56 protein-coding genes and 1 pseudogene (1 of these 57 cut by a window edge) are annotated in these 55,303 nt (G+C 71.5%); 27 read left to right on the top strand and 30 right to left on the bottom strand.

The window, feature by feature from the left end; all coding sequences use genetic code 11:
- Positions 1-574, top strand: the 3' portion of a protein-coding gene (locus tag U870_RS0107970; protein ID WP_025156879.1) for a ribokinase. The gene continues 308 nt to the left of window position 1, outside the view; only the last 574 of its 882 coding nucleotides appear in the window; its start codon lies beyond the left edge, outside the window; its stop codon occupies positions 572-574.
- Positions 575-602: 28 nt separating this feature from the next.
- Here the strand turns inward: U870_RS0107970 and U870_RS0107965 are convergent, their stop codons facing one another.
- The gene (locus U870_RS0107965) at positions 603-1,181 is read right to left on the bottom strand and encodes a PadR family transcriptional regulator (protein ID WP_025156878.1); all 579 of its coding nucleotides are present in this window, start codon (positions 1,179-1,181) and stop codon (positions 603-605) included.
- Between the two features lie 139 nt (positions 1,182-1,320).
- Here U870_RS0107965 and U870_RS0107960 point away from each other — a divergent pair, with 139 nt between their 5' ends.
- Positions 1,321-1,824, top strand: a complete 504-nt coding sequence (locus U870_RS0107960; protein ID WP_025156877.1) for a flavin reductase family protein — start codon at positions 1,321-1,323, stop codon at positions 1,822-1,824.
- Positions 1,797-2,219: a riboflavin kinase gene (locus U870_RS0107955; RefSeq protein ID WP_081815239.1), complete on the top strand. Its 423-nt coding sequence runs from the start codon at positions 1,797-1,799 to the stop codon at positions 2,217-2,219. The genes U870_RS0107960 and U870_RS0107955 overlap by 28 nt, the downstream gene beginning before the upstream one ends.
- Positions 2,220-2,280: 61 nt before the next feature.
- On the opposite strand, the gene U870_RS0107950 is transcribed toward U870_RS0107955, so the two are convergent.
- From U870_RS0107950 to U870_RS24305, 3 genes are read right to left on the bottom strand one after another with little or no spacing between them, the layout of a single operon-like run.
- Positions 2,281-3,162, bottom strand: coding sequence for a LysM peptidoglycan-binding domain-containing protein (locus U870_RS0107950; RefSeq protein WP_081815238.1), 882 nt, complete (start codon positions 3,160-3,162; stop codon positions 2,281-2,283).
- A 54-nt stretch (positions 3,163-3,216) separates the two neighbouring features.
- The gene (locus tag U870_RS0107945) at positions 3,217-4,122 is read right to left on the bottom strand and encodes a serine hydrolase (RefSeq protein ID WP_025156874.1); all 906 of its coding nucleotides are present in this window, start codon (positions 4,120-4,122) and stop codon (positions 3,217-3,219) included.
- A complete protein-coding gene (locus tag U870_RS24305) occupies positions 4,115-5,074 on the bottom strand; it encodes a LysR family transcriptional regulator (RefSeq protein WP_025156873.1) in 960 nt (319 codons plus the stop codon). Before U870_RS24305 ends, U870_RS0107945 begins: the two co-directional genes overlap by 8 nt.
- 88 nt (positions 5,075-5,162) lie before the next feature.
- On the opposite strand from U870_RS24305, the gene bla reads away from it, so the two are divergent.
- Entirely contained in the window at positions 5,163-6,134 is a 972-nt protein-coding gene (bla, locus tag U870_RS0107935; RefSeq protein WP_025156872.1) for a class A beta-lactamase, read from the top strand.
- A 60-nt stretch (positions 6,135-6,194) separates the two neighbouring features.
- Here the strand turns inward: bla and msrA are convergent, their stop codons facing one another.
- From msrA to U870_RS0107885, 10 genes are all read right to left on the bottom strand, one after another.
- On the bottom strand, positions 6,195-6,707 hold the full coding sequence (gene msrA / locus U870_RS0107930; protein WP_025156871.1) for a peptide-methionine (S)-S-oxide reductase MsrA: 513 nt from the start codon (positions 6,705-6,707) through the stop codon (positions 6,195-6,197).
- Positions 6,707-7,159, bottom strand: coding sequence for a peptide-methionine (R)-S-oxide reductase MsrB (gene msrB / locus U870_RS0107925; protein WP_025156870.1), 453 nt, complete (start codon positions 7,157-7,159; stop codon positions 6,707-6,709). Before msrB ends, msrA begins: the two co-directional genes overlap by 1 nt.
- A gap of 164 nt (positions 7,160-7,323) precedes the next feature.
- Positions 7,324-8,214: a siderophore-interacting protein gene (locus U870_RS0107920; protein ID WP_025156869.1), complete on the bottom strand. Its 891-nt coding sequence runs from the start codon at positions 8,212-8,214 to the stop codon at positions 7,324-7,326.
- Positions 8,211-10,088 (bottom strand): ABC transporter ATP-binding protein, encoded by a 1,878-nt coding sequence (locus tag U870_RS0107915; protein WP_025156868.1) that lies wholly within the window; start codon positions 10,086-10,088, stop codon positions 8,211-8,213. Before U870_RS0107915 ends, U870_RS0107920 begins: the two co-directional genes overlap by 4 nt.
- Positions 10,081-11,703 carry an ABC transporter transmembrane domain-containing protein gene (locus U870_RS0107910; protein WP_025156867.1) on the bottom strand — a complete coding sequence of 541 codons (1,623 nt, stop codon included), beginning with the start codon at positions 11,701-11,703 and terminating at the stop codon, positions 10,081-10,083. Before U870_RS0107910 ends, U870_RS0107915 begins: the two co-directional genes overlap by 8 nt.
- Positions 11,700-12,488: an ATP-binding cassette domain-containing protein gene (locus U870_RS0107905; RefSeq protein ID WP_025156866.1), complete on the bottom strand. Its 789-nt coding sequence runs from the start codon at positions 12,486-12,488 to the stop codon at positions 11,700-11,702. The genes U870_RS0107910 and U870_RS0107905 overlap by 4 nt, the downstream gene beginning before the upstream one ends.
- Positions 12,489-12,499: 11 nt before the next feature.
- Positions 12,500-13,552, bottom strand: coding sequence for a FecCD family ABC transporter permease (locus U870_RS0107900; RefSeq protein ID WP_240183654.1), 1,053 nt, complete (start codon positions 13,550-13,552; stop codon positions 12,500-12,502).
- A 2-nt stretch (positions 13,553-13,554) separates the two neighbouring features.
- Entirely contained in the window at positions 13,555-14,670 is a 1,116-nt protein-coding gene (locus U870_RS0107895; protein WP_025156864.1) for a FecCD family ABC transporter permease, read from the bottom strand.
- The gene (locus tag U870_RS0107890; protein WP_025156863.1) at positions 14,667-15,728 is read right to left on the bottom strand and encodes an ABC transporter substrate-binding protein; all 1,062 of its coding nucleotides are present in this window, start codon (positions 15,726-15,728) and stop codon (positions 14,667-14,669) included. The genes U870_RS0107895 and U870_RS0107890 overlap by 4 nt, the downstream gene beginning before the upstream one ends.
- Before the next feature lie 154 nt (positions 15,729-15,882).
- Positions 15,883-16,725 (bottom strand): helix-turn-helix transcriptional regulator, encoded by an 843-nt coding sequence (locus U870_RS0107885; RefSeq protein ID WP_025156862.1) that lies wholly within the window; start codon positions 16,723-16,725, stop codon positions 15,883-15,885.
- 200 nt (positions 16,726-16,925) lie between these two features.
- On the opposite strand from U870_RS0107885, the gene U870_RS0107880 reads away from it, so the two are divergent.
- The 9 genes from U870_RS0107880 (at position 16,926) to U870_RS0107840 (ending at position 26,965) form a co-directional block, all read left to right on the top strand.
- A complete protein-coding gene (locus U870_RS0107880) occupies positions 16,926-17,483 on the top strand; it encodes a PadR family transcriptional regulator (RefSeq protein WP_025156861.1) in 558 nt (185 codons plus the stop codon).
- Between the two features lie 4 nt (positions 17,484-17,487).
- On the top strand, positions 17,488-19,218 hold the full coding sequence (locus tag U870_RS0107875; RefSeq protein ID WP_025156860.1) for an ABC1 kinase family protein: 1,731 nt from the start codon (positions 17,488-17,490) through the stop codon (positions 19,216-19,218).
- A gap of 112 nt (positions 19,219-19,330) precedes the next feature.
- Entirely contained in the window at positions 19,331-20,290 is a 960-nt protein-coding gene (locus U870_RS0107870) for a PfkB family carbohydrate kinase (protein WP_025156859.1), read from the top strand.
- Positions 20,287-22,665: an extracellular solute-binding protein gene (locus U870_RS23605; protein WP_025156858.1), complete on the top strand. Its 2,379-nt coding sequence runs from the start codon at positions 20,287-20,289 to the stop codon at positions 22,663-22,665. Before U870_RS0107870 ends, U870_RS23605 begins: the two co-directional genes overlap by 4 nt.
- Positions 22,666-22,750: 85 nt before the next feature.
- Positions 22,751-23,650, top strand: a complete 900-nt coding sequence (locus tag U870_RS0107860; protein WP_025156857.1) for a carbohydrate ABC transporter permease — start codon at positions 22,751-22,753, stop codon at positions 23,648-23,650.
- 1 nt (position 23,651) lies between these two features.
- Complete coding sequence (locus tag U870_RS0107855; RefSeq protein ID WP_025156856.1) at positions 23,652-24,506, top strand: carbohydrate ABC transporter permease; 855 nt, start codon at positions 23,652-23,654, stop codon at positions 24,504-24,506.
- Positions 24,503-25,564: a nucleoside hydrolase gene (locus U870_RS0107850; protein WP_025156855.1), complete on the top strand. Its 1,062-nt coding sequence runs from the start codon at positions 24,503-24,505 to the stop codon at positions 25,562-25,564. Before U870_RS0107855 ends, U870_RS0107850 begins: the two co-directional genes overlap by 4 nt.
- On the top strand, positions 25,561-26,319 hold the full coding sequence (locus U870_RS0107845) for a sulfite exporter TauE/SafE family protein (protein WP_025156854.1): 759 nt from the start codon (positions 25,561-25,563) through the stop codon (positions 26,317-26,319). Before U870_RS0107850 ends, U870_RS0107845 begins: the two co-directional genes overlap by 4 nt.
- Positions 26,320-26,446: 127 nt before the next feature.
- Complete coding sequence (locus U870_RS0107840) at positions 26,447-26,965, top strand: hypothetical protein (protein WP_162819106.1); 519 nt, start codon at positions 26,447-26,449, stop codon at positions 26,963-26,965.
- 107 nt (positions 26,966-27,072) lie between these two features.
- On the opposite strand, the gene U870_RS24820 is transcribed toward U870_RS0107840, so the two are convergent.
- The gene (locus U870_RS24820; protein ID WP_025156852.1) at positions 27,073-28,242 is read right to left on the bottom strand and encodes a hypothetical protein; all 1,170 of its coding nucleotides are present in this window, start codon (positions 28,240-28,242) and stop codon (positions 27,073-27,075) included.
- 111 nt (positions 28,243-28,353) lie between these two features.
- Here U870_RS24820 and U870_RS24815 point away from each other — a divergent pair, with 111 nt between their 5' ends.
- Together U870_RS24815 and U870_RS0107825 are read left to right on the top strand one after the other, a co-directional pair.
- On the top strand, positions 28,354-28,773 hold the full coding sequence (locus U870_RS24815; protein WP_240183653.1) for a nuclear transport factor 2 family protein: 420 nt from the start codon (positions 28,354-28,356) through the stop codon (positions 28,771-28,773).
- 245 nt (positions 28,774-29,018) lie between these two features.
- A complete protein-coding gene (locus U870_RS0107825) occupies positions 29,019-29,312 on the top strand; it encodes a hypothetical protein (RefSeq protein ID WP_025156850.1) in 294 nt (97 codons plus the stop codon).
- Here the strand turns inward: U870_RS0107825 and U870_RS0107820 are convergent.
- The 4 genes from U870_RS0107820 to U870_RS0107805 form a co-directional block, all read right to left on the bottom strand.
- A complete protein-coding gene (locus U870_RS0107820; protein ID WP_025156849.1) occupies positions 29,293-31,122 on the bottom strand; it encodes a 2-isopropylmalate synthase in 1,830 nt (609 codons plus the stop codon). The two genes, U870_RS0107825 and U870_RS0107820, sit on opposite strands and share 20 nt — an antisense overlap.
- A 230-nt stretch (positions 31,123-31,352) precedes the next feature.
- The gene (locus U870_RS0107815; RefSeq protein WP_025156848.1) at positions 31,353-33,116 is read right to left on the bottom strand and encodes a DUF4434 domain-containing protein; all 1,764 of its coding nucleotides are present in this window, start codon (positions 33,114-33,116) and stop codon (positions 31,353-31,355) included.
- Between the two features lie 130 nt (positions 33,117-33,246).
- Entirely contained in the window at positions 33,247-34,758 is a 1,512-nt protein-coding gene (locus U870_RS0107810; protein WP_025156847.1) for a DUF4127 family protein, read from the bottom strand.
- 34 nt (positions 34,759-34,792) lie between these two features.
- Positions 34,793-35,506 (bottom strand): GntR family transcriptional regulator, encoded by a 714-nt coding sequence (locus U870_RS0107805; protein ID WP_025156846.1) that lies wholly within the window; start codon positions 35,504-35,506, stop codon positions 34,793-34,795.
- 186 nt (positions 35,507-35,692) lie between these two features.
- On the opposite strand from U870_RS0107805, the gene U870_RS0107800 reads away from it, so the two are divergent.
- Genes U870_RS0107800 through U870_RS0107770 form a run of 7 tightly spaced genes read left to right on the top strand, consistent with a single transcriptional unit; the run spans position 35,693 to position 41,826 of the window.
- Complete coding sequence (locus U870_RS0107800; RefSeq protein ID WP_025156845.1) at positions 35,693-36,979, top strand: ABC transporter substrate-binding protein; 1,287 nt, start codon at positions 35,693-35,695, stop codon at positions 36,977-36,979.
- On the top strand, positions 36,979-37,902 hold the full coding sequence (locus U870_RS0107795) for a carbohydrate ABC transporter permease (RefSeq protein ID WP_025156844.1): 924 nt from the start codon (positions 36,979-36,981) through the stop codon (positions 37,900-37,902). Before U870_RS0107800 ends, U870_RS0107795 begins: the two co-directional genes overlap by 1 nt.
- Positions 37,883-38,788: a carbohydrate ABC transporter permease gene (locus tag U870_RS0107790; RefSeq protein WP_025156843.1), complete on the top strand. Its 906-nt coding sequence runs from the start codon at positions 37,883-37,885 to the stop codon at positions 38,786-38,788. The genes U870_RS0107795 and U870_RS0107790 overlap by 20 nt, the downstream gene beginning before the upstream one ends.
- Positions 38,769-39,497, top strand: a complete 729-nt coding sequence (locus tag U870_RS0107785; RefSeq protein ID WP_025156842.1) for an N-acetylmannosamine-6-phosphate 2-epimerase — start codon at positions 38,769-38,771, stop codon at positions 39,495-39,497. Before U870_RS0107790 ends, U870_RS0107785 begins: the two co-directional genes overlap by 20 nt.
- Complete coding sequence (locus tag U870_RS0107780) at positions 39,494-40,414, top strand: ROK family protein (protein ID WP_025156841.1); 921 nt, start codon at positions 39,494-39,496, stop codon at positions 40,412-40,414. Before U870_RS0107785 ends, U870_RS0107780 begins: the two co-directional genes overlap by 4 nt.
- Positions 40,415-40,465: 51 nt before the next feature.
- On the top strand, positions 40,466-41,221 hold the full coding sequence (locus U870_RS0107775; RefSeq protein WP_025156840.1) for a class I SAM-dependent methyltransferase: 756 nt from the start codon (positions 40,466-40,468) through the stop codon (positions 41,219-41,221).
- A gap of 11 nt (positions 41,222-41,232) precedes the next feature.
- Positions 41,233-41,826: a YdeI/OmpD-associated family protein gene (locus U870_RS0107770; RefSeq protein WP_029947359.1), complete on the top strand. Its 594-nt coding sequence runs from the start codon at positions 41,233-41,235 to the stop codon at positions 41,824-41,826.
- A 10-nt stretch (positions 41,827-41,836) separates the two neighbouring features.
- Here U870_RS0107770 and U870_RS0107765 read toward each other — a convergent pair whose 3' ends face one another.
- Positions 41,837-42,550, bottom strand: a complete 714-nt coding sequence (locus U870_RS0107765) for a hypothetical protein (protein ID WP_025156838.1) — start codon at positions 42,548-42,550, stop codon at positions 41,837-41,839.
- Positions 42,551-42,684: 134 nt separating this feature from the next.
- On the opposite strand from U870_RS0107765, the gene U870_RS0107760 reads away from it, so the two are divergent.
- The gene (locus U870_RS0107760; protein WP_162819104.1) at positions 42,685-43,020 is read left to right on the top strand and encodes a hypothetical protein; all 336 of its coding nucleotides are present in this window, start codon (positions 42,685-42,687) and stop codon (positions 43,018-43,020) included.
- Between the two features lie 4 nt (positions 43,021-43,024).
- On the opposite strand, the gene U870_RS0107755 is transcribed toward U870_RS0107760, so the two are convergent.
- Positions 43,025-43,468 carry a MarR family winged helix-turn-helix transcriptional regulator gene (locus tag U870_RS0107755; protein WP_162819103.1) on the bottom strand — a complete coding sequence of 148 codons (444 nt, stop codon included), beginning with the start codon at positions 43,466-43,468 and terminating at the stop codon, positions 43,025-43,027.
- Between the two features lie 70 nt (positions 43,469-43,538).
- Here U870_RS0107755 and U870_RS0107750 point away from each other — a divergent pair, with 70 nt between their 5' ends.
- The gene (locus U870_RS0107750) at positions 43,539-44,612 is read left to right on the top strand and encodes a hypothetical protein (RefSeq protein WP_025156835.1); all 1,074 of its coding nucleotides are present in this window, start codon (positions 43,539-43,541) and stop codon (positions 44,610-44,612) included.
- 5 nt (positions 44,613-44,617) lie between these two features.
- Here the strand turns inward: U870_RS0107750 and U870_RS0107745 are convergent, their stop codons facing one another.
- The 9 genes and pseudogenes from U870_RS0107745 to U870_RS0107705 form a co-directional block, all read right to left on the bottom strand.
- Positions 44,618-45,334: a hypothetical protein gene (locus U870_RS0107745; protein ID WP_081815220.1), complete on the bottom strand. Its 717-nt coding sequence runs from the start codon at positions 45,332-45,334 to the stop codon at positions 44,618-44,620.
- A gap of 1 nt (position 45,335) precedes the next feature.
- Complete coding sequence (locus U870_RS24640; RefSeq protein WP_025156833.1) at positions 45,336-45,821, bottom strand: hypothetical protein; 486 nt, start codon at positions 45,819-45,821, stop codon at positions 45,336-45,338.
- A gap of 334 nt (positions 45,822-46,155) precedes the next feature.
- Positions 46,156-47,067: a VOC family protein gene (locus U870_RS0107735; protein ID WP_025156832.1), complete on the bottom strand. Its 912-nt coding sequence runs from the start codon at positions 47,065-47,067 to the stop codon at positions 46,156-46,158.
- Positions 47,068-47,230: 163 nt separating this feature from the next.
- A pseudogene (locus U870_RS0107730) lies at positions 47,231-47,902 on the bottom strand (NADPH-dependent F420 reductase); the annotation flags it as partial.
- 207 nt (positions 47,903-48,109) lie between these two features.
- Positions 48,110-49,300: an OmpA family protein gene (locus U870_RS0107725; RefSeq protein WP_025156830.1), complete on the bottom strand. Its 1,191-nt coding sequence runs from the start codon at positions 49,298-49,300 to the stop codon at positions 48,110-48,112.
- Between the two features lie 17 nt (positions 49,301-49,317).
- A complete protein-coding gene (locus U870_RS0107720) occupies positions 49,318-50,217 on the bottom strand; it encodes a hypothetical protein (RefSeq protein WP_029947352.1) in 900 nt (299 codons plus the stop codon).
- 15 nt (positions 50,218-50,232) lie between these two features.
- A complete protein-coding gene (locus U870_RS0107715; protein WP_025156829.1) occupies positions 50,233-50,586 on the bottom strand; it encodes a hypothetical protein in 354 nt (117 codons plus the stop codon).
- Positions 50,573-51,196: a hypothetical protein gene (locus U870_RS0107710; protein ID WP_025156828.1), complete on the bottom strand. Its 624-nt coding sequence runs from the start codon at positions 51,194-51,196 to the stop codon at positions 50,573-50,575. Before U870_RS0107710 ends, U870_RS0107715 begins: the two co-directional genes overlap by 14 nt.
- Before the next feature lie 118 nt (positions 51,197-51,314).
- On the bottom strand, positions 51,315-52,274 hold the full coding sequence (locus U870_RS0107705; protein WP_025156827.1) for a DUF1996 domain-containing protein: 960 nt from the start codon (positions 52,272-52,274) through the stop codon (positions 51,315-51,317).
- A gap of 122 nt (positions 52,275-52,396) precedes the next feature.
- On the opposite strand from U870_RS0107705, the gene U870_RS0107700 reads away from it, so the two are divergent.
- The 3 genes from U870_RS0107700 to U870_RS23995 are packed head-to-tail and all read left to right on the top strand — an operon-like array spanning position 52,397 to position 55,165.
- Positions 52,397-53,086, top strand: a complete 690-nt coding sequence (locus U870_RS0107700; protein ID WP_025156826.1) for a response regulator transcription factor — start codon at positions 52,397-52,399, stop codon at positions 53,084-53,086.
- The gene (locus U870_RS0107695; RefSeq protein WP_025156825.1) at positions 53,079-54,479 is read left to right on the top strand and encodes a HAMP domain-containing sensor histidine kinase; all 1,401 of its coding nucleotides are present in this window, start codon (positions 53,079-53,081) and stop codon (positions 54,477-54,479) included. Before U870_RS0107700 ends, U870_RS0107695 begins: the two co-directional genes overlap by 8 nt.
- Positions 54,480-54,502: 23 nt before the next feature.
- Positions 54,503-55,165 (top strand): DUF5666 domain-containing protein, encoded by a 663-nt coding sequence (locus U870_RS23995; RefSeq protein WP_025156824.1) that lies wholly within the window; start codon positions 54,503-54,505, stop codon positions 55,163-55,165.
- Positions 55,166-55,303 lie beyond the last annotated feature (138 nt).

Raw genomic sequence — 55,303 nt, 5'->3', positions numbered from 1 at the left:
CTCGGAGAACAGCATCATCGTCGCGCCCGGTGCGAACGCCGAGCTGACGCCGGAGGCGGCGGCAGCGGCCGTCTCCGGTGCGAGCGTCGTGCTCACGCAGCTCGAGATCGACCCGCGGACGGCGGAGGCCGCGCTGGCCGCGGGCCGTGCGGCGGGGGCGCGCACCATCCTCAACGCCGCGCCGGCGGACGGGGTGACGCCGTCCCTTCTCGCGGTGACGGATCTGCTGATCGTGAACGAGACGGAGGCCGACGCCCTCGGCGGCGTCGACGCCCTGCTGCGCGCGGGTCCGGACGCGCTGGTCGTGACCCTCGGATCGCGCGGTGCCCGCTGGCTCACCCCGGGAGGCGACGACCTCGCGGTGCGTGCGTTCGAGGTCGACGCCGTCGACACCACAGGTGCGGGCGACGCCTTCTGCGGCGCGCTCGCCGCGGCACTGGCCGGGGGAGCGGACGCGCTCAGCGCGTTGCTGCGGGCGTCCGCCGCGGGTGCTGTCACGGCCACGGCCGTGGGTGCTCAGACCGACGCGCTCACGCCCGCGGCGATCGACCGCCTGCTGGTGGCGGCGGGCTGAGCCGCACGGGCGGGACGGCGTCGCGATGTCAGGGGGCGGCCTTCTCGTCGGCGAAGACGTACTCGCCGGCGAGGAGCCGCTCCCGCAGGTCGCGGGCCCACTGCTGCTCCGCGCGCAGCCGGATGCTGGAGAGCTCGAAGATCTCGCGGACGTAGTCCGGGGTCGTCGACGACTTCGCGGTGTCCTCGATGTTGTACGCGTTGCTCAGCACGATGGCGTCGATCTTGTTGATCCGGTGCTCCAGCGCCTCGACCACCTCGCGGCGGCTGAGTACGTGCATGAACGAGGGGATGGACATCACCGGCTTGGTGTCGAACACCTCCACCTCCCACAGCGCCGAGCGGAACAGGCGGAGGAACTCCACCTCGCCCTCCGGAGTGATCGTGTAGGTGGTGCGCGCGGGGCGCTTGCCCTCGACCTCGGTCGTGTCCTCGGTGACGTAGCCGTCCTTCTCGAGCGAGCGCAGTGCGTTGTAGATCGAGCCGGGCTGGATGTTGGCCCACTCGTCCACGTGCCACGTCATCAGTTCGCGTCGGAGGAAGTAGCCGTGGACGGGCTGGAACTGGTGGACAGCGCCGAGCACGACCAGTCGGGTGGTAGACGACATGGTCCGATCCTAGTGCCATCCGGTATCTCAGGGTTGTTTGCATGATCAAATCTGCATAGTATTCAGACACATAGACAAACTTGACTAATTGCCATCACCGCAACGATGCAGGATGCGATGACCCAGGAAGGCCCACACCATGAGCAACGACACCACTCTCAGCGACTCCCCCCAGCTGGCGCTCCGCCGGGCCTTCGCCGCGTACCCGACCGGCGTCGTCGCCGTGGCCGCGCTGCGCGACGGCGCCCCCACCGGGATGGCGGTCAACTCGTTCACCTCCATCTCCCTGGAGCCCGCGCTCGTCGCCGTGAGCGTCGCCCGCACGTCCTCCACCTGGCCCGCGCTGGCCGGCAGCACCCGGCTCGGCCTGAGCGTGCTGGGAGCGGAGCACGGGGCGTTCTGCCGCCGGCTCTCCTCGCGCACGGGCGACCGGTTCCAGGACGCCGAGTGGCACCCCACCGCGGAGGGCGCCGTGCTGATCGACGGCGCCGCCCTCTGGCTCGAGTGCGGCGTGCGCCAGACCTTCGACGGCGGCGACCACGAGATCGTGCTGCTGGAGGTGCACGCGGCCGAGGTGTTCCCCGAGATCGCGCCGCTGGTCTTCCACCAGAGCGCATTCCACCGCATCGGGGCGGCGTCCTGACCGCCTCGTCGTTCCGCGGCGTCGTCGCCGCGGGAGACCGGCGCGGACGGCTGCTCGGCTTCCCGACGGCCAATCTCGCCGTCGCGGCGGGGGAGGGGGAGCCTCCCGCCGACGGCGTCTACGCGTGCTGGGTGACGCTCGACGGCGAGGCCGGCCCGCGCGGGGGCACGGTCAGCGTCGGTGCCAACCCGACCTTCGACGACGTGCGCGACCGTCGGGTCGAGGTGCACATCCACGACTTCGGCGGGGACCTCTACGGACGGGGGATGCACGTGGAGATCGTCCGGCTGCTCCGGGAGAACGCCCGGCTCGGCGGCGTGGGCGAGCTCACGCGCAAGAGCGCGGAGGATGTGCGGCGGTCACGCGCGATCCTCGCCCGGCTCCGGGTGGCCTGAACGGGGCGATCGGGCGCCGACAAGTCCTGGAGGCTGTTCGGGTCTAGAGGCTGTCCGGGTCCTAGAGGCTGTCCGGGTCGAGGTTCAGATCGGTTCCCTCGAACAGGGTCTGCTGAGCGCCGGACGACGGGAGGTCCGGGTTGAGCCAGAACAGGTCCTGGACCGAGATGCCGAAGCGCTGGGCCACGCTCCCGGGAGTGTCTCCAGGAGCCACGTGGTACGTCCTCGGCGCCCCGGCGGCCGTGGTCGCGGTGACGCTGCCGCTCGCGCCGGTGACGGCCCCGCCGTCGGCCGGATGGACGTTGGACGGGCGCACTGGGACGGACCAGCGGACCTTGTCGACCGCGAGAACCTTGTTCGGCCCGAGCTCCTGGGGCACACCGTCGAAGCTCGCGGCGGACGAGTAGGTCACCAGGGCGACGAGGTACGACGGCTGGCCGACGCTGCCGAGCACGCTGGAGGAGGCCGGCGCCGCACCGTTCGTCGGGCCGCCGAGCTGGTGGTCGCCGACACCGTGGTAGGTGAGACCGTCGCCGACCTGCGGCGGAGTGTCGAGGAGCGTCACGGAGACGGGCACCGGCACCGTCGAGGTGAACCCGGAGTACTGGGCCGAGTAGGTGTTGTCGCCGTTGGAGACGACGCGGTAGTGGTAGTGGATGCTGCCCTTGGGGGAGGCGACATCGCCCTCCGCCACCACCGTGCCGGCCGCGACGGGCGTCAGCGTCGGGGCGATGACCGGGGTCGGCGCGGCGGACGAGCCGACGCCGGAGAGCGATGCGTCGGCGGTGAGCGTCGGCGTGGGGGTGGGCGTCGCGGTGCGGGTGTGCGTCGGCTTCGGGTGAGGCGTGCTGCCGAAGAGGGCGCAGCCCGAGAGCACGAGAAGGGCCGAAGCGGCGACCGCCGCGCCCGCGACCGAACGCCGCACGATTCCGCCTGCCACCATCATCCCCCTGCTCACGACCGCCCCCGCGGTCTCGTCTCCGTGCAGCCTAGACGATCATCCGGCGCCGTTGCGCACCCGCTCGTGCATCCTCCGCGCCGCCGCCCCGAGCGCGGCCTCGGCGGCGGGCTGGGCCGATGCCGGGACGCTCGACGTGCTCAGCGCGACGACGACGAAGCGGGAGCCGTCGGCGTGCTCGGCGACCCCGGCCTCATGGCGCAGATTGAGGAGCGTCCCGGTCTTCGAAGCCCACCCCGTCCCGTCGGCGGCGAAGTCCGGCGACAGCCGGTGCCGGATCAGGTTGGAGCGCAGATGGCCGCGGAGCTCGGCCGACACGGAGTGCGGGATGCCGCGCTCGGCCCAGATCGCCTCGAACAGGTCGGCGAACGCGCGCGCGGTGCCGGTGTTGGTGCGCGCGACGTCCAGCTGCCGGACCGGGTGCCCGTGCGCGGGGGTGCTGCCGCGGATGGCGAGGGTGTGCGCGAGGTGGGCCTCGTCGGGCGGGAAGCGCTCCAGCGGGGTGTCGGACAGCTCGGCGAAGGGATGCCGCACCGCAATGCCGTGGATGCCGAGCGCGTCGAGGTCGGCGGTGACAGCGGCCGGCGGGACGAGGCGCAGCAGCGCATCGGCGGCGCCGTTGTCGCTGATGGTGAGGGCCAGTGAGACCAGGTCGTCGACGGCGATCGTCGCCGGATGCCGGAACCGGGTGGTGCCCGGCAGGCCGTTGCCCGGATCGCCGGGCGGAACGGCGACCGCCGCGGATCCGTCGAGGCGGCCGTCGGCGGTGCGGAGGAGCACGGCGAGGGCGATCGGCACCTTGGCGAGGGAGGCGACCGGGGTCGGCACATCCCCGTCGAGGGCGAGCTCGCGGCCGGCGATCAGGTCGCGGACGACGATGGAGGCCCGGAGGCCGGCCCGGTCGAGGTCGTCGCGCACCGTCTCGAGGAATCGCGCGTCATGCATCGGGCCGCTCCTGATCCGGCTTCCACGCCTGCTTCCGCTCCTGCTCCGAACGCGCTTCCGCGGTGACGGCGGTGGCGGTGGCTCCGAGCGCGGCGGCGAGCTCCTCCGCCACGGCGGCGAGCACGGCGGCGACGTCGCTGTCGCTGTCTCCGACGAGCGCGTATCCGCGCGCCACCGCGAGGCCGACGAACGGGCGCCACTGCAGGCCGAGCTCGCGGGCCTCCGCCTCCGTACAGAGCAGCAGGTCGCCGTCGGCGAGCACCGACGCGAGGGAGGAGGTCGTGGTGGCGTCGACGGGGAGCTGGCTCGGCAGCAGCCCGACCGCGTACGCCGCCCGGGAGAGGGGGTCGCGCACGTGCGGGACGTCGTCCTCGGGGCCGACCCGCAGGCGCGCGCCGGCGTCGTCGTCGCGCGAGCGACCGACACGGGTCGGCCGGAGCCCGTCCAGGCGGAGGGCGGTACCGCTCGCGCGCCGGCCGGCGGCGCCGAGCCGGGCGGTCCATGTGGCGGCGTCGGGCGGGACGCTCGTGACCGCGAGCCGCACGTTGCGGGCCGTCACGAGCTCCGCCCGGAGCGCGGGCGGCTCGGCGCGGAACTCGAGCCGGAGGCCGGCGGCCCGCCCTGCCGCCTCGACGACGGCGAGATCACGGGTCGAACAGCCGGGCGGCACCGCGATCGTGACCGGTCGCAGGCGCGCTCGCGCGGCGTCGAGCTCCAATTCGTCGGCCAGCCGGATGAGTCGCCGCACGGACGGAAGGAGGTCCCTGGCCAACGGCGTGAGCGCGGCGCTGCGGGCGGTGCGCTCCAGCAGCGGACCGCCGAGCTGCTTCTCCAGCGCGAGGATGCGGCGGCTGGCGACGGACTGCGCCACCTCGAGGGCGGCGGCCGCGCGGGTCACGCTCCCGCGGTCGCCGATCTCGACGAGCACCCGGCACGCGGCGATCAGATCCACTCGACCCACCCTAGACTCATGCTGTTCGCGCATCGATGGGAGCGATCCGGTCTTCGACAGGATCCCCGGAGCGGGTGAGGCTGCGGGCATGGACATTCGCACACGATTCCTCACGATCACCAGCGGCGCCGCGGTCGCCCTCGCCGTCGCGGTCTCCGGATGCGCGGCACCTTCCGTCGCCTCGGCGCAGCCCGTCGCGGCGGCGAGCACGGCGGCGAGCACAGCGTCGAGCACAGCGGCGTCGGGTGCCGCGGTCGCCGACGGGACGGCCGGCGGCGCATCGACCCAGGGCGCGTTCTCCGCCCTGGAGCGCACGCACGCCGCGACGCTCGGCGTCACGGCGATCGACACCGGCACCGGCCGCACCGTCGCCTACCGAGGCGGGGAGCGGTTCCCGTTCGCCTCCTCGAACAAGACCTTCATCGCCGCCGCGACCCTCCAGGCGTCGTCCGACGCCGACCTCGACACCGTCGTGCACTACACGAGCGCCGACCTGCTCGCGTACGCGCCGATCACCAGCCGCTTCGTCGACACCGGGATGACCGTGCGGGAGCTGCTGGACGCCATGCTGCGCTTCAGCGACAACACCGCGGCGAACCTCCTGGTCGCCCGGCTCGGCGGACCCGACGCCGTCGAGGCGTGGCTGCGCGGCATCGGCGACCGCACGACGAACGTGGACCGCATCGAGCCCGACCTCAACGAGGCGCTGCCCGGAGACGCGCGGGACACGACCACCCCCGCCCAGTTCGCCGCCGACCTCCGCGCCGTGCTGCTCGGGAGCACGCTGGAGACGAAGGATCGCACCCTGTTGCGCAACACGATGCTCGACTGCACGACCGGGGACGGCACCATCCGCGCCGGGGTGGACCCGGCCTGGCCGGTCGCCGACAAGACGGGCACGGGGGAGTACGGCGTCCGCGACGACATCGCGGTCGTCTACCCGGCCGGCCGCGCGCCGATCGTGATCGTGACGATGTCGCGCCACGCGACGGCGGATGCCGCGTCGGACGACGCCCTGCTCGCCGCCGCGACGAAGGTCGCGGTCGCCGCCCTGCGCTGAGGGGCGCCCGCCTGTGCCGAGGGGCGTGCCGAGGCGGGCGCCGGGAGTCGCGCGGCCGGGCTATCCGGCCGCGCCGACCTCGTCGCTCAGCACCCAGTCGGGACGCACGTAGTGGCAGGTGTAGCCGCCGGGGTGCTTGCGCAGGTAGTCCTGGTGCTCCTCTTCGGCATCCCAGAAGTCGCCCGCCGGCTCGACCTCGGTCACGACCTTGCCCGGCCAGCGGCCGGAGGCGTCCACCTCGGCGATGGTCTCGCGGGCGATCCGCTCCTGCTCCGGCGTGAGGTACAGGATCACCGACCGGTAGCTGCGGCCGAGGTCGTTGCCCTGGCGGTCGCGGGTCGTCGGGTCGTGCACCTGGAAGAAGAACTCCAGCAGGTCGCGGTACGTGATGACCGACGGATCGAAGTCGATCTCGACGGCCTCGGCGTGGTCGCCGTGGTTGCGGTAGGTCGCGTTCGGGGTGTCGCCGCCGGCATAGCCGACGCGGGTGGCGAGCACGCCGGGCATGTCACGGATCAGTTCCTGCAGACCCCAGAAGCAGCCGCCGGCGAGGATCGCGCGCTCGGTGGCCATCACGCACCCGCCTTCGCGAACAGGGGAAGGTACTGGCCGTAGCCGTCCTTCTCCAGATCGGCCAGCGGCACGAAGCGCAGCGCGGCCGAGTTGATGCAGTACCGCAGGCCGCCTTCGTCGGCGGGACCGTCGTCGAAGACGTGCCCGAGGTGGCTGTCGCCGTGCGACGAGCGCACCTCGGTGCGCACCATCCCGAGCGACGTGTCGGAGTTCTCGACGATGTTCTCGGCCGAGAGCGGCTTGGTGAAGCTGGGCCAACCGCATCCACTGTCGTACTTGGTGGTGGAGGCGAAGAGGGGCTCGCCGGAGACGACGTCGACGTACAGGCCCGCGTCCTCCTTGTCCCAGAACGCGTTGTCGAACGGGCGCTCGGTGGCGGCCTCCTGGGTCACCGCGAACTGCTCCGGCGTCAGCCGGGCGATCGCGTCCGGATCCTTCGTGTACTCGGGCATGGCGTCCGTCCTCTCTGCGTCTTCCATCCGCACCCGCAACGGTACTGCGCGCGGCTGTGGGCGGCCAGAGGACGGGACGCGCGGGGTCATCGTCGTGCGACATTCGTGCCGAATGCTGTCTTGGCGCGCCGCATTCCCGACATTCGTCACGAATGTCGGGGCGGTCAGAGGCCGAGCTCTTCGAGGCGGGTCTCGACGCGCAGCTGCGTATCCTCGGGCTCGTCATCTGGGGCGTCCGTCCACATCGCCTCCAATTCGCGCTGGACATGCCCGGGGAGGGCGGCGTACTTCGATTCCCAATCGGCGATCGGGGTCCAGTAGCCCACGACTTTGAAGCGGGTGGCGGGCAGCCTCAGCTCTCTGCGCAGATACGTGCGCGCGTCGCGGAGCGCAACCGTCTCGCCTGCGACCCACACGTAGCCCTCGTCCAGCGGGAGGCGGGCGTCGACGACGCTTCGCACGATCCGGCCGAGCGCGCTCGGACCGTGGCCGTTGCCTCCGATCACCCAGGTGACCTCCACGTCGTCGGCGACCTCGAACGGGATCCGGTCCGCCTCCTCGGCGACCTCGAGCACGATGCGTGTGCGGATGCCGTTCCGAGGGCCGGCGGCGATGCGCGCGACCGCGGGCAGGCCGGTGAGGTCGGCCACCAGCACCTGCCAGGTGGTCTCGGCCGGCGGCGCGTACAGACCGGTCGGGGAGTTCAGTCCGAGCACGTGCCCCGCCCGTGCGGCGGCGGCCCACGGCCCTGCGATGCCGGCCTCGTGCACCACGAAGTCGATGTCCAGCTCGGCGGTTTCTGGTCGCACTCCGCTGATCGTGTAGGTGCGCATCGGGGCTTCGGGGGCTCCGTCGGGCGTCGTCCACCAGTCGTCCTCGGGCACCGGCAGCGAGACGTCGCTTGGGTCGTCGCCGTGCGGGAAGAACACGCGCACGTACTCGTCCCCGATGCCGGTGCTCAGGAAGTCGGCGACGCCGGAGCCCCCGAGGGTGACGCGGACGAGGTTCGGTGTGAGGGGGATCGTGCTGCTGACGATGCCGCGGTGGATCTTCACGAGGTCTCCGTCTCTGTGTCGGTGTCTGTGTCTGTGTCTGTGTCGGTGCGGTCGGGATAGGTGTGAACGTGGGACGGTGCGGGCCGGCCCGTGCTCGGCGCGTCGGATGCGTGACCGGAGGCTCCGTACTGGGCGCGCCAGAAGCTCCGGTACGGTCCGTTCGCGGCGAGGAGTTCGGAGTGGGTGCCTCGCTGCGCCACCGCGCCGTCCGCGAAGACGACGATCTGGTCGGCTGTCGATGCCTGCTCCAGCCGATGTGCGATCACGACCGCGGTCCGGCCCTGACGCAGTGCGCCGATGGCCGCCTCGACCGCGTCGCGATGCTGCAGGCCGACGTCCGCGGTCGCCTCGTCGAGGATCACGACGGAGGGGTCGGCGAGCAGCGCTCGGGCGACGGCCAGTTGCTGGATGCGACCTTCGTCGAGGGCGACAGCCGGCGTCGGCCGTCCCGGCTGCGCGACCGATGTCGGCTGCGCGACAGGCTCCGCCGCCGGGATGGCCCAGTCCGCGCCGACGGCGGCCAGCGCCGCGGCGATCTGCTCCTGCCCGGCGTCGGGGGCGGCGAGTCGAAGGTTGTCGGCGACGCTCCCGCGGAAGTGGTGCAGCTCCTGCGAGATGTAATACGGGATCGTCGGGTGATCGAGACGCAGCCTTCCGGACGACGGGACGAAATGGCCGGCGATCACCCGTGCCAGGGTGCTCTTGCCCGATCCGGAAGTGCCGACGAACGCCGCGGTGGTGCCGGGCTCCACGCGCAGCGTGACGCCGCCGACCCCGAGACCGCTTGTGGGGTAGCGGAACTCCACGTCGTGCAGATCGATCCCGGCCGGCGGGTGGCGCGAGCCGGACGCCGTCGTCGGGGGAGCGGGGGATGCGGCCGGGGCGAGGTCGATGACGCCGACGAGCCGCGCCAGGCCGATCGTCGCCCGCTGGACGTCGTCGAGGCCGAAGATCAGTTGTCCGATCGGGTCGAACAGGCGGTGGAAGACCAGCGCGGCGGTCGTGACCGTCCCGATGCTGATCGCGCCGCTCGCGTGCAGGACGAACCCGGTCGCGAGCAGCGCCGCCAGCCCGAAGGCCTCGCCCCCGTTGATCCAGCGGAAGAGCCTGTTGCGCAGCCGCACGCCCTCGATCTGCACCCGGATCGACTCCTCGGCGCGCTCGTCCACGCGGTCGAGGGCGGTCCGCTGCTCGTTCAGTGCCGTGAGCGTCTCCACTCCCTCCACGGCTTCGATGACGGCCTGGCTGCGGGCGGCCTCCCGCGCACGCACCTCCCGGAACACCACGCGCGAGCGGCGCAGGAAGGCGCGGGTGCCGACCAGATAGAAGGGGACGCAGGCGATGCCGGCGAGCGCCAGCCACGGGTCGAGCGCGGCGAAGGCGACCACGGAGACCGCGATCGCGAACGTCGCCGACAGCACGGTGGGCACGACGGTGCCGCCCGCCTCGGCGACCGCGTCGACGTCGCCGGTCACGCGGGAGACGAGGTCGGCGCTCTCGCCGTCGTCGACTGTGCTCGCCGGAAGCCGCATGGCGGAGGCGAAGACGTCCTCGCGTAGACGTGCCAGCACTTCCTGGACCAGAGCGGTCAGCATGCGCGCTCCCCACAGCGACAGTCCGACCGCGCCGATCGCTCCGCCGGCGACGACCCCGAGCCAGCCGGCGATGGTCGGGAGGCCGGCCCCGGACGAGACCGCGTCGACGATCCGGCCGAGCCCTGCAGGCATCACGAGCCCGACGCCCGAGGCCGCCAGGAAGAGGAGGGCGACGGCGATCGATCGGCTCCGGTGGCGGCGCAACAGGCCGGCGACGACCGCACGTACCCGTCGGGGCGTCGCGATCGGGAGGGTGGTGTCCGTCGGCGCCTCAGCCATGCCCCTCCGCCGATCCGAGCGGGCGGAACTCGATGACGCGGTCGCAGGCGGCCAGGAGGACGGGGGACGTCGTGATCACGACCGTGGTCGCGTCCAGGGCCGCCAGGCCCGTGGCGATGTGCGCCTCCGTGATCGCGTCCACGGCGGACGTGGGCTCGTCCAGCACGAGCACGTCGGCATCCGCGTGCAGCGCGCGTGCCAGGCCGATGCGTTGGCGCTGGCCGCCTGAGAGGCGCCTGCCCGCCTCGCCGACCTGCGCATCCCAGCCGCCGACGAGGAGGACGGTGTCGTGCAGCGCTGCGACCGCGACCAGCTCCGGCCGCGGGCTCGCGTTCGGCCCGCTCACCGCTTCGCCCAGGGTGCCGCTGACGATCGCGGCACGATGCGGCATGGCCAGCACGCGACGTCGGTAGGCGAGGGGGTCGAGGTCGCGTGCGTCCCGGTGCGCTCCGTCGATCAGCACCGAGACGTCGCCGCGCTCGGCGGGCGCCCGCATCCCGAGCAGCCGGGAGAGTGCGCGTGCGGCGTCGCTGTCGGGCGGCCGGATGCCGACGAACTCGCCGCTGCGCACCTCCACCCGCTCCGCGCCGGCACGGAAGGTCAGCACGATGTCGTCCGGCCGTTCGAGGGCGGAGCCGGACCCCGGAAGGGCGAGGAGGTCCTCCGCGTCGATCACCTCGGCGAGCCGGCGCGCGGACGCGAGCTTGTGGATCCAGTTCGAGGGGAACGACCCGGCGTACGCGAGGGAGCCGCTGACGTACTGCGCCAGCCCGAGCACGGTGATGAGCTCCCCGACGCTGATCCGGCCCTCGGCCGCGAACCAGGCGGACATCCCCGTGAGCACTGTGGTGACGACGGCGGCGAAGGCACCGCTCACCGCCTCGTAGGCCGCGAGCGAGCGTCCGGCCGCCGTGGCCGCGACCCGAGAGGTGTCGCTCGCGGAGACGTACCGCCGAACCGCCTCGTCGCGGGCGCCCATGCCGACGAGCACGCGGAAGCCGCTCATGAAATCGGCGGCGACCGCGCCCGCCTCGGTCGCAGCGTGTTGCTCGGCGAGCCCACGATGCTCCAACGGGCGCGAGACGGCGCGCATCACGAGCATCATTGCAGCGGTGGAGGCGAAGACCACGAGCGTCGCCAGGGGGGAGATCACCAGCATGGCCAGCGCAGCGCCGACGATCGCAGCGAGGGTGGCGCACTGCTGCGCCACCGACCAGGCCACGCCGGCGACACGGTAGGTGTCGGAGGTCACATAGGTGAGCGCTTCTCCGGGCGTGAGTGTCCGCCGGGACAGCCGGGGCCGCAGGATGCGGGAGAGGGTGACGGCTCGGAGCGCCTGCTCGCCGTAGCCGTAGACGGTCACCATCAGTCGTGAGGCCGTCTGGTAGCTGGTGGTCAGGACGACGAACGCCCCGATCAGGAGGCCGAGCCAGAGGAGCAGCGCACCGAGGTCCGCGGGCAGCACGGCGCGGTCGATCGCGACGCCGATGAGCACGGGGATCGCCGCCTCGGAGAGGGAGTGGACCATCAGCAGGCCGGTCGCCGCGGCGAGGGCGAACCCGCGGCCGTCGGCGGTGAGGGCGATCCCGAACAGCCGGCGCGGCGTGGTCGTCACGGCGTCCGCCGACCGAGAGGAAGCACCAGCGGGGTGCCTGCGACGGGGTCGGTGATCACGACGCACGGCAGGTCGTACACGGCCTCGACGAGCTCGGCCGTGATGATCTCGCGCGGGTCGCCCTGCGCGACGATGACCCCGTCCCTCATCGCGACGAGGTGTGTGGCGTAGCGGGCAGCGTGGTTCAGGTCGTGAAGCACGGCCACGAGTGTGGTCCCGCCCCGGTGGAGGTCGGCGAACAACTCCAGCAGCTCGATCTGGTGAGCGATGTCGAGGAACGTCGTCGGCTCGTCGAGCAGCAGGTGCCCGGTCTGCTGGGCGAGGGCCATCGCCACCCACACCCGCTGGCGCTGGCCGCCGGAGAGCTCGTCCACGAGGCGCCTCGACAGTTCGGTGGTGCGGGTCGCGGCCAGGGCCTCCGCCACCGCGCGGTCGTCCTCCCTGGTCCAGGTGCGCAGTGCGTTCTGGTGCGGAAACCGCCCGCGGCCCACCAGGTCGGCGACGGTGATGCCGTCCGGAGCGATCGAGGACTGGGGCAGGAGACCCAGTTTGCGAGCCGCCTCCTTCGGCTTGAGCGAGCGCAGTTCGGCCCCGTCGAGCAGCACGGAGCCGGTGCTGGGACGCAGGAGACGTGCGAGGCCGCGCAGCAGCGTCGACTTGCCGCACGCGTTGGGGCCGATGATGATCGTGAACGACTGGTCGGGCACCTGCAGGGACAGATCCGAGATGATCGGGGAGTCGCCGTAGCCCAGGGTGATGTCGCGAGCGAGGAGCGATGCGGTCACGGATGGTCCTTTCATGCGCGTCGCGCGTACTGCCGGGCGAGAAGCCAGGCGAGGTAGAGTCCGCCGACCGAGACGGTGACGACGCCGACGGGCACCATCAGCGCCTGGGCGGCCGTGTCGGAGACGACGACCAGGGCGGCCCCGGTCAGCAGGAGCGGCACAGTCCCCATCGGAGTGTTCGAACGGGTGAGCCTCTGGGAGATCTGCGGGGCGGCCAGGGCGATGAACGAGATCGGGCCGGCCGCGGCGGTGACCAGTGCGACCAATGCGACGCCGATCACCATCGCCGCCAGCCTGGTGCGTCCCGGGCGGATGCCGAGAGCGGTCGCGGCGTCATCGCCCATTTCGAGCACCGGCAGAGTGCGACTCAGGGGACATGCCGCAAGGAGCACCACGGCGAAGACGAGGGCCGCCGGGATCAGCTGGTCGAAGCCGAGCGAGGCGAGGGAGCCTGCGCCCCAGGTCGCCGCCATCATCGCCTTCTCGACGCTGACCGAGAGGAGGATCCAGGAGGTGAGTGAGCCCAGGCCGGCCGAGACGCCGATCCCGACGATGATGAGTCGGAACGATGAGGCGGAGCCCGTGGTCGCGAGCAGGAAGACGAGGAGCGCTGTGATGAGACCGCCGAGGAGCGCGCCGGCCGCTTTGAACAGATACGTGTTCAGCTCGAAGACGACCATCATGAGCGTGACGCCGAACTGCGCGCCGATGCCGAAGCCGATGATGTCCGGGGAACCCAGCGGGTTGCGGGTGAGCGATTGGAAGATCCCGCCGGCGAGAGCGAGCGCGGCTCCGCACAGCACGGCGAAGAGGACGCGCGGCAGTCGCCACTCGAGCACGACCTGCCGGACGTCCGGATCGGACGCGGGGTCCACGATCGCGCGCAGCACTGCGGCGAGGTCGACGCCGAACGCGCCGATGGTCATCGACACGAGGCCGGCGACGACGATCACGACGGCGAGCACGACACTCACGACGACCGCGCGGAGGGGGACGAGACCGGCGACACGTTCCGTGTCGATGCGGAGCAGGCGTCGGCCGAAATCGACGGGAGGCTGCTCCACGCTCACAGTGTGCTCACCTGCTTGCGGCGCACGAGCGCCACGAGCACCGGCGCACCCAGCAGACCCGTGACGATGCCGACCCGCAACTCGCCGCTGGGGAGCACGACACGGCCCAGCACATCGGCGAGAAGCAGGAAGACGGGGCCGACGACGGCCGAGTAGGCGAGCACCCAACGCTGGTCGGGACCGGTGAACCAGCGGACCAGGTGCGGGATCATTATGCCGACGAACGCGATGGGGCCGGCAGCGGCGACGCCCGTGCCTGCGAGGAGGGTGACGGCGACGATCACCAGGATGCGCGTCCAGGCGATGCGCGCGCCGAGCGCTTGGGCCAGGTCGTCGCCGAGCGCGAGAGCGTTCAGGGAGCGCGCGCTCAGGAGGCCGAGGAGCAGCCCGCACGCGATCAGCGGTAGCGCCCACGCGAGCTGGTCGAGGGTGCGTCCGCCGATGGAGCCGACGCCCCAGAAGCGCATGACCTGCAGGGTGCTGTGGTTCTGCAGCACGATCGCGGTGGTGAGCCCGGTGAAGGCGGCGCCCAGCGCGACACCGGCGAGGGTGAGCTTCAACGGGGTCGCGCCGGAGGATCCGAACGAGCCGAGGGCGTACACGAGGAGGGTCAGGACGAGGGCGCCGGCGAGTGCGAACGGCACATAGGCTCCCGGCGCGGTCAGGCCCAGGACGCCGACCGCGAAGGTCACGGCGAACGACGCTCCTGCGTTCACCCCGAGGATGCCGGGGTCGGCGAGGGGGTTGCGGGTGAACGCCTGGATCAGGGCGCCGCAGACCGCCAACGCGGCTCCCACGGCGATCCCGAGGACGGTGCGCGGCACGCGGAGCTCGACGACCATGAGGTGCAGCGGGTTCGCGTCGTCGTACGCGGTGAGGGCGCGGAGCACGGTGACCGGGTCGATGCCACGGTTGCCGATCGCGAGGGAGGCGATCGCGGCGGCCATCAGCACGGCCGCGGCGATGAACAGGCCGGCCACCCGCACTCCGTTGCGGTGCGGGAGGTCGCCGCGGTCGCGACGGCCTTCCGCACCGGAGCCGGGGGTGACCGCGCCGTCGCCCGTCACGGGTCGAGCCGCGAGCGAGGTCGGTGTCGACACCCCCGCGGTCACGTGCCGGAGATCGTCGGCGTGCCCTGCAGAGCGGCCGCGAGGTCGTCGACGTACTTCGGGAGGATGTACTTCAGGGAGAGCACGGTCGGTGCGCTGATGGCGGAGGCTTCGGCGTCGTCGGCGTAGATCACGTAGGCCTTCTTCTCGACCGGGTTCCACCGTGAGACGACCTTGTTGTCCACGGTGTACTCGCCCTCGGCGGCGCTGCCACCCCAGGCGGCGAACAGATCGGCCTGCACGTCGTAGAGCTTCTCCAGGCTGACGCCGGTGTACCAGTTGTCGCCCTCCGCGGTCGAGAGGAAGGTGTCCATCGCCGAGGTGGAGGTGAATCCGAGCGCCTCGGTGATGCGCACGCGGGGATCGTACTTCAGGTAGACACCGAGGTCGGTGCCGCCCTCGTTGAGCGTCAGGCCCCAGACGAAGGTCTTGCCGTGGAACTCGGGGTGGGCGTCGGCGAGGGAGGTGACCAGATCCTCCGTCTCATCGACGAGCTTCTCGGCCTTCTCGTCTTCCCACATCGCCTTGCCGACGGTGCGGGTCATGTCCTCCCACGTCCCAGGGTTCCACGGGCCCTCGATGTAGGGGACGGTCGGCGCGATCTCGGTCAGGCGCTTGTACTCGATGTCGCTGAGTCCCGAGTACAGGCCCAGGATGAGGTCGGGCTTGAGCGCCTTGATCGCCTCGTAGTTGGGACCCTCCTCGGCGGACGGGATGAGCTGGGGGGTCGCGCCGTACTCGGCGGTGACGTACTTCTCGAACCAGGGCTGGTATCCGCTCTCGCCGGCGCCCCAGACCTTCTCGATGCCCACGGGGTTCTCGCCGAGCGCGGCGACGATGTCCGGCGTCATCCAGCCGAGGGCGACGATGCGCTTCGGCTTCTCGCTGATGGTGGTGGAGCCGTGGGCGTGCGTGATCACGACGCCGCCGGTCGCGGAGCTGGTAGACGAGGTGCCTTCAGCACCGGTCGTGCACGCGGTCATGGCGAGCACGGCGGCGACGGCGACGGCGGCGAGGGCGGAGGCTCGGCGCGCTTTCGGGCGCGCGAGGGGGAAGGGCATGGCTCTCCTTTGCGAAGGGATGGGGAAGGATGCCGCGACGACGCGGCCGAAGTTAGGTAAAGCTAACCTAATAACCCGATGCTAGAACGCCGAAGAGCGGGGAAGTGTCGTCAGACGGACGAGTTGGGCGGCGATTCGGACAGTCGTGACGCGCTCAGCGCCAGTACAGGCGATGAGCGGAGTCGGCCTGAACGCGTGCCACATGCTGGCGCGGCGTCATCCCGTAACGGTCCTTGAAGGCGGCCGAGAAGGCGCTGGTCGTGGAATAGCCGCAGCGATGCGCTGCCGCCCCGATCGGTGTGCCGTCGACGATGAGCCGAGTGGCCAGTGCCATCCGCACACCCGTGCGCCACCGGCCGAACGTCATCCCGATGTCACGAGTGAACACGCGAAGCACAGTGCGCTCGTGAAGGCCGTGTGTGGCGAAGAGCTGCCGGGCCGAGCGGGTGTCGCCAGGATCGGCGAGCACCGCCTGCACCAGCGCGCGCACCCGCTCGTCGGCCGGGAGCGGGACCTCGCCCCAGCCCTCCAGGGCTTCGGTCGCCGGCTGCTGGAGCATCTCGATCAGCACCGACTGGATGCGGATGCGCAGCGCGTCATCCATGTCATTGATGCCCAGATGCAGCAGCATCTCCTGGACCGCACGGGGCACCAGCACGCGGCTGACCTCGGTGACGGCCGCCACGAGCGCGGTGTCGGGGATGTAGGTGTAGCAGCCGGTCGAGTCGCGATCGTGGCGGGCGGTGTGCGGGGTGAGCGCCGGGATCCACACGCCCTGCCCGGGCGCGAGGCGCCACATCGTGTCCTGCAGGTACACCCACACCGTGCCGCGATAGCACCAGGCGAGCATCGCGTCCGGATGCGTGTGCGGCGGCGAGATCGGCCGGGCGTGCCCGTCGTCCCCGGTCACGACGCCGGTGCCCATGAGGTAGGGCGAGACGACGCTGGACGGATGCGCTCCGCTGGCATCCCAGTCCGCTTGCCGATACGAGTCCATGTCCGCCTCAGCGTATCGGCGGGCTCTGCGGTGTCGCGAGCGCGCGTCACGTCGCGTCGATTCGTGCCACACGTCGACTCCGCGCAGCCCATTCCCCACATTCGGCACGAGTCTCGTCTGGGAGGTTGTCGAGAACGGCTCCCCGTTGCTATTGAGCGATATATCGTTGAGTATCGTTGACGACTCCTGAGGAGGACATCATGAGCGGTTCGAATTCGTTCCCGGCCGGCGGTTTCGGCGTCGGCGGGCCCGAGGGCATGTGGCAGGCGTTCGAGCAGTTGCGCTCGACGTTCGAGAAGCGGGTCGGCACGAGGATGGGTCGCGGCGACGTGCGCGCGGCCGTGCTCGCGCTGCTCGCCGAGAAGCCGATGCACGGCTACCAGATCATCCGCGAGATCGAGGAGCGCAGCGGCGGCAGCTGGAAGCCCAGCGCCGGTTCCGTCTACCCGACCCTCCAGCTGCTGGCCGACGAGGGGCTCCTCACGGCCGAGGAGTCGAACGGCCGCAAGACGTACGCGCTGACCGAAGCCGGTCGCGCCGAGGCCGAGGAGGCCGGGCCCGCACCGTGGGAGTCCGGGGCCGGCAGCACCGGCGGCATGCCGGGCGACGCCTTCGGGCCGCTGCCGAAGGCCGGCGTCGAGCTGGCGCAGGCGGCCGCCCAGGTGCGCCGCACCGGGACGCCCGAGCAGGTCCAGCAGGCCGTGACCGTGCTCGACGAGGCACGACGACGGCTGTACTCGATCCTCGCTCAGGACTGACGGGGTGACGTCCGTTCGCCCGGAGGGCGGCGAACCGGCGCGCACGGAGGCCGACGGGGCGGCGGCGGGGGACACCCGCCGCCGCTACCGCCGCATCCTGCGCTTCGCCGGCTGGAATCTCGCGGTCACCTGGTGGTACGAGCTGCTGCTGCCCCGGATCGGGCTGGCGCGGATCGCCGAACGCACCCGGTCGAAGCGGATGCAGCGCTTCGCGCAGCGCTTCCACGTGCTCGCGGTCGACCTTGGCGGCCTGATGATCAAGGTCGGCCAGTTCATGTCGTCGCGGCTCGACGTGCTCCCGCCGGAGATCACGGCGGAGCTCGAAGGGCTGCAGGACGAGGTCCCCGCGGTGCCGTTCCCGGCGATCCGCGCGCTCGCCGAGTCCGAGCTGGGCGTGCCGCTGAAGCGGGCGTTCGCCTGGGTCGACGAGACTCCCGTCGCCGCGGCCTCCCTCGGTCAGGCGCACCGGGCGCGGCTCTCGGCCCAGGACGCCGAGGAGACCGGGCTGGAGGCGGTCGTGATCAAGGTGCAGCGACCCGGGATCGGCGCGATCGTCGAGGTGGACCTGTCCGCGCTGCGCCGCGTCGGGCGCTGGCTCAGTCACGTGCGGCTGGTCTCCGACCGCGTCGACGCGCCGGAGCTGGTCGAGGAGTTCGCCCGGACCAGCCTGGAGGAGATCGACTACCTGCACGAGGCGGCGAGCTCGGAACGGTTCGCGGAGGACTTCGCCGCCGACGGCCGGGTGGCGGTTCCGGCGGTCGCCTGGGAGCGGACCACGCGCCGCGTGCTCACCCTCGAGGATGTGACCGCGATCAAGATCACCGACGCGGTGTCCCTGCGCGCCGCGGGCATCGACCCCGCCGAGGTCGCGCCGGTGTTCGCCGCCGTGATGTTCGACCAGCTCTTCACGAACGGGTTCTTCCACGCCGACCCGCATCCGGGCAACATCTTCGTCTCGCCGCTCCCCGGCGCCGCCGAGGGGGAGCGCCCGTGGCGGCTCACGTTCATCGACTTCGGCATGATGGGCGAGGTGCCGACCACGCTGCGGACCGGCCTGCGCAAGCTGCTGATCGCTGCGGCCTCCCGCGACGGGAAGGGGCTGGTCGACGCGATGCGCGACGTCGGCGTGCTGCTGCCCTCCGCCGACACGTCGCAGCTGGAGCAGGCGATGACCCAGCTGTTCGCCCGTTTCGGCGGGATGGGCTTCGCTGAGCTGCGCGAGGTGGACCCGCGCGAGTTCCGTGACTTCGGCCGGCAGTTCGGCGACGTGGTGCGCGCGCTGCCGTTTCAGCTGCCGGAGAACTTCCTCCTCATCGTGCGCGCGATGTCGCTGACCTCGGGTGTGTGCAGTGCGCTCGACTCCGAGTTCAACCTGTGGGATTCGGTGGAGCCGTACGCGCAGCAGTTGCTGCGCGATGAACGCGGCAACGTCGTCCAGGACTTCGCGAAGGAGGCGCTCGCCATCGCGGGCGTGGCCTGGCGGCTGCCCAAACGGGTCGACTCCCTCATCGACCGGGTCGAGGACGGCACCATCGCGGTGTCCTCACCCCGCCTCGAACGGCGGGTCGAGCGCCTGGAACGCACCGCCCGGCGGCTCGTCGCGGCGGTGGTGTTCGCCGGCGTGCTCGTCGCCGGGGCGATCCTCCATCCGCAGGACGCCGTGCTCGGCACGGTCCTGATGATCGCCTCCGTCGTGCCGCTCGCGGTCGCGATCGTGCCCGGCCGGCGGAGGTAGCGGCGCAGGTCGCCGCGTCCTCCGAGCGGCGTCCTGGGGAGTTCGAGACACCGAGTTGACGCGCGTAGACAATGCGCGTAGATTCGTCTCACTTCCCGTCAGAGAGGACCCGATGAACGAGCACCCGTCGCCCGACCGCACCGCCGCGGACCTGCTCGTGATCGGCTCGGTGAACGAGGACCGCTTCGCCTTCGTCGAGCGGTTCCCCCTCCCGGGCGAGACGGTCACGGCTGTCGCCGGGCGCCGCGGGCTCGGAGGCAAGGGGGCGAACCAGGCGGTCGCGGCCGCGCGGGCCGGCATCCTGGTGGAGTTCGTGGCCACGACGGGTGCGGATGCCGCCGGTGCCGAGGCCGTCGACGCTCTGACGGCGTTCGGCGTGCGCACGGCCGCGGTCGAGCGCGATCCGCGTGCCGCCACCGGTACCGCCTCGATCGCGGTGGATGCCCACGGGGAGAACTACGTGATCGTCGATGCGGGCGCCAATGCCCGGCTCGGGGCCGAGTCCGTCGCCCGCGCCTTCGCCCGGGGGCTCTCGGCTCCCGTCGTCCTGACCCAGGGGGAGATCCCCGCGGCGGCGATCGTGCAGGCGGCGCTCAGCGCCACGAGCAGCGGCTCCCGTTTCGTGCTCAACCTCGCCCCGGTCGTCGACCTTCCGGACGAAGTGCTGGCTCAGGCCGACCCGCTCGTGGTGAACGAGCACGAAGCGGCCGACATCGCCGCGAGACGCGGATCGGATGCGCGCGGGCACATCGAGATCCTGCACGCGCTGGCCGCCGTCTCCCGGTCGGTGGTCATCACCCTCGGCGCCGCAGGCGCCATCGCGGCGCGGGGCGGTGAGACGTGGTCGGTGCCCGGATTCCGTGCCGAAGCGGTCGTCGACACCACAGGCGCGGGCGACTCCTTCGTCGGCTCGCTCTGCGCGCGGCTCGCGCGCGGCGCGGACCTGCCGGAGGCGATGGTGTGGGCCTCCGCTGCGGCGTCGCTCTCCGTCGCCCGACCGGGTGCGGCGGAGTCCTACGCGTCCGCCGACGAGGTCGAGCGCCGGCTCGATTCCGCGGGAGCGTCGGCATGAGCGCCAAGCGGGTCACCCGCGGCGATGTCGCGCGCGCGGCGGGAACGTCGGAGGCCGTCGTCAGCTACGTCGTCAACAACGGACCGCGTCCGGTCGCCGAGGAGACGCGGTTGCGCGTCCTCGCGGCCATCAAATCCACCGGGTACCGCCCCAACACGATCGCCAAGGCGCTCGCGTCCGGGTCGTCCGGCGTGCTCGGGCTGGTCGTCCCCGACATCTCCAACCCCTTCTTCGCCGCCCTCGCGCGGGCCATCGAGGACGAGGTCTTCGCCACAGGCCGCGTCCTGCTGCTCGGCAACTCCGCCGAGAGCGGGCAGCGCGAGGCCCGGCTGATCGACAGCTTCATCGGGCGACGCGTCGACGGCCTGCTCTACGTCGGCGTCGGTCACCACGCACACGTGGAGGCCGCGCTCGACGAGGGGACCCCCGTCGTCGTCCTCGACCGCTACGATCCCACGCTCGGCGTCGCGTCCGTCGTCGTCGACAACTTCGAGGGTGCCGTGATCGCCACGGAGCACCTGATCGGCCACGGCTACCGCCGGATCGCGACGGTCGCCGGCCCCTCCGCCCTGTTCACTGCGGTCGAGCGGATCGGCGGATGGCGCAAGGCGCTCAAAGCCGCCGGCCTGCCCAACGGGGACGACCTTCTCGTGCAGGCGCCGTTCACGCGTGCGGGCGGCTATGCGGCCGGGACCGCGCTCTTCGCCGCCGATGTGCCGGATGCGGTGCTGGTCGCGAGCGAGCAGCAGGCGATCGGCCTGCTGGCGGCCGCCGCCGAGCACGGCATCCGCGTCCCGGAGGACGTCGCGCTGATCTCGTTCGACGGGACGGACGAGTCGCGCTTCAGCACCCCTCCACTGACCACGGTCACCCAGCCGTTCCATGAGATCGCACGCCACGCCGTGGCCCTCGCGCGTCCCATGGACGCGGGCGAGATCAAGCACCTCACCTGTGAGATGCAGCTCGTCCGACGCCGCTCCTGCGGCTGTCCCTATCCGAAGAATGAGAACCACCAGGCGCCGACCGAGTTGGCGAACACTGAAGACGCCTGGCAGTCCCCACCGAAAGAGGAACCTAGCATGAATCGAACCGTCAGAGTCGCGGGCGCCGTCGTCGCCGCCGCGGCGATGTCGCTCACAGCCGGCTGCACGGCCGGCGGAGGATCGGGATCGGGCTCCACCGGAACCCAGACCATCACCTTCGTCACCCCGCACCAGGGCGTCTACGACGACGTCATCAAGTCCTTCGAGTCGGACCATCCCGGCATCACGGTCGACCTCCAGGTCATCCCGTTCACCGAGATCGCCGCACAGACCCAGGCCCGCCTCGGGTCGAAGGACACCTCCATCGACCTGATCGCGGTCGACCCGCCCCGTCTGCCCTCGATGGTGCAGAAGGGCTTCCTCGCCGATGTGTCCTCCGACGCGAAGACGATGAAGGAGGACCTGACCGCGGGCGGCGTGAAGTCCGTCACGTGGAACGACAAGCAGTGGGCGTACCCGCTGTGGACGAGCGACAACTTCCTGTTCTACAACAAGGACCTCCTCGCCGCGGCGGGTGTCACCGCTCCCGGCGCCGACAATGCGAGCCGCTGGACCTGGGAGCAGACGCTCGACGCCGCGAAGAAGGCGCAGAGCGCCGGGGCCCAGTACGGTTTCGCGTTCGAGCAGGTCGACGCCTACTACGCCCTCCAGCCCGTGCTGATGTCGATGGGGGCCGGAACCGGCCTCTCGGGCAGCGGGAACCTGACCCCTGCGGTCGACACCACCGACTGGAAGAAGTTCGGCGACTGGTACAAGGCCCTCTACTCCGACGGGCTGTCGCCGAAGGGCATCCAGTCGGCGCAGATGCCCGATCTGTTCAAATCGGGCAAGGTCGCCTTCTACATCGCCGGCCCGGCGCGCATCACCGACCTGCAGAAGAGCGCCCTCGCGGACAAGTGGGGGATGGCGCCGCTCCCGTACCAGGAGGGCGGAAAGGTCGTCACCCCGACCGACTCGTGGGCGGTCGGAGTGAGCGCCTACAGCCAGCACAAGGAGGCGGCGCAGGAGTTCGCCCGATACCTCTCGCTCGACAGCGACGCGGCGGTCGGCACCTCGACCAAGTTCAACCTCCCGCCGGTCAACCAGAAGGCGTACCCGAAGTACATCCACTACATCGACGGCGTGGCCCCGGAGGAGACGACGCAGTACGGCAACGTGCTGACCACCGACTCCGACGAGCACGCCGCCCGTCGCCCCTCCTCGATCGGCTATGCCGACTTCGAGACGGTCGTGAACAAGGCGTTCGCGGACATCCGGTCCGGCGGCGACGTCGGTTCCATCCTGAGCGACGCCCAGAGCGCGCTCGAGCGGCAGCTCGCCCAGTACAAGTGACAGCGCGCGGGGCCGGCGACGTCCGCCGGCCCCGCAGCGTCACCCTGGCCTCCCCCTAAGGACAATCGTGTCTCAGACTTCTGCGATGCCGCGCGCCCGGAACGCCGCCGCATCCCCTTCCCGCGCCCGCTCCCGCCGGGCCGCCCGCGTGCGGGTGTGGCTCACCGCCGCCGCCTTCCTGCTCCCCGCGATCATCGGGCTGCTCATCCTCCGCATCATCCCGACCGTCCAGGCCGTCGGCACCTCCCTCACGAACCGGGTGGGGTCGTTCACCTTCGCGAACTTCGGTTACGTGTTCACCGACCCGGCTTTCGTCAACGCCCTCAAGGTGACGCTGCTGTTCGCGATCATCATCAACCCGATCCAGATCGCGCTCGCGCTCTGGCTCGCCGTGGTGCTGACCAAGCGGGTTCCCGGCGTCGGGATCTGGCGCACGCTCATCCTGCTCCCGATCGCCGTGCCGCAGATCGTCTCCGCCATCGTCTGGGGGGTGCTGTTCCGGCCGGACGGCCCGCTCAACGGGATCCTGGAGAGCCTCGGCATCGCACCCGTGCCGTGGCTCGTGAGTCCGGACACCGCCCTGCTGTCGATCATGATCATCTGCACCTGGGTCGGCGTCGGCTACTGGATGACGTTCCTCGTCGCCGGGATCAAGGACATTCCGGCCAGTCTCTACGAGGCGGCAGAGCTCGACGGCGCCGGAGGCTGGCAGCAGTTCCTGTACATCACGCTGCCCGGCCTGCGCCGACCGCTCCTGTTCGTCCTGGTGGCCGACACCGTGGCGAATTTCCTGGTGTTCGCCCCGGTGCGCATCCTCACCCAGGGCGGTCCTCAAGGGTCGACGAACCTCATCATGAACTTCATCTTCGAGCGTGCCTACACGCTCGCCGATCCCGCCGGAGCAGCGGCCGCGACCATCGTCCTCGTGTTGATCGTTGTCTGCGTCGTCGGCGTCCAGTTCCGCCTGCTCCCCGGAAAGGACTGACATGTCCGACACCATCGCCACTCCGCGCCAGCGGCGTTCGGGCCGCCTCGCCCTCCTCATCGCCGTCCCCGTCGCGGTCCTGTCCATCCTGCCCCTGCTCTGGGCGCTGATCTCCTCGCTCCGGCCGAGCAGCGAGATCTTCGCGCACCTGTCGCCGTTCAGCCTGGCGACCATCTGGCCGTCGAGCGTCTCGCTGGACAACTACGCGGCGGTCCTCGACAGCGATTTCACCCGCTCGCTCATCAACTCGGTCATCGTCGCGTTCTTCAGCGTCGTGCTCGGGCTGGTGGTGTCGTCCCTCGCGGCCTTCGCCCTCGCTGTGCTCGACTTCCCGGGCCGCAGCGCGGTCTTCGCCGTCATGGTGGTCAGCTTCCTCGTGCCGTTCGAAGCGATCGCCATCCCGCTCGCCAACACCTTCCGCGACTGGAACCTGCAGAACACTCTGGTCGGACTGGTGCTCCCCGCGATCGGGAACGGGCTGTCGATCTTCCTACTGCGACAGTTCTTCCTCAACATCCCCTACTCCCTCGCGGAGGCGGCGCGGATGGACGGGCTCAGCTGGTTCGGCATCTACCGACGGATCTACCTGCCGCTCTCGCGAGCGTCTCTCGTCGGTGCCGGTCTCATCCTGTTCGTGTTCCAGTGGCAATCGTTCCTCTGGCCGCTCCTGATCGCACCGTCGCCCGACTCGCGGGTCGCGCCGGTCGCCATCGCCGACTTCGCCCAGGAGTCGGGTGTGGACTTCGGACAGATGTTCGCGGCGGCGATCCTCACGGCGGCCGTGCCGCTCGTGCTGCTGCTGGTCTTCCAACGCCAGTTCACCGGTTCCCTCGCCTCGTCGGGGAGCAAGGAATGAGCGGCCGGCCGCCTCGGGAGATCCGGCGGTTGATCATCGACTGCGACCCCGGCAACGGCATGCCCGCCGCCGATGTGGACGACGGTCTCGCTCTCGCCCTCGCCGCCGCGCGCCCCGATCTGTTCTCCCTCGACGCGATCACAGTGGTGTCGGGCAACACGCATCGCGATGTCGGGTTCGCGGTCGCACGGGACTTCGTCACCCGGCTCGGTCTGGAGGTCCCCGTCCACGCGGGCGCCGAGAGGGCACTCGTCGAGCCGCCGAACCGGTGGCGGGACCGACAGGACGCGAACGAGTCGCGACCCGACGTGGTCGACGCGTGGAGCACCGTGCGCCGTCCGGGCCGAGCCGAGCCGGGGCTGCCCGATGCCGCCGTGCGCATCGTCGAGCTGCTCCGGGCGGCGCCCGGCGAGTACACCATCGTCGCCATCGGTCCGCTGACCAACATCGCGATGGCCCTCGAACTCGAGCCTCGGCTCCCGGAACTCGTCCGTGAGCTCGTGATCATGGGCGGAGCGTTCGATGTTCCCGGGTTCCTCCAGGAGCTGAACTTCGGTATCGATCCGGAGGCCGCTCACCTCGTGCTCGCCAGCGGCGCGCCGATCACCCTGGTGCCGCTGGACACGACATCCCAGACGCTGTTCACCCACGCCGACCTCGATCGTCTGCGGGGCGTCCGGGGGCCGGTGGCGGAGTACGTGCTCGAGACGACCCGCCCCTGGATCGACTACGCCGCCGCGTGGCGGCGCATCGATGGCTGCCTGCTGCACGATCCGCTGACGGTCGCCCTCCTGATCGAGCCGGATCTGGTCGAGTACGAGGAGCGGATCGTCGACGTCGAGCTCTCCGGATCGCTGACCCGCGGCCGCGCGGTGTGGTGGACAGAGGACAATCTGCGCCTCCACGTCGGTCTGCGGATCCCGCACCCGGTGCGTCCGATCCGAGTCGCGACGCGGGTCGACAACCGCCGGCTGGTCGACCTCCTGATCGACGCGTACGCGGGCCGATCCCAGCGAGTCGACATCGCCATGGCGTCGTCCGCCGCGTCGTCCGCATGACGACGGCGGAGATCCTCGTCGTCTGCGGTGCGATGTTCGTCGGTGCGGTGGCGCAACGGGTCACGGGGATGGGCTTCGCACTCGTCGTGTCCCCGTTCCTCGTCCTGCTGCTCGGGCCGTTCGACGGGGTGATGCTGGTGAACCTCGCGAGCATCGTCTCCGCGACGATCGTCCTGGTCTCGGTGTGGCGGGACGTCGATCCGCGGGCCTACGCCTGGCTCGCGTCCGCGGCGGTGGTGGGAGTGGTCCCCGGTGCGTTGCTCGCGACGCGCGTGGACCCCGCCGTGCTGGAGACGGTGATCGGGGGCGTGCTGATCCTCTCGCTCACGGCGTCCCTCCTGATGGCGCGCCTTCCCGTCACGGTCAGCGGACCCGCGCCCCGCCTCGCGGCGGGGTTCGTGTCGGGGCTGATGAACGCGGCCGCCGGTGTCGGTGGCCCGGCCGTCAGCGCCTACGGCATCCTGAGCAGGTGGCCGCACCGCTCGTTCGCGGCCACCCTCCAGCCGTACTTCGCCACGGTCGGCCTCGCCTCCGTGATCGCGAAACTCGTCATCGCCCCGGGAGCGCTGCCGGACCTCGGAGCCGTCGGATGGGGAGGCGCAGTCGTCTCCCTGGTCGCGGGCGTGGCCGTCGGCACCGTCGCCGCCCGCCGTCTCGCGGTCCGTTGGGCGCGCATCGCCGTGATCGTGATCGCTTTCGCCGGCGCCGCCGTCGCCCTGGTGAACGGAATCGTCCACCTGGCGGGCGCCGCATAGCCCCACGCACTGCGCAACCGTGCGCACTTCGAAACCGTGCGCACCCCCATCCCCATCCCACCTCCGGAGTGCTTGACTGTGGCCGCCATCAGACGGAACACACTCATCGAGGAGGCGGACGATGGACATGACAGCGCACACTGTGATCGGGATGACGGACGGGATGCGGGCGGCGAGAGCCGAGACGCGCCGGATCATCGAGGCGAGCAAGGGCGATTTCGTCGCGGAGCAGACGGAAGTGCTCCGGCGGCTGCACGAGGCGGGGCTGATCACGGCCGAGGAGATCGAGACCCTGGTCCAGCTCTATCGGCACGTGATGGAGGCGAGCCACGACAAGGGGGACGTCACGCGTGCCTATTTCCACGCGCGGGAGATCCACGACCGGATGGCCGCGAACCTCGCCACGTCGCCGATCGCGCTCGTGGTCGCGGGCGCGACCCTCGGCGCTTTCGAGGTCGATCCGGGTGACGACGGGGGTGCGCCGACCGTCGTGGTCTACCGGGTGAGCTACGGAGGCGCCCTCGCAGGGATCGGCGCGGGGCTCGGTGCGCTCCTCGGCGGCCCGGCCGGGGGAGTGCTCGGCGGTCAGATCGGCGGCCTCATCGGCGGGATCATCGACGACAAGAAGGGTGACAAGAAGAAGTAGTCAGGCGGCCCGGCGGCGGCGCCGCCGGAACGCGACCGCTTGTCACGACACGCCGTCGGCGCTCCTGCCCGGACGGCGTGTCGTGCCAAGTGGATGATGGCCCCGCCTCAGAGCGCCTCGTGGATGCGTGTGTGACCGCTCGCCAGGTGCGCCGGGCGCGTGAACCGGCCGGGGGAGTAGCGCAGCTCGATGACCTCGTTCGCGTCGGAGACGTAGAAGACGTTCTGCGTCGCGGAGGCGGGGTCGGCGAACGCGGCGGGCGCCGACGCGGCGGGGAAGGATCCCTCGCCGCCGGTCAGCGGGTCGGCGTGCCAGCCGGAAGGGTCGTTCCAGAACTCGTGGACGAGTCCGTCGCTCCCCGTGTGGATCACGTGGCGGGTGCCGATCGGGACGGCCGGGTTCGATTCGAACGCGTAGCCGGCCGGAGCGAGGCCTTCCCGCGGCTGCGGCGCGCCCAGCTCGCTGGTCAGGTCGACGCGCGTCCAGGAACCGGCGGCGAACGACAGTTCGTGGATGTCCCGGTCCTGCCCTTGCCAGGGCAGGTGCCGGCTGCCGTCGCCAGCGAACGCGTAGCCGGTGGGATGCGGCAGCGTGTCGTGCGAGGCTCCCACGTTCACGCCGAGGTCGTGCGGCGCGCCCCAGGTCCCGTTCGTCATGACGTACTCGTAGAAGAGCTGATCGTCGCCGACCAGCGTGATGTGCTGCGTCTGCGCGGCATCGAAGGCGTACCCGGCGGGCGCGGTGGCCGCATGCGGACCCGTGGCGGCGGTGAGGGTGCGCTGCACCCAGGAGGCGTCCTCGCCCGTGCCCCGGCTCAACAGGTGCACGGCGCGGTACAGGTCGCGGAACACCACGTGCTGCGTGCCGTAGTGGGACGACGCCCAGCCCTGGGGAGCGTCGGTCGCGCGCACGACGGTCGCGGACGCGTCCATCAGGTCGGTGTGGTGCCAGCCGTCGGATTGGTAGAGCTCGTGGATGCGACCGTCGTCCCCGCTGAGGAAGACGACGTGCTGACTGCCTTCGCTGTCGAAGACATAGGCGGACGGGTCGGTGGTCGCCGTGGGCGCGCCGGCCTCGTCGGTGATGTCCTTCGCGTGCCAGACATCATCGGCGCCGCAGTAGAGCTCGATGAGGTGCCCCGTGGTCCCGGAGCCGTCGCCGAGCTCACGGTAGATGACGTGCCGGGTACGCTCGGCGGCGAACAGGTAGGCGGCGGGTGCGGAGAACGCGCGGGGCGCTCCGAACTCGCGGGTGAGGTTGCGTGTGGTCCAGCCCATGTCCAGCTCCATTCCGGGAATGCAGCGTCGGCGGTCGTCGGCGTTGACGGGGCACACGTTACGACCGGGAGGGTGCGCCGCACCATCCGGGCGAGTACGGATATCGGGCGCGTGCACACCACGAACGGCGGGGGCGGGAGGAGGGAGCCGCCGCTACGATCGGAGCGATCGACGGCCTCGAACCGAAGGAGCATCATCACCGACAAGCAGCTGCCCGCCCCGATCGCGGAGTTCGTCCGCGCCACCAACGACGGCGACTCCGACGCCTTCGCGGCCGCGTTCACCGCCGACGCCGAGCTGAACGACTGGGGCCGTGTGTTCCACGGCCACGAGGGCGTGCGGTCGTGGGATCGCACGGACAACATCGGCGTGCACAGCCGCTTCGAGGTGGTGGGCTGGCGGCGGGCGGCGGAGGACACGGTGATCGTCGACCTGACCGTGACCGGCGACGGCTACAACGGCACCGGCCCGATGACCTTCGGGCTCCGCGACGGGCTGATCCGGAGCCTCGTCATCGCGCCGACGGACTGACCGTCGTGTGATCCGCCGGCCACCCGGGAGGCCGCGCCGCAGGTGCCGGCCGGCCACCCCCTGTGGTCGGCCGACATGACACCGGTCCCGCCGATCGACGAGGCGGAGACGGCCGGCATCGATCTTCTGCGCCGCAGGGCTGCATCATCCACCCACGGACCGTCTCGCGGCAACGGTCGATTAGCTAGTTAAGGCATATAAACCGTCACTCGACGCACACTGGTCACCGGGCGCATGATCCGAGGATGACCGAAGCAGACATCACGGGCCCCACCACGCTCGGTCCCGGCCACGCGCCCGGGGGCATCCCGCTGCGCATCCACCTCGGCGAACCCCAGTACGCAGCGCTGCTCCGCATCGCGCAGAACCGGAACTCGACCGCTGCCCAGCTGGTCGAACAGCTGGTGCTCCACGCGCTCAGCCACACTCCTGTTCCGCCTCCCGCGGATTCGCAGCCGAAGCGCAGGCACACCACCTACGAAGAGGCGACCCGCGGCTACCGTGCCGACCCGGTCCCACTCATCCGGCCGGTGACGTAGCGGCGCCTCGATCCTTCGCCATGCCGGCCTTCGCCATGCCGGCCCTCGCCATGCCGGCCGCCGCCGCGACCAGAGCCGCGAGCCCGGCCGTCAGCACGGACCGGTCCTCCCCGGCGGCCCAGCGGATCGCGGCGCCGTCTCGGTACTCGATCAGGGTGAGCGCCTGGCTGTCGGCGCCCGCACCGATGCTCGTCTGGTGCAGGCTCAGCACCTCCACGGGGTGGCCGTGGGCGGCGAGGGCCTCGGCCAGCGCCTCGATCGGTCCGACGCTGTCATGCGTGGTGGTGCGCAGGTCCCCGTGGACGCGGACGGTCACGGACGTGCGGGCCTGCCCGGCGCCCTCAACGGTGGAGCAGCCCACCAGTTCGACCGTCGCGTCGTCCGCGGCGAGGTAAGTCTGACGGAACAGCGTCCACAGGTGCTCGGGCGTCGCTTCGTCGCCACTGGCGTCGGTGTGGCGCTGGACGTGCCGGGCGAAGTCGATCTGCAGCCGGCGGGGCAGCTCGATGCCGTAGCCGGACTCGAGCAGAAAGGCGATGCCGCCCTTGCCGGATTGCGAGTTGACGCGGATCACGGCATCGTAGCCGCGGCCGAGATCCGCCGGGTCGACCGGGAGGTACGGGACGCGCCAGTCGATCTCCGCCTCCGGTCGCCCTTCGGCGGCGGCCCGGGCGCGGTGCTCGGCGAAGCCTTTGCGGATCGCGTCCTGGTGGGTGCCGCTGAACGCGGTGTGCACCAGGTCGCCGACATACGGGTGACGGGGGTGCACCTCGAGCCGGTTGGCGTGCTCGACCGTGCGGCGGATCTCGTCGATGTCGGAGAAGTCGATCATCGGGTCCACGCCCTGCGCGTGCAAGTTGAGGGCGAGCGTCACGAGGTCGACGTTGCCGGTGCGCTCGCCGTTGCCGAACAGGCAGCCCTCGACGCGCTGGGCCCCCGCAAGCACCGCCAACTCGGCGCAGGCCACCCCGGTGCCGCGATCGTTGTGCGGGTGCACCGAGAGGATGACGCCGTCGCGCCGCGCGAGGTTCGTGTGCATGTACTCGATCTGGTCGGCGTACACGTTGGGGGTCGCGATCTCGACGGTGGCGGGCAGGTTCAGGATGACGGGCCGCTCCGGGCTCGCCTCCCACAGCTCGGTCATCGCGTCGCAGACCTCCAGCGCGTAGTCCGGCTCGGTGAGGGTGAACACCTCGGGCGAGAACTGGAAGCGCACGTCGGGGAGGTCGGCGGAGAACTCGAGCACGTCCCGGCCGCCGGCGACGATCAGGTCGGTCAGGGCGTCGCGGCCGTGACCGAGCACGACATCCCGCCAGATCGGCGCGGTCGCGGTGTAGAGATGGATGACGACCGGGTTGCGGAGTCCGCGCACCGACGCCACGGTGCGCTCGATGAGGTCGCGCCGTGCCGCCGTGAACACGACGATGGTCACGTCCTCCGGTGCGAGGCCCGTCTCGGCGAGCAGCCGTACGAAGTCGTAATCGGTCTGCGACGCCGAGGGGTAGCCGACCTCGATCTCCTTGTAGCCCATCGCCAGCATCAGCTCGAAGAACCGCTTCTTGCGGGCCGGGTCCATCGGCTCGGCGAGGGCCTGATTGCCGTCGCGCAGGTCGACAGGCACCCAGAGCGGCGCGTGGGTGAGGCGCCGCGTCGGCCAGTCCCGTTGCACGAGAGGCACGTCGACGCGGGAGAAGACGTCGCGGTAGCGGTGGGAGGGCATCTGCGAGCCGCGCTGGCGGTTCCAGGCGGGGGCGTCCGCCGGGACGGGGCCGGCGGGAGTGGAGAGGCGGGGGAACGAGGTGCTGGTCATGGGTCGATCCTTCGTCGAGGCGGGTCGGAGGCGACCGGCACAGCCCAGCGGCCACGACGGGGAGCCGGTCGGCTAGACCCCGTCGTGGCGGCGAAGAAGGAGGGATTCGAGGCGAAACACGACCCGATCTTATCACAAGTCCTCAGACAAGTAGACGAATATGCGCAGCGAGGTTCACGTCGTCGCGGTCATTCCCGTGCTGGGGGCGCAACGACGTGAACCTCGGCGGATCAGAATCCGCGCACGGTCGCCTCGTCCACGAACGACCACGCACTGCTCGCCGGGGTGACGGTGAACCGCACGTACCGCCCGGAGCCGGACAGGCCGTAGGAGGCGTAGGTGTAGCGCTGGTCGGCGTCGCTGACGTTCGGAGCGGGCATGGTCACCAGCGGTGTGAAGCTCGCACCGGTCGTGGACACGGACACCTGGATGCTCGACGGGAGGAAGATGTACAGCGACTTCGTCTGCAGCCAGGACGTTCCCACCTGGGTGATGGTCTTCGTCGCGCCGAGATCGATGGTGAAGCTGTACGGGCTCCCGGTGTTGCGGCCCTGCCATGCGGCGTCGGCATAGCTCGTGGAGGCGGTCACGCCGTTCGTGAGCTCGGTCCCGCCGGTGTCGGGGTAGCTCGCGTCCGCCGCGAGGGACGCGGTGTAGCTCTTGCCAGAAGACACGAGCGGGTTGGCGGCGGGGGCTGCCGAGGTGGTGGCGCTCGCCGCGGTGCTCTGCCCCGAGGCGTTGCCTGCGGCGTCGAATGCGGCCAGCTTGTAGCTGTACGCGGTCGACGGGCTGAGCCCGGCGTCGGTGAACGTCGTCCCGGCCCCCTGGATCACCTTCACAAGCGCGCCGTCGCGGTAGAGACGGTAGCCGGCGATGCCGATGTTGTCGGTGGAGGCGGCCCAGCTCAGGTTCACGGATGTCACCCCTCCGGCGCTCGCGGTGAGGCCGGTGGGAGTCGTCGGCGCGGACGTCTCCACCGTGCCCGTCGACAGGTAGTTGCGGTAGGTCGTGTCGTACACCGCCGGCACGACGAGCGGGCTCTGGTAGTGGTCGTACGAGAACGACAGCGTCTTGCTCACGTAGGGCGCCACGGCGGTGAGGTCCGCGACGAGCTGGCTGATCGACATCGGCGTGAAGTCCGGGTTGAACGTCTCGCTGTCGGCCCAGAGTTTCGTGGCAGGGCGTGCGCTCGTGATCGCGCTCTTCGTGGCCGCGAACCACGTGGCCAGCTGCCCGGTCGTGGCGTGGCCGGCGCCGACGCCGTCCTGCAGTGCGATGACGTCGATGGGGGCGGAGGCGAGGATGCTGGACCACATCGTGGTCCACTGACTGCTGGTCTGGCCGCCCGCCGTGTTGAAGAACGGGCTGATGATCACCGGCTTGCCCGGGGTGAGGGCGTGGAGGTGGTTGGCGATCGTCGTGTAGAACGTCGACATCGCGCTCCAGGAGGCGGTCGAGGTGAAGTTCCAGTTGTCGACCTCGAATGGCAGGTACCAGCCGGCGAAGGACGTGTGCGACCCGTACTTCGCGTAGAGGTCGTCGGCGAGGGCGTTCGCCTTGGTCGCCTCGGCGTTCAACCAGCTGGTCGAGTTCGCATAGGTGTTCCACCAGTCGTCGTTCGTCTGGAGCCCGAGGTACTCGGAGACGCCGGCGCTGTCGGCGGCGGTGAGCACCCGTGAGACGACGTCCGTCGACGTGTTCTGGGTGTACCCGCTGAGGCTGCTCGGATAGATGGTCGTCGACGCCTTGGTGTCGGCGGTCCATTGGATGACCTGGCTCGTGATGCAGGCGTTGGTGAGGGTGGTGAACTCCGACGCGAGCTGCGTCGAGGTCCAGCCGTCCACGAGCGCCGGCTGGATGAAGCTGCCGTCGATGCGCGGGGTGGTGGTGCAGGTGGGCGCAGCGGATGCCGCGGTCGCGGGGACGGCCAGCGCGGCGGCGAGGGCCGCTCCGGCGATCAGGGCGGCGAGGCGGTGCGAAGTGCGATGACTCATGCCTACTCCTTCGATGGGTGGTGCGATCTCGGCGACGGTGCCGATCGCGTTAATGGTGTACACCACTTACGAACGTTTAAGCAATGGAAACCCTTAATCGAAGGGTCTCGCCGAAGAATGGTTCACACCATTACGACGCGCTCAGTCTCACGCCGATCTCGAAGCTGCGCCGCCACGGCAGCGTCACGCCGTCGAGCCGCCAGGTCTCGCCCGGGGGCAGGATGCCGGCGAGGTAAGCGCCCAGCTCCTGCGTGATGCGGGCGACCGCGGCCTCCTGCGCTGCCGCGTCGACCGGACCGATGCTCCCGCCGAACTCGGCATCGTGCATGGCGAGCCGGGTGCCGCTCTGGTACGCCCGATCGTCCAGGATGCGCGTCAGCAGCGCCTCCCTCAGCGCGACCTCGTCGGCCGTGCCGAGCGTGCGGCCGACCCAGAGCGCGGTGGCCTGGGCGACGGCCCCGCCGATCGAGTTGCCCGCGGTGTTCCAGCCGCCGTACGAGGCCAGCCGCAGGAGCAGTCCATCGGCGGAGAGGCGGTCGACCAGGTCGGGGTCGCCGCCGTTGCTGAACCGCACATCGGCCAGCGCGACGATCGCCCCGCTGTCGAGTGCGGCGCGGACCGCGGCGACCGCGCCGTCGGTGGCGGCCGGGTCGGAGTCCGGCCGCGATCCGAAGAAGTCGCCCCGCGCCGGGTCGGGAGCGTGGGCGACCACCACGAGGTCCGCGGTCTCGCCCGGGGCGGCCACGCGGCCACCCGCGGCGACGATCTGCCGGGTGAGGCTGTCGCGCAGCGGAGCGTTCTCGAAGTTGGGCACCCGGTCGAGACCGTCCGTCTCACCGCACTCGATGCGCCAGACGGGGACGCCGACACCGGAGGCCAGGGCGCGCGCGACCAGCACGGCCCCCACCTCGTCGGCGCCCGGGTACATCAGCACCTCGTGGCCGCGGGGGAGGGCGCGCGCCCAGTGCCGCAGCCAGACCTGCTCCGCCGACCCGGCGGAGTACGGCGCGGTGTCGTCGGCGGTCAGCGTGAGCGTCTCGACGGTGCGCTCCTCGTGGAGAGTGAGGGCCGCGAGGTTGATCGTATGGTTGCGCAGCCTCCGTCGCTCGAAATCGCTGCGCACGTCGTCGGGCACGGGGGTCCGTGGTGCCGCTGCCGCCGCTTCGCCGCCGGTGACATCCGCCTCCAGTGCATGGTGGAGGGCGCCGCCGAGGGTGTGCAAGTCGCGGCCGTAGTCGCTCCAGTATCCCGGCTCCTCGACCGCCGAGTACGAGTCGCTCGCCCGCATGATCAGCGAGGCGGCGGTGATCCTCAGCTCAGAGGCCGCGGCCTTCAGCTCCCGCAGCAGATCCAGCCGCTCCAGCGCGGTGGTGGTGCTGTCGGTCGTGATCCGGGCCGGGATGATCCCGCCGTGCACGAGGGTGTCGATGCACACCACGAGCCGGTCGGGCCGATCGTCTCCGGTCGAGCCGGCCAGGTCGCGCAGCCAGCCGTGCAGCGCCGTGACGTCGGCCGGTGCGCGGAAGTCGGGCATCGCCTCCGGCGGCGGCAGCAGCAGGTCGGCGCCGGCGATGGCCGCGACCTGACGGGGGAGGTCGACGTTGACCGGGCGTTCGTCGAGGGGGACGAGGGCGATGCGCATGGGGCTCCTCTGCTCAGCGCGGATGACGGACCGCTCAGCGCGAGCGATGGATCTGGAGTTCGTAGTGGTACCGGTCGCCGCGGTAGGTCGACTCGGCGTACTCGACCGCGCGGTCCTGCGCGTCGAAGCTGGTGCGGGTCACGTAGAAGGCGGGGGAGAACGGCGGTGCGCCCAGCAGCGCCGCCTCGTCCGGTTCGAGCACGCTGGCGTGGATGCTCTGCTCCGCCCATTCGATGCGCATCCCGTATTCGGTCTCCAGGATGCGGTAGAGCGACTCGCCGCCGACGTTGTCGATCAGTCCGGGGAACAGCTTGGGGTTCAGGTAGGAGTCCTCGAGTGCCATCGGCTCGCCGTCGGCGGTGCGCGCGCGGCGGATGTGGAAGACGTCGTCGGACGGGCTGACCCGCAGCTTCGCGCCCAGCCGGGCTCCGGCCGGGATGGTCTCGGTGACCAGCACCGACGACCCAGGCTCGAGGCCGCGGGCGCGCATGTCCTCACTGAACGAGGTCAGCTCCACCGACTTCGTGATCCGCGGGGCGGCCACGAAGGTCCCGGCGCCCTGCACCCGGTAGACGAGCCCCTCGTGCTCCAGGCGGTCGAGCGCGCGGCGCACGGTGAGGCGGCTCACGTCGAACTCGCTGGCCAGGTCGCGCTCGGTCGGCAGCTTCGAGTGCGGCTCGAGCCCCTGGTCGATGACCTCGACGAGGTGCTGGCGCAGGCGCTCGGACTTGGTGTGCTGCTCCGCCATGGTTCTCCTCCGCGGATCGGTCGACAAACGGTGATGCGATTGGTGACAACCATTTTAGGGAGATGTGCACCACTCAGTGCAAGTATCCACTGATTTTGACGAATCTGTTGACACCGTTCGAATAAATGGAGTACACCAATTGACAAGCAATCCCATTCCGAATCCCCTCACACCCGAAGGAACCCCATGGAATCCAGGATCACCAGACGACGGCTCGCGCTGCGCGCCGTCGCACTGACCAGCGTCGCCGCCGCCGCTGTCGCCCTCACCGGCTGCTCCGGAGCCGCACCGTCCGGCCCCACCACCATCACCTTCTCGTACCTCTGGGGCGGCGAGGAGGCGAAGGCGCTCGAGAAGGTCATCGCCGACTTCAACTCGAGCCAGTCCGACATCAAGGTCGTCGGCGTCTCCAGCCCTGACGCGCAGAAGCAGCTCACCTCGATGTCGTCGAGCAACGGCAGCTTCGACATCTCCGACAACTTCGGCAACACCGTCGGCTCCTGGGCGTCGAAGGGCATCCTCGCCCCGCTCGACGACTACCTGAAGACCGAGAAGGTCGACCTCGGCGAGTTCGCCCCGGCCTCCCTCGACCAGATGAAGTACGACGGCAAGACGTACGCCCTGCCGATCGCGGTGCACACCCAGCAGCTGATGTACAACAAGGACCTGCTCGACAAGGCCGGCGTGCAGCCGCCGACCACGATGGACGAGCTCGCCGCGGCGGTCAAGAAGCTGACCGTCACCGATGCCAGCGGCGCCATCACCCAGATCGGCCTCGGCAACCCGTCGGCGTCCACCCTGTTCACCACTCTCGGCTACGCGTTCGGCGGCACCTGGGACGGCACGGACAACAAGACCCCGTCGCCCACCGACCCCGGGAACGTGGAGGCGCTCGACTGGTACACGAAGACCCTGACCGACACCTACGGCGCCGACAAGATCGCGTCGTTCACCTCCGGCCTCGGCCAGTACATGTCGGCGCAGGACCCGTTCTACACAGGCAAGGAGGCCATGGTCGTCGACGGTGAATGGCAGGCCGTCAACATCCCCAAGGTCGCTCCGAACCTCAACTGGGGCGTCGTCGACATCCCGGCCGCGAGCCAGGACCTCGCCGGGACGACCCAGGTGACGACGAGCACGCTGTTCATCCCGAGCAACTCCAAGCACAAGGCCGAAGCGGCGAAGTTCCTCGCCTACATGGTCAGCGACAAGCCGATGACCGACTTCACGCTGGCCCTCGGCAACCTCCCGTCGAAGACCGCCCTGCTGACGGACTCGGCCTACAGCGACATCCCGCACTTCGACTCCTGGCTGAACGCCCTGAAGAGCCCGAACGCGAAGTCGCTCGCCAGCCAGCCGTACAGCGCGCAGTACTCGACCGACCTGGCGACCGCCTTCGACGACGTGGTGCGCGGAGTCGCCACACCCGAGAAGGCCCTGCAGTCGGTGGCGGACAAGGCGAAGTCGTACTGATGACGGCCACGACCGCCAAGCGCGGTGCGCGACGCCAGACCCTGCTGGGTCTGGCGTTCGCGTCGCCGTTCATCGTGGGCGCGGCGGTGTTCATCGTGTGGCCGGTGCTCGCCTCCGCCGGGTACAGCTTCACCGACTTCAACCTGTTCCAGGCGCCCTCCTGGGTGGGGCTGGACAACTACGCCCACATGCTCAACGACTCCACGTTCTGGAAGGCGCTCTGGAACACGCTGTTCCTCACCGTGACCGGGGTGCCGCTGACGATCATCATCTCGATCGTCGGAGCGCACTTCCTCAACCTGCCGGTGCGCGGCCAGCCGCTCTACCGGGCGCTGGTCTACCTCCCGACGATCGTTCCCGTGGTGGTCGGCGGCTACCTGTGGCGCTGGCTGCTCAACACCCAGTACGGCTTCGTCAACTACTTCCTCGGGGTGCTGCACCTGCCGCAGCCCGAGTGGCTGGAGCAGCCCGACTGGGGCAAGCCGGCCATCCTGCTGATGTGCCTGTGGACGATCGGCGGCACCATGATCATCTACCTCGCCGCGATCAAGGACGTGCCGAGCGAGTTGTACGAGGCCGCGGAGCTCGACGGCGCCGGATGGTGGGGCCGGTTCCGCTTCATCACCTGGCCGACCATCTCGCCGGTCACGCTGTTCCAGGTGATCGTCACGGTGATCGCCTACCTGCAGATCTTCACGCAGCCGTACCTGCTCACCCAGACCCGCCTCAACGAGGCGAGCGGGGGGCCGGGGCAGTCGATGATCAGCTACGCGATGTACCTGTACCAGAACGCGTTCGTCTTCCTGAAGATGGGCTACGCCTCGGCGATGGCCTGGGTGCTCTTCCTGATCACCCTGATCATCACCCTGCTGCTGCTCTGGTCGTCGAAGAAATGGGTTCACTATGGTTCTGAACGCGACTGAGACCCGGCCGGCCGCCGGTGCCGGCGCTCCGCGGCCCACGGGCCAGCGGGCGTCACGGCTGCGCCGCCGTCGCCCCGGACGCACCACCGGGCGCTACGTGCTCGTCTGGGTGCTGACGCTGGCGTTCGTCTTCCCCTTCCTGGCGATGCTCAGCACGGCGTTCAAGCTGCCGGCGGACATCTTCAGCGCGCCGCCGACCCTGTGGCCGAAGGAGTGGACGCTCGACAACTTCGCCGCGGTCTTCGAGGAGATCCCGTTCTGGCAGTACCTCTGGAACACGATCGTCATCGCGGCCCTGTCGGTCCTGGGGATGCTGATCGCGTCGCCTCTCGTGGCCTACTCGCTGGCGAAGATCGGGTGGCGCGGACAGCGCCCGTTGCTGGTCATCGTGATGGCGACCATGATGCTGCCGCCGCAGGTGACCATGATCCCGCTGTTCCTGATGTGGAACGGCCTCGGCGCGACGAACTCGATCATCCCGCTCGTGGCGCCGGCGTTCTTCGGCACCCCGTTCCTGATCTTCATGCTCCGCCAGTTCCTGATGTCGGTCCCGAACGAACTGCTCCAGGCGGCGCGGATCGACGGTGCCAGCGAGTTCCGCATCTACTGGTCGATCGTCCTGCCGCAGGCCAGGCCCGCGCTGATCACCGCCGTGATCTTCCAGTTCGTGTGGGCGTGGACCGACTTCCTGAACCCGCTCATCTACCTCAACGACGCGTCCAAATACACGCTCTCCATCGGGTTGTACTCGTTCTTCGGCGAGCACAACGTCGAATGGGGGCCGCTGATGGCCGCGTCCGTCCTGTTCACCGTTCCCGCGCTCGCACTCTTCGTCGTGTTCCAGCGCTACTTCGTAGGGGGTATCAGTGCTGGCGCACTCAAGTAGTGACGAAGGGGCGCTGGAGCGCACCGACGACCGGACGACGGAGATCCTGGCCGCCATCGAGGGCGGCCTGGTCGTCTCCTGCCAGGCGTCGGCGGGCTCGCCGATGCGCGACACCCCGACCATCGCGCGTCTCGCCGCGAGCGCCCTGCAGGGTGGAGCGGTCGCGCTCCGCGTCAACGGCGTGGAGGACATCGCCGCCGTCCGCGCGCTGACCGCGGTGCCCATCATCGGCCTCGACAAGCGGATGGGCCCGCGACGCAACATCATCACCCACACCGACGAGCAGGTCGTCGCCTTGATCGACGCCGGGGCCGACGTCGTGGCCGTCGACGCGACGGAGGAGGTTGCGGGCGACGTGGCGGCCCGGGTGCGGGCCGCGGTCGCCAGCGCCGGTCTGCGCCCGGTCATGGCCGACGTCTCCACGCTCGACGAGGGCCTGCGGTCGTGGGAGGCCGGGGCCGCGATCGTCGGCACCACCCTCTCCGGCTACACCCCGTACTCCCGGGCGGACCCGGCGCCGGACGTGGACCTGGTCGCGCAGCTCGCCTCCCGCGGGGTCCGCGTGCTGGCGGAGGGGCGGTTCCAGACGCCCGCGGAGGTGCGCCGAGCCTTCGACGCCGGTGCCTTCGCGGTGGTCGTCGGCGGCGCGATCACCGACCCGGTGGCCATCACCCGGCGCTTCGCGGCGTCGGCGCCGCGCACGCGATGAGCGTCGTCGTCGGCATCGACATCGGGGGCACCAAGACCGCCGCCGCCATCGTCGATCGTGCGGGGCGGGTCTCCCACCGCGTCGAGCGGCCGACCCCCGCACGGGAGGGCGCCGAGGCGATCCTCGACGCGGCCGCTGCCGTCGCCGCGGAGGCCGTCGTCCGCTCCGGAGCGGTGCCCGTCGCCTACGGCGTCGGCAGCGCGGGCGCCTTCGACGAACGGGGAGTCGTGGTCCACGCCACCGACCACCTCGCCGGGTGGTGCGGGACCGATGCCGCCGGCGGTCTCGCCGCGCGGCTCGGCGCCCCGGTCCGGGTGATCAACGACGTGCACGCCGCGGCGCTCGGCGAGCGGGCTCTGGGGGGCGCCCCCGACCGCTTCCTGTTCGTCGCCGTCGGCACCGGGATCGGCGGGGCCGTGGTCGCGGACGGCCGCGTCCAGCGCGGCGCCTCGGGGATGGCCGGGTCGGTCGGGCACGTGCGCATCCCCGCGTCCCGCCGCCGGGTCTGCTCGTGCGGCGGCGTCGACCACGTCGAGGCGTTCGCCAGCGGTCCGGGGATCGAGCTCACCTATGCGGAGTTCACCGGGCGCGGTGTGGGGCTGCGCGAGATCGGCCGGTTGGCCGGCGGCGGGGACGTCGTGGCGGCCCAGGTCATCCGGGTCGCGGCCGAGGACCTCGGGGAGTCCCTCGCCTCCGCCGTCGTCACCGTCGACCCCGGCACGGTCGTGATCGGCGGGGGAGTCGCCGGCCTCGGGCGCCTGTTCCTCGATCCGCTGGCCGGGCGCCTCCGGGCGACGCTCCGGCCGCCCTTCTCCGGGGTGGAGGTCGTGGCCGCGCGAGCCGGCAACGACGCTGCGCTCCTCGGGGCCGCCGCCCTCGTGGCCCCGGGAACGGGCGAGGTGGCGCCCGCCGGCTGAGGAGGAGGCGCCGCCCGGCCTGGGTGCGCGGGGTTCTGCGAGGATGGCTCGATGACGACGACGTTCGAGGAGCTGATCGACGAGGGCCGCCGGGCCGACGTGACCGGGTGGGACTTCGGCTGGCTGGACGGCCGCGCGACGGAGGAGCGCCCGCCGTGGGGCTACGCGCGACTGCTCGGCGAGCGTCTGGGACGCGCGGCGGCCTCCCTCGACATCCAGACCGGCGGCGGGGAGGTGCTGGCCGAGTCGCCGGGCTTCCCGCCGGTCGCCGTCGCGACGGAGTCGTGGCCGCCGAACGTCGCCCGGGCGACGGCCCTGCTGCACCCGCGCGGCGTCGCGGTCGTCGCGGACCCCGACGAGCCGCCTCTGCCGTTCGCCGACGCCGCGTTCGACCTGGTGACCAGCCGTCACCCCGCGACGATCTGGTGGGACGAGATCGCCCGGGTGCTGCAGCCGGGAGGCACGTACTTCGCTCAGCACGTCGGCCCGGCGAGCGCGTTCGAGCTGATCGAGTTCTTCCTCGGGCCGCAGCCGGAGGCGCGCCGCGGCCGGCATCCCGACGACGAGACGGCCGCCGCCCGCGCGGCGGGGCTCGAGATCGTCGACCTGCGGACGGCGCGGCTGCGGATCGAGATCACCGACGTCTCCGCCGTCGTGTATCTCCTGCGCAAGGTGATCTGGTGGGTTCCGGGCTTCGACGTCGACGCGTCCCTCGACACCCTCCGCGCGCTCCATGACCGCATCGCGACCGACGGTCCGTTCGTCGCCCACTCGACCCGGCACCTCATCGAGGCGCGACGTCGGTGACCGCCCCTACGATGGCACGCATGACCCCGATTGTGCCGGAACCGTTCGTCGTCGCCGATGCCGCCGCATGGCGCGAGTGGCTCGATCGGCACGAGGACGACTCGGACGGCGTCTGGCTCGTGCTCGCCAAGAAGGGCACGACGGAGCCGACCACCCTCAGCTACGCCGAAGCGCTCGACGAGGCGTTGTGCAGCGGATGGATCGACGGCCAGAAGCGGAGCCTCGATGCGGCGACGTTCCTGCAGCGGTTCACTCCGCGGCGCAAGGCCTCGCTGTGGTCGGAGCGCAACATCGGGCTCGTCGCCGCCTTGACGGCCGAGGGGCGGATGCGGCCGCGGGGCCAGGCCGAGATCGACCGCGCCCAGGCGGATGGCCGGTGGGAGCGCGCGTACGCGGGAGCATCCTCCGCGCAGGTCCCTGACGACCTCGCGGCGGCCCTGTCGGTCTCGCCGGCGGCTGCCGAGCTGTTCGCGGCGCTCAACGGGACGAACCGCTACGCGGTGCTGCACCGCATCATGACCGCCTCGAACGCGACCACCCGGGCCAATCGGCTGGAGCGGCTGGTCGCCATGCTGGAGCGGGGCGAGACGCCGTACCCGCAGTGACCACCGGGTTTCACGCGGTGGGGCGGTCCGGGCGGTCCGGTGCCGGGCGCGTGCGGAACTCGGCGACGACGCCGGGGAGGAACCGCCGCGGGATGACCGCGGACAGGATGCGCTCACCGAGGTCCGCCGCCAGCCCGAAGACGTGCGCGTCGGTGTCGATCCGCACGCCGTCGATGTCGACGCCGTCCACGCGAACGGGGATCCCCCGTTCCACGGCTCCATCGTGCGCGGCCCCCTGCACCGTGCCGGGCACGCCGCCGCGCACGCGCTCGTCGCGGTACGCGTTCATGAGGATGTGGTTGACGTGATCGACCAGGGTCGAGGCCGCGGTCGGCCGGCGCTCGGCGCCGGGCCGCTCCACCATCGTGGTGCGAACGGCCTCCCACATCTGCGGGTGGCGCATGCGCTCTCGGGCCTCGAGCATCCACGCAGGCAACGGCCGCCGCGGCGGGGCGTCCAGCTCGGCGCGCAGGGCGGGGGAGAGGTCCTCGCGGTTGGCGGGATCGTCCCGGTCGGCCCGGTTGGCCCAGACGGTGTAGCTGAGGGACACCTCCTGCACGGTCGTCCGCCCGTCGATGGTCGACGCCGTGCGCCCGGCGCCGGCCTCCTCCAGCGCGTCCTGCTCGACGAAGGTCAGCAGGGTGAGCCCGAACTCGCGCGCGAGGTCGTCCGGCCCCGGCGGGGCGGGGATCCGCAGGGGGTCGACGTGCTCGACGAAGTGCATGCCTCGAGTCTGGCCGTCGGTCCTGCTCCGGGCAACAGCATCCGCCGGTGGGTGCGGGGTTCGTCGAAGTCGTCGCCCGTCTCCCTTGCAGCCCGTCGCCTCCGCACGCCACGATGGGCGCGGAGGTGATGACGATGTCACGCCGTAGACCCCCGGTGGCCGCGCGTCTCATCGCCGTCCCCTCGGGTGCGGCGCTGCTCAGCGGCGCCGCGCCCGACCCCGGCAGCCAGCCCTGGCTGGTGGTCGGGCTCGTCTTCTTCGGAGCGGCCGCGATCGTGCTGCTGGCGGCGGTGGGGGTCAAGATGCGACGCACGCCCGGCGCTCCGGACGAGCCTGCGCGCGTGAAGGGGTCCGGGGTGGACGGCGCCCTCCCGGATGCCGACTCCCTCGGGGAGCGCTCGCCGGCCGAGCAGGACGAGGAGAACGAGCGCGGCGAGTGGCGCCCGGAGGGTGACCGGCCGGCCCCGTAGTCGCTCAGCCGTCGGTCGCGTTGTAGCGGGAGAGCATCCCGGCGAACAGGGCGAGCTCGTCGGCCGACCAGCCCGCCAGCCGTTCGTCCAGCGCTGCGCGCACGCTCCCCGCCGCCCGGTCGAGGGATGCGCGTCCCCGCTCGGTGACCACGAGGGCGTGCCCGCGCCCGGTGTCGGCGTCTGCGCCCGCGATCAGGCCGAACTCCGCGAGCGCTCCCAGCTGGCGGGAGACCGTCGACCGGTTGAGCTGGAAGTGGGAGGCGATGTCGACGGCCCGGCAGCCCGGGTTGGCCCGGATGTAGGACAGGAGGGACTGGTCGACGAACGACAGGGTCTCGTCCTCCCGGCGCACCCGTGCGGTGCCGCGGCGAGCGATCGTGGTCAGCTCCGACTGGATGCGCTCGACGGCCGCGCTCCTGTCAGCACTCTCAGCATCTCGGGCGGTCACAGGCCCCAGCATAGCGGTTGCATTGTGCAACAATGTGTGTTGCTCAATGCAACTCTCAACGTAAGGCGCCATGTCTACCCACCGCATCGTCCCGCTCGCCGTCCCGCCGCGCCCGTCCTTCTGGCCGGCCGCCTCGTTCTGGAAGGCTCTCGGCTCGCACCTCCTCATCCCGCTCTTCCTGGCGACGGGGATGGCGCTGGCCTATCTCGGTGCCTTCCACCAGCCCGAGCCGCACGACCTGCCGATCGCGATCGTCGGCGACACCCCGGCGGCCCAGGTCTTCGCGCAGACCCTCAATGACGCGGCGCCGCAGAAGCTCGACGTGACGACGGTGAAAGACCCGGCCGCCGCCCGTGCGGCCGTCGAACGGCGTGACATCGCGGCCGCCTACGCGACCGACGCCACGCACGCCACGATCATCGTCGCCAGCGCCGCCTCGGAGACGACGGCCTCCGCCGCCGAGAAGCTGCTGCTCCCCATCGCCTACCAGCAGCACCTCCCGGTGACGGTGGACGACGTTCGGCCGGTCGGCCCCCAGGACGGCACCGGCCAGGGTCTCTTCTTCCTGCTCGTCGCGTTGAGCGTCGGCTCCTACGCCAGTGCCATCGCCATCGCCGCGGTGACCGCGCGCATCGCGCTCGGCTGGCGGCTGGCGGTAGCCGCGGCGGCCTCCCTCGTGGTCGCCGGGATCGGCGTCGTCGTCGCCGGGCCGGTCTACGGGGTGCTCTCGGGCAACGAGTGGAGCATCTGGCTGCTCGCCGCGCTCTACGTGTTCGGCATCGTGACCATCGGCGTCGGGCTGCATCCGGTGCTGGGCAAGTGGACGACGCCGGTGCTCACCCTGCTCTTCGTGATGCTCAACTTCACCAGCTCGGGCGGGATCTTCCAGGCGGTGCTCTCGCCGGCCCTGTTCTCCGGGCTCAACACCTTCTGGAACGGCGCCGCCTGGCTCGAGGCGGCCCGGGCGCTCACGTACTTCCCCGGTGAGGCGTTCGGCTTCGACGGCCTGCGGCTCGCCCTGTGGGCGGCGGCGGGCGTGCTCCTCATCGTCGTGACGCACGCGGTGAGCATGCGTCGGCGACGGCTGGCCGACGAGTCCCGCCTGGTGACCCCGGCCGAAGAGGAGGCCGTCGTCGCCGCGTGACGCCGCTAGCGCGTAGTGAGGTTGCGGAGACCGCCCGTGGTCGACCCCAGGTCGACGTGGATATGAGTGCAGAAATCGGTGAACCTCGAGATGTTGGCGAGGCCGGGCATGCTGTAGACCCCGCAGTTGTCGCCACCGGACGCTTGGCCTGCGCGCGAACCGTTCGGGAGGAACGAGTCGAGGAATCCGAGAAGGATGCTGGACGCCGAGTCGTTCCCGCGCGTTCTCGCACCCCCGATGTAGGTGATGTCCATGGCGTTCGGTCCCGTGCTCGGGACGCAATGACGCGATGTCGGATTGCTCCCGCAGGTGGCGACACCGTCGTTGGCGCAATGGCGATTGAGGTCGCTGACCTGCACCGAACCGTAGTTGCGGATGATGATCACGAGTGTCTGCAGCGTGCGAGTGTCGATATTGCATTGCGGCGTCTGGCCGATCGTGCCGTTGGCGATCGGCTGGATCTCGGCCGGGATGATCGCGCGTTCGGCCCATTCGATGATCAGCGTGCCGTTGCCGTAGGAGGTCATCAGGCTCTGGGCGGCCGCTTGGGCGGTCGGCGGCACGTTGACGCACGTCGCGGAGCACACGGATTCCGCCGGCTGGGCGAGCGCCGCACGCGCCTGCTCGGCGGGCGCAGCGAGGGGGGCGCTCACGGCGATGGCGCAGATGACGGCGAGGACGAGCACTCGGGCGAGCGTCCAGCGTCTGGAGGTGCGATTCATCTCAGTCCTGGCTCACTTGGACCCCAGCGCGCGAGAAGCACTCCTGGGCGACGGCGGAAGCGTCGTCCACGGTCTTCTGTGGTCCTTCGCCCGTGGCGGGATCGATCGGATTGTCGTGGATGAATGCCAGATCGGTCGCGAGATCCTGCCAGATCGCGTCGTTCCGTGCCGCTTCGGCCGCCGACGGAAGGGCCGCGGCGACATTGGAGGCCGAGAAACCTGGAGCGATCGACTCGCATGCCCGGACGGCGGCGGCCCGGCCGACCGCTGCGTCCGGCGCCGCGGCTGGAGGCTCTGCGGCCGATGGCGAGCCGGTGGCGGAGGGGGTCCGCGTCGGCGAAGCCGGCGCCGTCGAGGGGGCGGAGGTCGGTGACCCGGCACGCGATGATGTGGTGGAGCTCGCGGCCTGGCCGGTCGCGCAACCCGCCAGTACGAGCGCGACCGCCGCGGCGATGAGCGCACTACAGAGGGCGCGAGATGAGACCATGATTCCCCACATTCCCCGAACGGCTACGTTCGTGACGATAGCGGATCAGGAGGATCGCGAGGGGGTGCCGCGCTGGCGGACGGCGCAGTCCGTGCACCGGTCGCGAACGCTCTTTTCCCGCGGGGATCGGAAGGCATGCTCGCGCGTTCACGCTGCGGTGGTGCCGGGCTCGGCGTCGTCGGGCGGGTGGTCGCGCGGAACGCTCGCAGATCATCGACCTCCAGAGCGGTGACACCGTGCCCGAGACCCGGGTGGATGCGGTGTTCGAGGGTCGTGTGCGGGCGCAGCCGCTCGGCGGTGCGATCGGCCGCCGAACCGCGACGGCCGAGCCGGGTCAGCGGGCGAGCACCTCGTCCGCGGTGCGGTCGGGGAGCACGACGCTGACCTGGGTGTCCCACGGGTCCGCGACCACGATCGAGCGGCCGTCGTCGGCGAAGGGGAGGCCGCGCTCGCGCAGGCGCGCGGCGAGAGCGTCGAGCTCCTCGCGCGACGGGACCGTGATGGCCACCTCGCCGAGACCGAGGCTCGCCGCGCGGGGTCCGGAGCCCGCGCTGTTCCACACGTTCATCGCGATGTGGTGATGATAGCCGCCGGCGGAGGCGAACAGCGCGCCCCGGAACTCGCTGAGCGTCGACTCGAAGCCGAGCGCGTCGACGTAGAACGCCTTCGCGGTGGCGATGTCGCCGACCTGCAGGTGTACGTGCCCGACGCTCCCGGCGAGGGTGGATCCCGCATCCAGCACGTCCCGCGCCAGGTGGGACTGCAGGTAGGCGTTCGGGTCGAGCCACGTGGTGTCCATCAGGATCTGTCCGCGCTCGTGCTTCCACGTCTCCCGCGGGCGGTCGGTGTAGAGCTCGACGCCGTTGCCCTCGGGGTCGGTGAAGTAGAACGCCTCCGACACGAGGTGGTCGCTCGAGCCGACGAAGCGGCTGCGCGGGTCCTGGGCGGCACGGTAGACGGTGGCCGCGAGGTTCGCTGCGTCGGGGAAGAGGAAGGCGTTGTGGAACAGTCCCGCCTGGTGCGGGTCGACGGCCGGGAGGTCGGGGGTGTGCACGAGCGACACCATCGGCACGCCGTCGCGGCCGAGCACGCGATGCAGGTTGCGGCCGCGGGCGTCGGCCTTCTCGTGGAGGGCCTCGAAGGCGAAGGCGGCGGAGTAGTACGACGACATCAGTTCCAGGTCGCCGACGCGGAGCGTGGGGGCGGCCATGTGGGTGGCGGCGTCGAGCAGCTGGTCGGTGGGCATCGGGTCCTCGATCGATAGAAAGGTTGTCGCGTCAACTAAATCCTACCAAACCCGTCCGCGCGCCGTCCTGCCCGCACGCACATTCGGCACGAATGTCGCGAAACGACGCGCGTTTCACGACATTCGTGCCGAATGTGCGTGCGGGGCGGAGGTGGGGCGGAGGCTACATGTCGCGGTAGCGGCGGGCGGCGGCGACCGCTTCGCGCAGGCCGGCGGCGTCGAAGCGCGTGACGTAGCCGGGGGTGTCGCGCTGGATGCGCCATCCCTCGGCGAGGGGGCCGATGTCGACGGCGTCGAAGCCGAACTCGTCGACGAGCGCGGCCACCCGGTCGCGGGCCTCCTGGTCGTCGCCGGCGACGACCAGGGCGCGACGGTCCGCGGTGCCCGCGTCCTGTCCCTCGCTGGTCAGGGCGGCCGCGCCGATGTGGTTGAAGGCCTTCACGACCTTCGAGGTCGGCAGCACGGCCTGCAGGCGCTCGGCCACGGTCGTCGACTCGTCGTCGAGCTCCGGGATGCGGCCGTCGCGCTGCGGGTAGTAGTTGTTGGTGTCGATGACGATCTTCCCGGCCAGCTCGGCGACGGGGAGGGTCGCCTCGGCGGCGAGCGGGGTGGTGACGACGACGAGGTCGCCGGCGGCCGCGGCCTCGGCCGGGGTCGCCGCGCGGGCGTGCGAGCCGAGCTCGGCGACGAGCGCGTCGAGCGTCTCGGGGCCTCGCGAGTTGCTCAGCACCACGTCGTAGCCGCGGGCGACCGCGAGTCGGGCGAGCTGGGAGCCGATGTGTCCAGAACCGATGAGTCCGATGGTTGTCATACTCGGGCGAACCGGTCCGGTCGCCGAGTCATTCCCGGGGCGCTCTTTTCGCCGCGCCTCTCTCGCAGCGGGGTCGCATCCTGTCGTTCAGAGGCGCCCGCAGCGACGGAGTGCGACCCCTGTGCGGCGCGCCCGTAAGACCGGGGCCCCACATCGTCGCTTCGGTGCGCTCGAAGCGACGGAATGCGACCCCGCGGCCCGCGGCGCGGCGCGGCGCAGCGCAGCGCGGCGTCAGGCGCAGAGGCCGACGCCGGCCGAGGTGAGCACGACGGTGCGGTTCTGTGCGGCGACGGCGTCGGAGTAGGCGCCGGAGGCGTCGGTCTCCGGCTTCCAGCCGCACCAGTCGTGGCCGACGCCGGCCGTGGTCAGCTCGGCGGCGGGCACGCCCAGGGCGACGAGTGCGGTCTTGACGGCCTCGGCGCGACTCTGCGACAGGGCGAGGTCGGCGGTGTTGCTGGTGGCCTGGTCCTTCGACGCGGTGCCCGTGATCGTGACCACCTGGCCGTTCTGCTGGATGGCCGGGACGAGGGAGGCGAGCACCTGGTTCGCCGCCGCCGGGTCGGCGAACGACGCCGTGTTCTTGGTGAACCGCAGCTCGCTGTCGCGGATGACCACGGGGTGCGTCCAGTCGGTCTTGGTGGCCACGGACTCCACGGGGACCGGAGTGACCGCCGGCAGCCCGGCGGTGGCGCTGCCCGAGGCGGGCTCGGGCAGCAGGGAGAGTGTGCCTCCCGCCGCCTTCACGATCGCCGTCCAGATCGCCTCGAGGTTGCTTCGAGCGGGGATCGTCAGCGGCTGCTGGTCCCCGGCGGTGTCGCCCATCCCGGACCAGTAGACGGTGACGCCCTTCAGATCGGTCGGCAGCAGGCCGCGGGAGGTCAGATCGGCGACGACCTGCGCCGGGTCGGCCGCGAGCAGTCCGCTGCCGGCGAAGTCGAGCGGGTCGGTGGTCTGCAGGCCACTGCCGACCACGAGCACGCCCATCGGGTCCTTCCCGAGGTTGCGGGCGGCCTGGTCGATCGCGCCGAGGAAGTCCACCTGGGGGTTCGCGGCCTTGAGCCCGTCGATGTACTGGGTGATCTGGGTCAGCTTCGTGCGCTGCTCGTTCTGGCAGACGATGGCGTCCTGCGCCGTGGAGCCGATCAGAGTGGTCCCCATCACCTGGGGCGTTCCGGAGGGGACGACGACGGTGACGCTGCCGTTGCTCGCGCCGACGGCCTTGAGCTGGCTGGTGGCCGACGCAGGCAGGGCGGTCGTGGGCGCGTTGGCGGTGCTGCCGGCGACGACGCCGAGGTTGCGCGGGGACGACTGGTCGCACGCCTGGCCGGCGGCGGTCGCGGACGAGCAGGCGGTGAGGCCCGCCGCGAGGGCGACGGCGCCGGCGAGGGCGAGCGCGGTGCGGAGGCGGGGGAGGGTGGGCACGGAAGGGCTCCTCGAGGTCAGGACTGGGCGGGCCAGGCGGGGTGCTCGGGCGGCGGGGTGGAGGCGGCGTGCGCGCCCGGACCCGATTCGACCGCGGCGGCGCTGCGGCGCGCCTTCAGCTCGCGGATGATCTGGCTCGTGCTCTCCGGGTCCCGCTCGCGCTGGGCCAGGCGGACGCCGAGCTGCGCCCGCACGACATCCACGCGGGAGTGGAAGGTGACCCGGGCGCCGGTGTAGCGGATGGCGTCGTGCGCGTCCAGCTGGTAGGCGAGCCGGGTCGCCTCGGCGGCGGCGACCGCCTCCCCGCGCAGTGCGTCGCGGTGGGCGCGCAGCCGTGCGGCGTGCGCGTGGGCCTTCTCGGCCGCGGTCAGCAGCGGTTTCGTGGTGACCCAGGCCACGACGAAGCTGACGGCGCCGGAGGTCGCGAGCACCCCGAGCATCAGGAACGCCATGATCGTGTCGGGTGCCGTCCAGGAGAAGGCGGGCGCGGTCGGGGCCGTGTCGCCGCCGACGAGTCCGGTGAGGCCGCCGGAGGAGGCCGCGTCCATTCCGGCCTTGATCCGCGCGACGGTGATCGCGGCGAGCAGTGCCGCCCAGACCAGCGCGAGGGCGACGGCGGCGGGGATCCAGCCCCGGGCCATGACGCGCGCCTGCACGCGGCGCAGGACGATGGCGACGGCGTGCGGGATGGTCACGACCGCCAGCGAGATGCCGAGCGTGATGACGTACATCTGCAGCCCGATCGAGCCGTACTGGCTGTCGTTGCGCAGCAGCAGGGTGAGCGCCTGCGCGAGCAGGATGTAGTCGACCGCGAGCATCGCGACGAGCAGCACATAGACGAAGACGTGCGCGACGGGGGAGAGATGCCCGACGGACGGGCGGTGACGGGGCGGGCGGGTGACGATGTCCCTGGCCATGGCGTCCTTCCTTCCTCAGGCGTAGTTGTGGAGCTGGGGATCGCTCCCCAGCAGGCGGGCGTCGAGTCGTTCCGCGGCCTCGTCGGCGCGCCGGATCTCGGCTTCGGTGCGTTCGAGGGCGCTGCGGATCAGCTCCTCGCGCGACTGCGCCGCGGCGACGCGGTCGGAGCAGACGGCGATGTTGCGGGTGCGCTGGCGCTCCAGCTCGGCCGCGCCGGCGCGCTCGAAGGCGGCGAGCTCGTGCTCGAAGACCTCCAACGTCTCGACGTCGACCGCGTCGCGCAGGCGCCGCAGCCTCCACAGCATGCGGCGGCGCAGCCGCGAGACGTTCGGGACGCGGTACTCGGTCAGCCGGTCACGCTTGGCCATCGGTTCCCCCTTGCCAGTGTTCGAGCGCGTCGGTGCGCGTGGTCAGCCAGTCGGAGCGGTGCAGCTCGGGCGTCCCCGCCCGCACCGGCTCGCGCTCGGCGGTCTCCCGGGGCAGCGCGCCGCGGTAGGCGCCCCAGTAGACCGCGATCTTCTCGTCCGAGCGGTCGAAGTGCCGTGCGGCGCGCAGCCGGGCGGCGGTGAAGGTCGCGTGGATGCGTGCGGCGAGCTCCTCGGCGCGGCGGTGCCCGCGCGCGATGCGTCGTTCGAGCCGGCGCAGATCCGCGTAGGCGGGGCCGTCGCCGACGGCGATACGGGCGTGATCGCGCTCGGCCGGGGGCAGGGCGTCCAGCCGATCGTCGAAGGCGTCGAGATCCGTGCGGATGGCGGCCGACAGTAGGCGGTGCTCGGTCAGCTCGCGCCGCACTCGGCGGTGGAAGCGCTGCTCCTCGCGGCGGGCGTAGGCGTTGGCGCGGGCCTGCAGGGCGGCGATCGTCGCGGGTGCGCCCGCTTCGGGTGCGGGCGCGCCGCGGAGCGCCTCGGCATCGTGCCGGGCGCGCTGTTCCAGGCGGCGCCGGGTCAGCGGGCCGACCCTGAGCGGCTGCGTCGTCATGAGGTGGGAGCGTAAGGAGCGGCTCTGTGCGAACTCCCGGGGTTGGTCGAACGTTTCCTGAGAGTGACCGAACCGTGACCTCCGGGTGGACGACGATGAACCGGTGCCCGGCTTCGGATCAGCGGACCTTTCCCCCCTGCGGCACGGCGTCGGCGCCGCGCACCGGCCCGCAGCGCACCTGAGCGTCCACGCAGGCGGTGACGTCCGCGGCCATCCGCTGCTGCTGCCAGCCGTCGACGAAGTCGGCGTGCCCGGTGACCGGCGGCCCCTGGGTCTGCGGGCCGGTGGAGAGGGTGATGCCCTCTCCACTGGCGGTCGGGTAGGTGACGTGGAGCACGATCTGCGGGATCTGCACCGGGTGGGAGGCGGGGCAGCCCGTCGTCGACGCGTAGACGGCCCCCGAACGGTCCCGCCCGTCCATCGTCCGCCCGTCCCAGCAGTTCGGGAACGTGATCACGAGTCGCAGCTGGGAACCTCCTGAGCAGTCGTGCGGCAGGGCCGCGCGGGTCGGCTTCGGGTCCTGCGCCGTGGTGGTGCAGGTCCAGTCGACGACGGAGACGGCCTGCGGTGCGGTCGCGGTCTCGTCGCCGGCGATGAGGCTGATGCCTTCCGGCATCGCCTGCGTCGCCGACGCGATGCCGGAGGGTGCGCGCCAATAGAGCAGGGTGCGCGAGGGGACGAGCGCCGCGCCGTGCTGGTAGACGACGGGCGTCCAGTAGGCGGAGGCGTCGGCGCCCGTCGAGCAGGTCGTGGCGCCGCCGCGCAGCGTCGCGGCGGTCGACGAGGCGACGACGACCGTGTTGCCGAAGAAGTCGTGCTGCATCGACATCCCGGTCATCCCGGGCATCATGATCGGGTCGTTCGGCGCCGTGGTGCTGCGCGTGCAGCTGTCGGTGAAGATGCCGGGGTCGCCGCCTCCGGCGGGGAAGCCGGCGGTGGAGACCCGGACCGGAGCGGTCGCGGTGACCGCGGAGGCGGTGAGCGCGGCGGTGCCGGCGGCGGTGCCGACGGCGAGGACGAGGGCGGCCACGGCGACGACGGCGAGGCCGGAGGGCGAGAGCGGGCGTGGACGTTTCATGGTGTGCAGTGCACTCTTCGCGCGTTCGGGTCGTGAGAGCCGAATGTAAAGAAACGGTAAGACCGCCCTGAAACCGGTCCCGATCGGCGTCGCGGGTCGTGCATCACGGCGATGATGGGCGGGTGGGTGAAGAGCGGGGCCTCGTGCTGATCGTCGAGGACGAGCCGACGATCAGCGATCTCGAGCGCCTGTACCTCTCCGGCGCCGGGTTCGGCGTGCACGTGGAGACGGACGGCCGACGCGCCCTCGATGCGGTCGTCCGGCTGCGTCCGGTGGCGATCGTCCTCGACATCGGCGTCCCCGGGGCCGACGGCATCGAGGTCTGCCGCACGCTGCGCGGACGCGGCGACTGGACGCCGGTGGTGTTCGTGACCGCGCGCGACGACGAGGTGGATCGGATCGTGGGCCTGGAGCTGGGAGCCGACGACTACGTGACGAAGCCGTTCTCGCCGCGCGAGCTGGTCGCCCGCGTGCGCGGACTGGTGCGACGGTCCTCCGGCGCGGCCGCGGCCCCGGCGCGGCGGCTCGGTCCGGTGACGCTCGACGCGGGGACGCGCCGGGTGGAGGTGTCCGGGCGCCGGGTGGAGCTGACGGCGACCGAGTTCGACCTCCTCGCGCACCTGCTGTCCCAGCCGGGACGCGTCTTCACCCGGGAGCAGCTCCTCTCGTCGGTCTGGGGCGTCGCCGACTACAGCAGCAGCAGGACGGTGGACGTCCATGTCGCCCAGCTGCGGACGAAGCTGGGGGAGGCGGCCGGGATGCTGCGCACGGTCCGCGGGGTCGGCTACAGCGTCGCGGACGCCGATGGCTGAGCGCCGTCGCCGCCCGGCGTCGCTGACCGGGCGCATCGTGGTCGTGACGTTCGCCGTCGCATTGATCGCCGTGCTGATCACGGCGCTCGTCTCCGTCCAGGTCGTGCAGTCGGTCGCCGAGGGCCAGGCGCGCCAGCAGCTGAAGGCGCAGGCCGTGGCGCTCGTGGACGACGCGGCGACGACCTCCACCCGGCTCGACCGGCTGACGCAGCGCCTCACGGTGCTCGGCGACCGGTTCGCCGTGGTCGCCGCCGACGGCACCGTGAGCGGGCCGGCGCGCGCCTCCGTCGACCCGGGCGTCGTGCGCGATCTGCAGGCCGGACGCACGGTCTCCACGACGACGACCCTGGGCGGCAAGGATGCGGTCCTCGTCGGGATCCCGGCGGCGTCGGGCGGCGGGGTCGTCGGGGTGCGCCGCGTCGCCGACATCGCGGCCGGCAACGCCGACCTCATCCGCTGGATCATCGTCGCCCTGCTGATCGGTCTCGCGGTGGCGACAGTCGCCGGCGTGCTCCTCGCCCGACGGCTGGGCAGGCCGATGACGCGGCTGGCCGACGGGGCACGGGAGCTGGCGGGCGGGCACCGCGGCGTCGTCATCGCCGACCAGGGGGTGACCGAGATCGACGAGGTGGCGCAGGCGCTGCGCACTCTCGACGCGGCGCTCTCGGCCAGCGAGGACCGCCAGCGCGAGTTCCTGCTGTCGGTGTCGCACGAGATCCGAACGCCGCTGACCGCCATCCGCGGCTACGCCGAGGCCCTCGCCGACGGCGTCGTCCCCGCCGCGGAGACCGCCCGCATCGGGGCGACCCTGACCGCCGAGTCGGAGCGTCTACGTCGGTTCGTCGACGATCTGCTGGAGCTGTCCCGGTTGGAGGCGGACGACTTCGCGATCGATCCGCAGGAGTTCGACGCCCGCGGGACGATCGAGCGGGCCGAGCAGGCGTGGGCGGGCGCCTGCTCCCGCGTCGGCGTCGCGCTGCACACCGAGCTGCCCGCGGAGGCGCTGCCGATCGTCACCGACGAGATGCGTCTGCGGCAGGTGATCGACGGGCTGGTGGAGAACGCGCTGCGGGTCACGCCGACGGGTGCGCCGATCGTCCTCGCCGCACGAGCGGTCCCGGGCGGGGTCGCCGTCGACGTCCGCGACGGCGGTCCCGGGCTCGGGCACGGGGAGGAGGCGATCGCGTTCGAGCGCGGGGTGCTCCGCGACCGCTACCGTGACGTGCGACCGGTGGGCACCGGTCTCGGGCTGTCGATCGCGCGGCGCCTGATCGGGCGCCTCGGCGGAACGATCTCGGTGGGGTCGGCGCCGGAAGGCGGGGCGGCCTTCACGGTGGAGCTGGCCCACGACGTGCCTTTACGTCCCTCGAACATTCCGCTCGCGAATCCCTGACACCGGGATCGCAGAGTGGGGGCATGACCGATCCGACCGATCCGACGGACCCGACCCTGCCCCTTCCGACCACTCCGGAGGGCGTTCCCGCCGCCGGCGCTGCGGCCGGCCCGGATGTCGTAGGGGGCACGCCCGAGGCGCCCGTCTCGGCGCCCGTCGCGGCGCCCGTCGCGCCCGTGTCCGCTGCGACCGTGCCGGCCGACGGCTTCCTCCGCCGCCATGCCGTCGGGGTCGCGCTCGTCGCCGGTGCGCTCGCCGTGGTCGTCCTCGCCGGCGGCACCGCCTGGGGCGTCTCCGCCGCCGTCGCCGCGGGACAGGCCGGGGGAGCGATGATGACGGCCGCGCAGAACCAGGCGGCCGGGTCGAAGGCGTCCACCCGGACGCACGCGAAGACGTCGGGCGCGGACGCGAAGCACGCGCACGGCCTCCGCGGGACCCTGACCGCGATCTCGGGGGACACCTGGACGCTGCAGACCGCAGCCGGGGCGAGCGTCACCGTCACCCTCACCTCCTCCACCGCCTTCGGCACCGCGGCCGCACCGGCCGAGCGGTCGACGTTCGCGGTCGGCGACCGGGTCGGCGTGCTGGGCGCGCGTTCGGGCAGCACGGTGACCGCGACCCGCGTGCTGATGGTGCCGGCGTCGGGGCACACGACCGCGAGTCCGACGCCCGGCCCGACGACCTGAGCAGGCTCCCCGGCCGGCTCCGGAGGCGCGGCGCGGCACGCCGCTCGACTCACCGGGCCTCCGGCGTCCTCGTTGCGACCGGAACCGTTCTCCGGAATCGCCGGGGCGATGGGAGAGCCAGGGCAGGGCAGGGCAGGG

Origin of the sequence: Leifsonia aquatica H1aii (genome assembly GCF_000633535.1) — a bacterium.
GTDB lineage: Bacteria > Actinomycetota > Actinomycetes > Actinomycetales > Microbacteriaceae > Leifsonia > Leifsonia aquatica_A.
Note: the sequence above shows the minus strand (reverse complement) of the source record. Positions and strands in the feature narration are given on the sequence as shown.

Excerpts from the sequence above, each read along its gene's own strand:
- U870_RS0107965 (WP_025156878.1), bottom strand. The coding sequence starts at position 1,181 with ATGTCGTCTACCACCCGACTGGTCGTGCTCGGCGCTGTCCACCAGTTC.
- U870_RS0107960 (WP_025156877.1), top strand. The coding sequence starts at position 1,321 with ATGAGCAACGACACCACTCTCAGCGACTCCCCCCAGCTGGCGCTCCGC.
- U870_RS0107950 (WP_081815238.1), bottom strand. The coding sequence starts at position 3,162 with ATGGTGGCAGGCGGAATCGTGCGGCGTTCGGTCGCGGGCGCGGCGGTC.
- U870_RS0107945 (WP_025156874.1), bottom strand. The coding sequence starts at position 4,122 with ATGCATGACGCGCGATTCCTCGAGACGGTGCGCGACGACCTCGACCGG.
- bla (WP_025156872.1), top strand. The coding sequence starts at position 5,163 with ATGGACATTCGCACACGATTCCTCACGATCACCAGCGGCGCCGCGGTC.
- msrA (WP_025156871.1), bottom strand. The coding sequence starts at position 6,707 with ATGGCCACCGAGCGCGCGATCCTCGCCGGCGGCTGCTTCTGGGGTCTG.
- msrB (WP_025156870.1), bottom strand. The coding sequence starts at position 7,159 with ATGCCCGAGTACACGAAGGATCCGGACGCGATCGCCCGGCTGACGCCG.
- U870_RS0107915 (WP_025156868.1), bottom strand. The coding sequence starts at position 10,088 with ATGGCTGAGGCGCCGACGGACACCACCCTCCCGATCGCGACGCCCCGA.
- U870_RS0107890 (WP_025156863.1), bottom strand. The coding sequence starts at position 15,728 with ATGCCCTTCCCCCTCGCGCGCCCGAAAGCGCGCCGAGCCTCCGCCCTC.
- U870_RS0107885 (WP_025156862.1), bottom strand. The coding sequence starts at position 16,725 with ATGGACTCGTATCGGCAAGCGGACTGGGATGCCAGCGGAGCGCATCCG.
- U870_RS0107880 (WP_025156861.1), top strand. The coding sequence starts at position 16,926 with ATGAGCGGTTCGAATTCGTTCCCGGCCGGCGGTTTCGGCGTCGGCGGG.
- U870_RS0107870 (WP_025156859.1), top strand. The coding sequence starts at position 19,331 with ATGAACGAGCACCCGTCGCCCGACCGCACCGCCGCGGACCTGCTCGTG.
- U870_RS23605 (WP_025156858.1), top strand. The coding sequence starts at position 20,287 with ATGAGCGCCAAGCGGGTCACCCGCGGCGATGTCGCGCGCGCGGCGGGA.
- U870_RS0107860 (WP_025156857.1), top strand. The coding sequence starts at position 22,751 with ATGCCGCGCGCCCGGAACGCCGCCGCATCCCCTTCCCGCGCCCGCTCC.
- U870_RS0107855 (WP_025156856.1), top strand. The coding sequence starts at position 23,652 with ATGTCCGACACCATCGCCACTCCGCGCCAGCGGCGTTCGGGCCGCCTC.
- U870_RS0107850 (WP_025156855.1), top strand. The coding sequence starts at position 24,503 with ATGAGCGGCCGGCCGCCTCGGGAGATCCGGCGGTTGATCATCGACTGC.
- U870_RS0107845 (WP_025156854.1), top strand. The coding sequence starts at position 25,561 with ATGACGACGGCGGAGATCCTCGTCGTCTGCGGTGCGATGTTCGTCGGT.
- U870_RS0107840 (WP_162819106.1), top strand. The coding sequence starts at position 26,447 with ATGACAGCGCACACTGTGATCGGGATGACGGACGGGATGCGGGCGGCG.
- U870_RS24820 (WP_025156852.1), bottom strand. The coding sequence starts at position 28,242 with ATGGGCTGGACCACACGCAACCTCACCCGCGAGTTCGGAGCGCCCCGC.
- U870_RS0107825 (WP_025156850.1), top strand. The coding sequence starts at position 29,019 with ATGACCGAAGCAGACATCACGGGCCCCACCACGCTCGGTCCCGGCCAC.
- U870_RS0107820 (WP_025156849.1), bottom strand. The coding sequence starts at position 31,122 with ATGACCAGCACCTCGTTCCCCCGCCTCTCCACTCCCGCCGGCCCCGTC.
- U870_RS0107815 (WP_025156848.1), bottom strand. The coding sequence starts at position 33,116 with ATGAGTCATCGCACTTCGCACCGCCTCGCCGCCCTGATCGCCGGAGCG.
- U870_RS0107810 (WP_025156847.1), bottom strand. The coding sequence starts at position 34,758 with ATGCGCATCGCCCTCGTCCCCCTCGACGAACGCCCGGTCAACGTCGAC.
- U870_RS0107805 (WP_025156846.1), bottom strand. The coding sequence starts at position 35,506 with ATGGCGGAGCAGCACACCAAGTCCGAGCGCCTGCGCCAGCACCTCGTC.
- U870_RS0107800 (WP_025156845.1), top strand. The coding sequence starts at position 35,693 with ATGGAATCCAGGATCACCAGACGACGGCTCGCGCTGCGCGCCGTCGCA.
- U870_RS0107795 (WP_025156844.1), top strand. The coding sequence starts at position 36,979 with ATGACGGCCACGACCGCCAAGCGCGGTGCGCGACGCCAGACCCTGCTG.
- U870_RS0107790 (WP_025156843.1), top strand. The coding sequence starts at position 37,883 with ATGGTTCTGAACGCGACTGAGACCCGGCCGGCCGCCGGTGCCGGCGCT.
- U870_RS0107780 (WP_025156841.1), top strand. The coding sequence starts at position 39,494 with ATGAGCGTCGTCGTCGGCATCGACATCGGGGGCACCAAGACCGCCGCC.
- U870_RS0107775 (WP_025156840.1), top strand. The coding sequence starts at position 40,466 with ATGACGACGACGTTCGAGGAGCTGATCGACGAGGGCCGCCGGGCCGAC.
- U870_RS0107770 (WP_029947359.1), top strand. The coding sequence starts at position 41,233 with ATGGCACGCATGACCCCGATTGTGCCGGAACCGTTCGTCGTCGCCGAT.
- U870_RS0107765 (WP_025156838.1), bottom strand. The coding sequence starts at position 42,550 with ATGCACTTCGTCGAGCACGTCGACCCCCTGCGGATCCCCGCCCCGCCG.
- U870_RS0107760 (WP_162819104.1), top strand. The coding sequence starts at position 42,685 with ATGTCACGCCGTAGACCCCCGGTGGCCGCGCGTCTCATCGCCGTCCCC.
- U870_RS0107750 (WP_025156835.1), top strand. The coding sequence starts at position 43,539 with ATGTCTACCCACCGCATCGTCCCGCTCGCCGTCCCGCCGCGCCCGTCC.
- U870_RS0107745 (WP_081815220.1), bottom strand. The coding sequence starts at position 45,334 with ATGAATCGCACCTCCAGACGCTGGACGCTCGCCCGAGTGCTCGTCCTC.
- U870_RS24640 (WP_025156833.1), bottom strand. The coding sequence starts at position 45,821 with ATGGTCTCATCTCGCGCCCTCTGTAGTGCGCTCATCGCCGCGGCGGTC.
- U870_RS0107735 (WP_025156832.1), bottom strand. The coding sequence starts at position 47,067 with ATGCCCACCGACCAGCTGCTCGACGCCGCCACCCACATGGCCGCCCCC.
- U870_RS0107720 (WP_029947352.1), bottom strand. The coding sequence starts at position 50,217 with ATGGCCAGGGACATCGTCACCCGCCCGCCCCGTCACCGCCCGTCCGTC.
- U870_RS0107715 (WP_025156829.1), bottom strand. The coding sequence starts at position 50,586 with ATGGCCAAGCGTGACCGGCTGACCGAGTACCGCGTCCCGAACGTCTCG.
- U870_RS0107710 (WP_025156828.1), bottom strand. The coding sequence starts at position 51,196 with ATGACGACGCAGCCGCTCAGGGTCGGCCCGCTGACCCGGCGCCGCCTG.
- U870_RS0107705 (WP_025156827.1), bottom strand. The coding sequence starts at position 52,274 with ATGAAACGTCCACGCCCGCTCTCGCCCTCCGGCCTCGCCGTCGTCGCC.
- U870_RS0107695 (WP_025156825.1), top strand. The coding sequence starts at position 53,079 with ATGGCTGAGCGCCGTCGCCGCCCGGCGTCGCTGACCGGGCGCATCGTG.
- U870_RS23995 (WP_025156824.1), top strand. The coding sequence starts at position 54,503 with ATGACCGATCCGACCGATCCGACGGACCCGACCCTGCCCCTTCCGACC.